Genomic DNA, 56369 nt, shown 5'->3' on the forward strand with positions numbered 1-56369 from the left:
ACCCTGCCGGTGCGGACCCCGGGGACATACGCGTGCGGCGATCAGGCGGGGCCGATGTTCTCCGCCTGCGGGCCCTTCTGGCCCTGCGTGACGTCGAAGGAGACCCGCTGGCCCTCCTGCAGCTCACGGAAGCCCTGGGTCGCGATGTTCGAGTAGTGCGCGAACACGTCCGGGCCGCCGCCGTCCTGCTGAATGAAGCCGAAACCCTTTTCGGCGTTGAACCACTTCACAGTTCCCTGTGCCATGACTTTCTCCTTCTGTAGGCAGAGGCCCCATCCGGAGAAGCCGGGAAAACAACTAATGCGCCTGAAGGAGAAACATTCCCGTCAGGCGCACATAGGTTCATGGGTACCACAACTGCAACGCGGAAACCGTAGCACAACCCGGCGGCCGATGTCCGCGCCGACTCCGCTGATGCCGCCCAACTCGCTCTCACGGCAAGCCAGTTGGCGCGATCCGGAGATCATGTAGCGGACAGCCCCTAGGATGGCTGGCTGCCGCGCTTGTACGCGTGCAGAGTTGCGTTCACCGCAGGGAGAATGCCGATGGGTATGAAAGAGGCCGCACGCACCCCGTTCGACAGTGCGGTAGGGGACGGCGGGTCGGCCGGCCCCGTAGTGCCGCGGCTGGTGCTGGGCGCACGGCTGCGCAGGCTGCGGGAGGAGCGGCACATCTCGCGTGAGGCCGCCGGACATGTCATCCGCGCCTCCCGGTCCAAGATCAGCCGGCTGGAGGGTGGCCGCCACGGGTTCAAGCTGCGGGACGTGGCCGATCTGCTTACCCTCTACGGCGTCACCGACGAGGCAGAACGCGCCACCTTGCTGGCGCTGGCCGAAGAGTCCAACACCCCCGCCTGGTGGCAGTACTACAACGACGTGGTGCCCACCTGGATGCAGACCTACCTCGGGGCCGAACAGTCGGCGAGCCTCATCCGCTGCTTCGAGGTCCAGCGCGTTCCCGCCCTGCTCCAGACCCCCGACTATGCGCGTGCCGCCGTCCGGCTCGCCCACCCGGACGCCGGTGCGGAGGAGATCGACCGGCGAGTCGAACTGCGGATGACCCGCCAGCGGATCCTGCACCGCCGTCCTGGGGCTCAGTTCTGGGCCGTGATCGACGAGGCGGCGCTGCGTCGCCCGGTGGGCGGCATCGGCACGATGCGCGCCCAGCTCAGGCATCTCATCGAGATCTGCGGATCCCCGCAGGTCACGGTCCAGATCATGCCGTTCCACGCCGGTGGCTACGCCGCGGAAGGCGGTCCGGTCACCATCCTGCGGCTGCCCGGCGGCCAGCTGCCCGACGTGGTCTGCCTCGAGCAGCTCACCACCGCGCTCTATCCCGACAGGCCCGCCGAGATCGAGTGCTACTGGGATGTCATGAACCGCCTCGTGGTCGAGGCCGAGTCACCGGACGAGACTCCGACGACCCTCCATCGCATCCTCCAGGAAACCTGATCCACGGGCCGGCGGCCGGCAGGTGTCAGCGCTTGAGGGCGACACCGCCGTACTGGTGCACCTCCGCGGGCAGGCCCCAGGCGGCGGCGTCGGGGCGCCAGCGCGAGCATGACGCGACGCCCGGTTCGAGCAGTTCCAGACCGTCGAAGTAGCGCTCGATCTGCTCGGGGCTGCGGAGGATGTAGGGGATCGAGCCACCTTCGTTGTACTGCTGGATGGCCTTGACATACGACTCACTGGTGCTGGTGCTGTCGTAGTGCACGAGGTAGCTGCCGGCGGGCAGCGCGTCCACCAGCTGCCGCACGATCGAGCGTGCCTCGTCGAAGTCCTCGATGTGGCCCAGGATGCCCATCAGCATCAGAGCGATGGGCTGGTCGAAGTCCAGCGTCTTCCCGGCCTCGCGCACGATGGTGCTCGGCTCGCGCAGGTCGGCGTCGACATAGTTGGTGACCCCTTCCGGGGTGCTGGTGAGCAGCGCGCGGGCGTGTGCCAGCACCAGCGGGTCGTTGTCGACGTAGACGATCTTGCACTCGGGGGCCACCCGCTGGGCGATCTCGTGGGTGTTGTCCACGTTGGGCAGCCCGGTGCCTATGTCCAGGAACTGCCGGATGCCCTCCTCGGCGGCGAGGTGGCGCACGGCGCGGGCGAGGAAGTACCGGGCGGCGCGGGCGCCGGTCTCGATGCCGGGGAAGATCTTGCGGAAGGCGTCACCGGCCACCCGGTCGACTTCGTAGTTGTCCTTCCCGCCCAGCCAGTAGTTCCAGATCCGGGCCGACTGCGGCACGGAGGTGTCGATCTTGGAGAGCGTCTCCTGCTCGGAGTTCGCTGCCTCATCAGTCATGGACGCTCCTGTGCGTGCGTAGTGACAACCACGAAACCGTCGAACATCAGTCGTGGCTGCCTACGCTATTCCTCGCGCCTCGCCTCCTGCGCACCGGCGCCCCCAACCTGCCCGTGTTTTACCGCCTGTTGGCTTGTTTTCGTCGGTTCGCCGCGCCCGGGACCCCTCCCGGACGGGACGCTGCATCGTGACGGCATGCCTAAGGTCATGCGTGTCGCAGCCGCCGTCATGGGGCTGGTGGTGCCGGTCGTCGCCGGGTGCTCCTCCGGACCGGGCTCACCGAAACAGGAGTTGATCCGGAGCGCCGACGAGAGCTGCCGTGAGATCACCGAGCGGTTCACCGGTGACCTCGCGTACGGCGAGGGCGTGGGCGTCGGCGACGTACGGAAGTTGCGTGAACGAGCCGTCCTGCTGAAGGACCTGCGCGCACAGGTCCGCAAGATGCCGAAGCCGGAGACCGGACAGAAGGACCTGGATGCCTGGCTGGGCAAGCTCGGCGTCTACATCGACGGCCTCGAGGACTTGAGTGGCCAGTTCGAGAACTACCGGTACGGACAGGACTTGCTGCTCGCGATGCAGATGTCCATCAACGAGCAGGCGGCGAAGGAGATCGCAGCGCCTGCGAAGCGCTTCGGGTTCGAGGACTGCGCGACCACCAAGAAGTGGGAGTACATCGCTTCCTGACGCATCGGTGCCGGATCGGGGCCGCTCCAGGCCCCCACGGAACGGGAAGAGATCAGCATGGATGAATCGACTTACGTGGTGCGGGAGCCCGAGCCGTACGGGGCCAGGCCGCACGATCCGCTGGCCGTCGCGCTCGGCAACGCCTCATTGCTCGGCGTCGGCTATCTGATGCTGCGGCGGTGGGGCCTCGCCGTGTTCTCCGTCGCCGTCACCGTCGTGGTCGTCTCGCTGCTCGCGTCGACCGCCCGGACGTCGTACGAGATCGTGGTGCTGGTGTGGTGGGTGGCCGTCACCGCGCACGGCTGGTTCCTGGCGCGTGGCGGTGCCGGCCGGGGCGGCGCGGTGCGCGGTCAGCGTCTGGTCGCGCTCGCGGTGACGCTGCCGGTGCTGCTGGCGGCGGGACTGCTGCGGTACGACGCGTCGAGGATCGGCGGGAGTGTCACCGAGGCTCGCGAGAGCGGGGATTGCGTCGGGGTGTCGGCCGCCCAGGACAGGGTGTGGTTCGGGCACCGTGTCGCCGACGCCCCGCTGACCGCCCGCGGCGACGAGGTCGTCCAGGACTGCCGCCGGCTGGACACGGCCCGGGCGCAGCTGGCCTCCTCGCTGACCGGTGACACCGACGCACTGGAGCGGGGCTTCAAGACGCTCGCCTCCGTCCTCGCCGAACCCGGCAACGAGAAGACGGTCGAAGCGACCCTCAACGACTTCCTGCGCGCCCTGCCCGCCGAGGACCCCTGCGACACCGTCACCCTCACCTACTGGCTCCGCGACCGCGAGAGCAGCCACGACCTACTCGACCGGTCCGCCGAGACGGCCCGTCGGACCGCGCCCGCCGCGCTCGTCGAATGTGGCGACGATCTGATGGACACCGACGACTGGAGGCAGGCCCGCGCGCAGTACGAGCGGCTGCTGGACGAGTACCCGGACGACGGGCTCGCGAGCAGGGCACGGAAGGGAGCCAGGAAGGCCACGCTGAGTATCGAGCTGGACAACGTCCGCAGTCTCCTCGCGGGAGGCGACGACAAACAGCCCGAGTACTGCTCCCACCCGGCGAAGTACAGCGGCGCCAAGCCCCTGAGCAAGGGCCCCAACCGCGCCCTCTACTACGGCCACGACGAGTACAGCGAGGACTACTCGGCCAAACTTCCCGGCTCCTGGAAGGCCAACGACCCCACCGACGCCGTCCTGGTGGTCTGCATGGGCGAGGAGTCCTTCGGCAGTTCCGTCGAGACCTGCCCGTACCGGGCCCAGTCCTCCGGGGCCACCACCTATGTGACCTTCTACAAGATCGCGCTTCCGGTGAAGGTCTACGAGCTGCGCACCGGCAAGCTCGTCGCCAACCGCAAGATCCAGATCAGCGGCAGCAGTTGCCCCTCGGTGATCAAGTACTACACCAGCGGCGGTATCGACCCGGGCCCGTTGTCGAGCAGGTCCGTCACCGAGTCGACGTCCGATGTGCGGGCCGCGTTCCGTCCCTTGATCAACAGGTGAGGGGCGTACAGGATCTGACGCTCAGTCAGCGACGGTGGTTCGTCGCCGTTTTCGGGAGGGCTCCCGGACGGACGGGGTGAGCATGGCGGGGCGCTCTGTGAGGTGGCGCGCGTACGGCCGAGGGGAGAGACGCTGGTGGCAGGGGAGCGGGAGCAGATCATCGCCGGGCGGTACCGGCTGCGGCAGCGGCTGGGTTCCGGCGGTGGGGGCAGCGTATGGCTGGCCGAGGACCAGGAACTGCGGGTGCAGGTCGCGGTCAAGGAGATCGACGTACCGCACACCTCGGAGGCCGCCCTCGGCGACCCCGCCGGCCGGGGCCGCAAGGAGGCCCTGAAGGCGGCGCAGTTGCGCGAGCATCCGAACGTGATCACGGTGTACGACGTCGTCGAGGCCGACGACCGCCCGTGGATCGTGATGGAGTACCTGCCGGGGACGCGCGACCTGAGCGCCGTACTGAAGGAGCGCGCCCCGCTGCCGAGCGACGAGGTGGCCCGGATCGGAGCCGCCGCTCTCGACGCGCTCTCCGCCGGACATCGGCTCGGCATCATCCACCGGGATGTGAAGCCCTCCAACATCCTGTTGGCGCCGGACCATTCGGGCGTCGCCGACCGCCGGGTCCTGCTCACGGACTACGGCATCTCGCTGCGGCTGCGCGAGACCCGGATCACTCAGAGCGGCATGGTCGTGGGCACGCCGGGCTATGTCGCTCCGGAGCGGCTGTCCGGCGGTGAGGCGACTGCCGCGTCCGACCTGTTCTCGCTCGGCGTCACGCTCTACGCCGCCGTCGAGGGCACCGCCCCGTTCGAGCGGGACACGCTCGACGCCACGCTCCTCGCCGCACTGAACTCGGAACCCTCCGTGCCGCAGCGGGCCAGCGAACCGCTCAGCCGCGTGATCATGGGCCTGCTGGCGAAGGACCCGGCGGAGCGTATGCCGGTGGCGGAGGCGGCCGAACTGCTCGCCGAAGCGGCGGCGACCGGGACGGCGAGCGTGCCGTTGCCCGAGCCGTCCGCGAGCGAGACCCAGCAGCCCCGCACCCTCACCTCCCGCAAGCCGGCCGGGCGCACCACCGTGGCGCTGGCGCTCGCCGCCGTGCTGGTCGGCGGCGGAGGGTTCGCGCTGGGCGCCACCACATTCGACGGTAACGGGGACCCCGTGAAGAAGCCCGACGTCGAGGCGAAGGTCGCCGCGACTCCCTCCCCGTCGGTCACCCGCGGCGCATACCCATACGGCAAGCAGATGCGGCTGCGCGAGGAGCTCACGCCGGGCCAGTGCGTCGACGCCGACTGGAAGAAGGGTGAGGACTACAAGGGACTGCTCGGCCTCAAGCTCGTCGACTGCTACGACGACGACCCCGAGGGACAGGTCATCACCACGGTCGCGGCGGACGGCACCGAGGACGAGCGGGGCAAGTGCACCCGGCGCACCGCGGAGCTGCGCGGCACCATGGCCGACCCGGTGCTGTACGTCCTCACGCCCGAGACCGGGCAGAGCGAGCCGCCTGCCGCGGCCTGTCTGCTCTTCCTCAACAAGGCCACGATCGGCGGCCCGCTCGGCCACTTCCGCAAGTTCGGCGACCAGGTGTACGTCACCCAGCTGGGCCAGGGGGACTGCATCAACTCCAAGGAGAGTGACGACGGTACGGTCACCGACACCCTGGTGAACTGCGACGAGCCGCACCATGAGCAGATCGTCGGCTGGACCTGGGCCTCGGGCGACGGCTCGGCGGACAGCGTCGACAAGGGAGACCTGTGCCAGGAGAAGTACGGCGTCAACTGGGCCCGCGGGGAGGGACACGAGATGTGGGGCTGGTATTCGACGGACGAGGAGTGGGAGGCCGGTTTCCGTCATGTGCTGTGCAGTGTCGCCCGGGAGGACGGCAAGAAACTCCCCGGCGGAGCGCTGAAACCGGCGTACTGACCCGTGCCGTCGCCCACGTCTACGCGCTGATGGACGACGGTTCCGCTCCCTCCCCGGAACCGTCGTCCTTGCACGCTCCTTTTATACGGGGGCAGTTTGGGGAGGGGTCCCGGAGGTGATGCCGGATCCTGTAACCGCGCCCGTACGCGTGTCGAGAACACCCCCGATCCAAGGAGCACCGCGATGACCCTCTCCGCCAGCCTCGCGCGAGGAGTCGCGCCCACCCAGCCCGGCACGCTGCATGTGCGCTCGGTCACCGGCGACCTCAGCGCCCCGCCCCGGCCGGGCCTGACGGTCTCCTTCGGCCGCGGCGAGAAGCCGGACGTGGACCTGGGCGTCGGCGTGGACGACCTGCGGGTGAGCCGCCGGCACGGCGAGCTGACGTACCGTCAGGGGTACTGGTGGCTGCGCAACATCGGGCAGCAGCTCGTCCGGCTGCCCCGCGGCCGGATGATGCATCTCACCACCGAGCCGATCCCGCTCGCCACCGGCTACACGCCCCTGTTCGTGAAGGGCTCCGGCTACCGTGAGCACCTGGTCGAGCTGTATGTGGCGAGCCACGACGACCAGGGGCCGATCTCGCGGCGGCGCGCGGAGACCGCGCGGCCGGAGACCTGGGCGCTCGACGACGACGAACGGCTGCTTCTGGTCGTACTCGGCCAGCGGTATCTGCTCTACGAGGAGGATCCGCGCCCCCTGACCTACGCGATGGCGGCCAAGCAGCTCGCGTATCTGCGCCCGGACGCGCGCTGGAACGAACGCAAGATCGAGTACCGCGTCGAGGCCGTACGCCGCCGGCTGGACCGCACCGGCTTCAAGTACCCGCTGATGCACGACAAGGCGCAGGGCCGCCCCGCGGACAACGGGCTGCTGCACAACCTGCTCAAGGGGCTGGTCGAGTCCACCACACTCGTTCCGCCGGACCTGGACCTGATGGAGGACGAGGCGACCTGGCCGGACTCCGCGCCCTGAGCCCCGCCCTCCATGTCATCGCTCGCGGAGTGCTGTGGCGGCGGAGCCGGCGAGTCGGGTGGCCATCCCGCAGAGCTGGTCCGGGGAGCGCTCGCCGCCGACGTCCAGGCGCACCATCTCGGCCGCCGTCTCGGCGTCCTGGCCGCTGTACTGGCGGTACTCGACGAAGGCAGAACAGGAGTCGCCGTCGTCGTCCGGCTCGACGACCGTGCGGTATCCGCTGAGCGTGACCTCGTCGCCGCCGTCCGCCCCGGACCTCGGCTGGTCACGGAAGAAGGCGATCTCCGCGTCCAGGTCGTCGACATCGCTCGACCACTCGCAGCTCCAGTCCGCGACCCCGACGACCGGTACGTCGACCTTGAGGCCGGGAACGACGGACAGCGCTTTGGCGTTGAGCAGTTCGCAGGCGTTCTTCCACGCCAGCGACGCGCGCTTGTAGCCGGGGTCACGACGGGGGAGCGGGCCCTTGTCGAGGATGTTCGCTGCGCTCTCCGCCGTCTTGTCGGCGACCGTGCACAACGTCGCGTTGCCGCCGGTCACGGACCCGTCGCCCATGTTGACGCGGATCCCGACGAGGGTGTCCTCGGTGTCGCCGTCGGACGTCAGCAGCAGCTTGCACTCGTCGCTCTCCGCCTCCTCCTCGCGGATGCCGATCTTCCCGATGGTGCTGGAGGGCTTCGATGTCTCGGGCGGCGAACCCCGGCGCAGCTGGATCGACACATCGATGCGGGTCTTGGAGTCGACGGTCACGAGCATGTCGCAGCGGTCGAAGTTCCCGTAGTCCACGTCGATTTGGGCGGTGCCGAACTGGTCGAGAGCGTCGGGCTCGGCCAGGGCGCACACGTCGGCGGTGTGTGGATCGCCGATCAGAGCCGACGCTTTGGCGTGCGCGGCGCCCTGCGCCGCCTGGCTCGGGTCGGCCCCGTCCGCGGCAGCCCCGCCGTCCCCGTCGTCGGGGAGGGCGACGAGCCCCAGGGCCAGCGCGGCACTGAGGCCGAGAGCCGCGGCGAGCATGCGGCGCCGCCTGTGCGGGCGCCGGGCGGAGTCCTGCGTGGTGTCCGACTCCGGTCCGGCGACGGCCTCCAGGAGCCGCTTGACCTCAAGGGCGTCGGGGCGCTGCCGGGGGTCGCGCTGCAGCATGGCGGTGAGCACGGGGTACAGCGGTCCCACGGCGTCGGCGTCCATCTCGACGACGCCCTGCTCGGCCTTCCAGTACCGCAGGCGGTCGGTGTCCTCCGAGTCCGCGTGCTCCCAGCGGTCACCGTCCTGTTCGGTATGGCCGCCGCGCGGGGGCGAACCGGTGACCAGCGCGTAGAGGGTGGTGGCCAGGCAGAACACATCCGAGGCAGGCCGAGGCACATTGCCCCGCGCCAGCTCCGGGGCGGCGTAGTCCGGAGTGAAGCTGAAGGGCCCGTTGGCCGTGATGGTGTCGGTGCCGCCGACCCGGTACGCGGCGCCGAAGTCCAGCAGCTTCGCCGCACCGCGGCGGCTGAGGCCGATGTTGGCGGGCTTGACGTCGCAGTGGACGATGCCTTCTTCGTGTAACGCGGCCAGCGCGTCGGCGAGTTGGGCACCCATACGGGCCGCCCGCACCGGAGACACCGGGGGCAGTCGGTCCAGGCCGCCGCCGGGAACGTACTCCATGACGAACCAGTAGGTGTCCGTCCCCTTGCCGTCCGCCGGCACTTTCACGACGTCGAACAGGGTCACGACGTGCGGATGGTCGCGGAACTTGGCCATGGCGCGCGGCTCGCCCAGCAGGTGTCGGACCGCGGTCTCACGGTCCTCGTCGGCCCGCTCCGGTTTCAGCGCGACGTCCTGACCCACCACCGAGTCATGGGCCAGCCACACGTCGCCGCTCCGCCCCGCGCCGATGACCTCCCTCAGCACATAGCGACCGGCAAACTCGTCCCCGGAACGCACGGATCTTCCCCCTCGTTCGAGTCCAGAACGCATACGACCGCGGCCGTGCGCATAGATCGAACCTACTGCGTCGGACGGGCCGTACGCAGTGTCTACCCAGAGCCTTCATCAGTCGCACGCAAGCGTAGAGGCGATGAGGGGGAGGGGAGTGGGGTGGCTGGGGCTTTCGGCCATGGTCGACAGTGAAGCGGAGGCGGTTCGGGACCGGTCCCGCCGACGGCACATACGGTACGGGACGGCCAGAACCGAGCATCCGAGAGAGGGAGGAAACCCTCCATGCCAAGCACTCCGACCAGCGTGCTGGCGGGCGTCATCACGGCTGTGTCGACCGCCGCGCTCACGCTGTCCGCGCAGCCCGCCGCTCCGGCGGCCGCGCAGGAGCGGGCGGCCGCCAAGTGCGCAGCCCCGTCCGACGTCCTCGACCTGAGCGACTGGAAGTTGACCCTGCCCACCGGTGAGGACGAGGACCCCACCGAGATCACCCAGCCCGAGCTGAAGGGCTTCTCCGCGTCCCCGTGGTTCCGGGTCAGCGGCAAGTGCGACGCTGTGCGGTTCCGGGCCGCCGTCAACGGTGTGACGACCGGGGGCTCCAGCTATCCGCGCGCCGAGCTGCGGGAGATGACCGATGGCGGTGGGGACGAGGCCGAGTGGTCCACCACGGAGGGCACCCACACGCTCGTGGTCAAGGAGGCGTTCATGGCACTGCCCAAGGTGAGGCCGTACCTGGTCGGGGCGCAGGTCCATGGCGGGGACGACGACGTCACGGTCTTCCGTCTCGAAGGCAGCAGCCTCTACGTCACCGAAGGCGACGACCGCCACCATCACCTCGTCACCGACGACTATGAACTGGGCACGGAGTTCGAGGCCAAGTTCGTGGCGGAGGACGGGGAGATCGACGTGTACTACAACGGGCGGCTGGAGACCACGATCTCCCACGACGGCGACACCAACTACTTCAAGGCCGGGGCCTACACGCAGGCCAACTGCGACAACTCCGACCCGTGCAGCGCCAAGAACTACGGCGAGGTCCGCATCTCCGACATCAAGGTCACCCACTCCTGACCTCACGGTGGTGCGGAAACGGACCCCGGCGCCGGTCGGCGGCGCCGGGGTTCAGCAACAGGGTCAGGACCGGGCAAGCTCACCGTGTGCGGTGCGGACGGGCACGCTCTGTGATCGATGAGGCGATGTGCGGCCTCCGTACGGACGGCGGCTGCGCGCTGACTGTCCCGGTTGCGCCGGAGGTGCGACGCTGGGAGCACAGGTATCCGCCGAGGGGACTCGGGAGGACACGATGGGACGTGATGTGCCGGCCCTTGTGTTCACGCGGGAGGACCGGCGTCGATACCGGGAGAAGATGCACACCTGCCTCGATGTGCTCGCGCAGATGCTGCGCGAGTCGGCCTTCGAGAGCGAGCGCCCCCAGGTCGGGCTGGAGATAGAACTCAACCTGGTCGACGGTGACGGGCGGCCGGCGATGCGCAACACGGAGGTCCTCCAGGCGATCGCCGACCCCGCCTGGTCGAGCGAGCTGGGCCGCTTCAACCTGGAGATCAACATCCCGCCCCGGCGGCTGACGGCGGGCGGCCCCGGCGCCTGGGAACAGGCGATCCGCGAAGCGCTCAACCACGCCGAGGAACGCGCCTCGGCCGTGGGCGCGCACCTGATCATGATCGGCATTCTGCCGACGCTGGGGGAGGCGGACGTGGGCGAGGCCGCCCTCTCCGGAGATCCCCGGTACCGGCTGCTCAACGAGCAGATCTTCGCGGCGCGGGGCGAGGATCTGCGGATCAGGGTGGACGGCGTGGAGCGTCTGTCGATGTACGCCGACGTCATCACCCCGGAAGCGGCCTGCACCAGCACCCAGTTCCATCTCCAGGTCGACCCGAAGGAGTTCGCGGACTACTGGAACGCGGCCCAGGCCATCGCGGGCGTGCAGATCGCCCTGGCGGCGAACTCGCCCTTCCTCTTCGGCCGGGAACTGTGGCGCGAGTCCCGTATCCCCCTGTTCGAGCAGGCCACCGACACCCGCCCGCAGGAGATCAAGGCCCAGGGAGTACGACCGCGGGTGTGGTTCGGAGAACGATGGATCACCAGCGTCTTCGATCTCTTCGAAGAGAACGTGCGCTACTACCCGGCGCTGCTGCCACTGTGCGACGACGAGGACCCGCAGGAGGCGCTCGACGCGGGCGACGTGCCGCAGCTGGGCGAACTGACGCTGCACAACGGCACGATCTACCGCTGGAACCGCCCCGTCTACGCCGTCACCGACAGCGGGCCGCATCTGCGCATCGAGAACCGGGTCCTGCCCGCCGGCCCCACCGTGGCCGACATCATCGCCAACGGCGCCTTCTACTACGGCATGACGCGCGCCCTGGTCGACGAGGACCGGCCGGTCTGGACGCGGATGTCGTTCACGGTCGCCGAGGAGAACCTCCACACCGCGGCCCGTGACGGCATCGACGCCCGTCTGTACTGGCCCGGCATGGGCGAAGTGCCGGTCACGGAACTGGTGTTGCGGCGCCTGCTGCCGCTGGCCCATCGCGGCCTGGAGCTCGCCGGTATGGACGCGACCTGGCGTGAACCCATGCTGGGCATCATCGAGCAGCGCTGCGTCACCGCCCGCAACGGCGCCCTGTGGCAGGCGGAGACGGTGCACCACCTGCAGAAGGGCCTCGCCTCGGACCGGTGGGAGGCGCTGCGGCAGATGACGACGACGTACATGGACTACATGCACCTGAACGCGCCCGCGCACACGTGGCCCGTGGACTGACGGTCTTACCCGGCCGGGGATCTCCTCCACTCGTCGGCGGCCGTCAGCGGAACCAGGACGGGCGGCTCCACCGTTGTCGTCAGCTCGATGCGCCGCCCCTCGGCGGACGAGCGGAGCAGGGCGCTCATCGTCTCCAGCACGTGCAGGGCGAGTTCGCCGTTCGCGCGGGGTGCCCGCTGGCCGTCGGCGGCGATGAAGTCGAGCAGGCCGATGCCGCGTGCGCCGGCGGCGTAGCCCGCGGACGGCGGGAGCGGGCGCCATTGGGTGCCGCCGAGTTCGTGGAGCCGCACCTCGCCGTCGAAGTGGTTGGGATCCGGGACCGTGAGGGTCCCCGTCTCGCCGTGGACCTCGATCGGCGCGGCGGTGGTGGCCACGCCGTCGAAGCTCGTCGTGAGCGTCGTCAGGGCCCCGCTCGTGTGCTCCAGGACACCGGAGACATGGGTGTCCACCTCGACGGGGATCCGCTCGCCCGCGCGCGGACCGGAACCGATCACGCGCTCGGTGCGCAGCCGACCGGCCGCCCCGATCACGGCACGCACCGGACCCAGCAGGTGGACCAGGGACGCGAGGTAGTACGGGCCCATGTCCAGCAGCGGGCCGCCTCCCGCGGTGTAGTAGAAGTCGGGGTGCGGATGCCAGCGTTCGTGCCCCGGGGTGACCATGACCGCCGAGGCGGACAGGGGGCGTCCGATGGTCCCCGCCTCCACCGCGGCCCGTGCCGTCTGGATGCCGGTGCCCAGCACGGTGTCCGGGGCGCACCCGACACCGACACCGGCCTTCGCGGCGGCCTCCAGCACGGCGTGCGCGTCGGCGAACTCGGCGGCGAGCGGCTTCTCCCCGTAGACGTTCTTCCCGCGTCCGATGGCGCCGAGGGCGATCTCGGCGTGCGCGGCGGGAACGGTGAGGTTCAGCACCGTGTCCACGTCCGGGCTGCTCAGCAACTCCTCGACGGTCAGCGCCTCGACGCCGGGCCGTTCGGCGGCGACCGCGGCCGACCGGGAGGCGTCGAGGTCGGCGACCGCGGTGAGGCGCACGGCGGGATGGCCGTCGAGTGTGTCCAGGTACGCGCGGGAGATGACGCCGAGCCCTATGACGCCGATGCGGTGCGCGTCGCCCACAGCATGCCCCTCTCGATGACGGTGCGGACGTTCGGGTTCTCCAGCACGTCGACGCTGTGCCCCGGTGTCGTCACCACGATCCGCCCGGCGCCCCAGCGGCGGGTCCAGATCGCCGGCGAGGTGACCGGACGGTCCCAGGGCTGCCACGGCCGGGCGGGATGGGTCGTGGTGGCCAGTACGTCGATGAGGTCGTCGTGGAGCACCCAGTACTGCTCGGTGCAGAGGTCGAAGTCCTCGATGCCGGCCGTGATGGGGTGTTCGCGGCCGAGTTCGGTGAGGGTGACGGTGTGGGGAAGGTAGTTGTCCTCTTGAACTCCCCGGCGTTCACAGGGCTCTTTGCCCGGGTGGGTCGCGAACTGCCCTCCCACCAGGTGGAGATAGTCGGAGGAGGCGCGGAACGAGTCGGCGATGCCGCCGTGCCAGCCGGTGAATCCGGTGCCGGCCTCGACCGCTTCGCGCAGTCCCGCCAGCTGCTCGGCGGTGATCTCCGACATCGTGACGCACTGCACGACGAGATCGGTGCCGGCCATCGCGGCGGTGTCGGCGTACACGTCGGTCGACTCCTCGATCCGGACGTCGTATCCACTGCTTTCCAGGAAGGGCAGGAACAGTTCCGTGGCCTTGACCGGCTGGTGCCCCTCCCATCCGCCTCGGACGATCAGGGCGTTCTTCCGCGTCATCTGGTTCCTTCGTCGGGCCCGTAGAACAGCGCCATCACTATGCGTCAGCCGCCCGGGTCCGGAAAAGGGTTGGTGGATACACGAAACTTTTCGCGGTGACCGGCACCGGCATCAGGCTTGGGCGCCGATGAACCAACAGGCCCCGGTGAAGCGGACTTCCGTGCCGTGCACAAAGGGGTCGAAGGCGGCGCGGACCGTCTCGACGACCTGGGCGCGGGTCTGCTCGTCCACCTCGGGCAGAACCTGGCCGACTGGCCCGAAGCGGGTGAAGTAGGGGACCAGTTCGCTCTCCGGCAGGACGCATTCCACGTCGATCGGCCGGATGTCGATGCCGGTCCACCCGCTCTCCTTCAGGATGCGGTGGACCCTGTCACGGTCCGCGAAGGCGAACTGCCCCGGCTGGTCCGGCAGACGGGCGGGGAGGTTCGGCAGGAACGGTGCCGCGGCGCGTTCGGCGGTCGTCATGAACGGATTCTCCGCGGGGCCGCGCCACGCGATGCAGTGGAGCTCGCCCCCGTCCCGGACGGCACGCCGGATGTTCGCGAAGGCGCGGACGGAGTCGCTGAAGAACATGACGCCGAAGCGCGAGATGACGGTGTCGAAGATGGCCGGTTCGAACGGGTGCTCCTGTGCGTCGGCGTGGATGAACGAGGCCGGTGTGCCCTCGCGCTCCACGCGGGCCCGGGCGGCGGTGATCATCGGTTCCGAGATGTCGATGCCGACGCAGTGGCCTGCCGGCCCGAGGCGTCGTGCGACGGCCAGCGTGGTGCTGCCGGTGCCGCAGCCGACATCGAGCACCCGGCCGCCGCGCTCGGCGGACACCGCGTCGACGAGCAGGTCCTCATAGGGCCTGAGCAGCTCGTCCAGCACCGCCTGTGCCTCGACCCAGGCGTGGCCGGAGGCCCCGCTCCAACGCGCCGCCTGTTCGTCGGTCCTGCGCGTGACGTCCATGATCGTCTCCTCTGCTTGCCTGAGCCGGGCCGGGATGACAGCGTTCTACTTCAAGTCGACTTGAAGTCAAGGGGTGACAGACCTGGACATCGCCGAGGTGGCGCAGCGCGCCGGGGTCCCCGCCTCGACGCTGCGCTTCTACGAGGAGAAAGGGCTGATCGCCTCGGTCGGCAGACGGGGCCTGCGCCGCCAGTACGATCCCGGCGTACTGGAGCGCCTGGCGCTGATCGCGATGGGCCGCAGCGCGGGGTTCTCGCTCGACGAGATCGCGCACATGTTCGCCCCGGACGGGCGGCCACGCATCGACCGCGAGATGCTCGCGGCCAAGGCGGACGAGCTGGACCGGAAGATCCGTGAACTGGCCGTCCTGCGTGACTCCCTGCGGCACGCCGCCGCCTGCCCCGCGCCGAGCCACATGGAGTGCCCCACCTTCCGCCGCCTCCTCAAGGCCGCCGTGTCGAGGAAGCGGGCTCAGCGACCACTGTGAATCCAGCTGTCCTGCCGCGTCCAGTCCCGCGCAGGGAGGTCGAGGAGCCGCTCGATCCGGGCGCGGTCCGGCAGCGGACCGTGGTCGCTGGTCACCCGGAGCGCGGACGCGGCGGTGATGTGCCCGAGCCGCAGCGCGCGGTGTACGTCGCCGTCCCGCAGCAGCCCGGCCAGGAATCCGGCGGCGAAGGCGTCGCCCGCTCCGACGGACTCCACCACGTCCGTGCGCAGCGCGGGCACGGTCCAGGTGTTCCCCTCGCCGAAGGCGGTGGCCGCATGTCCGCCGTCCTTGACCACGAGCAAGCGCGGGCGCGGCAGCAGCCGGCGCACGTCGGCCGCCGCCAGATCCGCACCCCAGAGACCCTGTGCCTCGTCGAGCCCGACGAAGGCGATGTCGGCGCGATCGGCCAGGTCGCGCAGTACGGCGGCCGCGGTGCCGTCGGGCCAGAGCGCGGATCGGTGGTTGACGTCGAAGCTGACGGCGTGGGGACGTTCGCCCGGCGGGGTGGCGAGCGCCCGTTCCACCAGGCCGCGGCAGGACGGCGACAGCGCCGGGGTCACGCCGGTGAGATGCACGACGGACGCCGACTTCAGCCGGTCGTCGTCCAGCACCTCGGGGCCCATGGCGGACGCCGCCGAGCCGCCGCGGTAGTAGCGGACACGGGTGCCGGTGCGGCCGGTCTCCTTGACGAGCAGGCCGGTCGGCCGGTCCGGGTCGTGGCGTACGCCGCTGACGTCGACGCCCACCGCGCCGACGGCGGCGCGCACCCGCCGGCCGAAGGCGTCGTCGCCGAGCGCCGAGAGCCAGACGACCGGCACCCCCAGATCGGCCAGGTACATCGCCACGTTCGACTCCGCACCCGCCACGGACACCCGCAGATCCTCGACGGTCTCCAGCGGCTCCGGCACAGCGGGAGCCAGGGCCGCCATGGTCTCCCCGATACAGACGACGGGTCCCTCGGCCGGACGCCAGGTGCTGTTCACTCGGTCTCTCCCCGACGGTAGGAGGCCGCCGGTGTCCCCGGCACGTCGACCCGGGCGGTGAACAACGCGCCGTCCAGGGGGCCGGCAGCGGTGAGCCCCACGCGGGCCGTGGTGATGTGGAGGGTGTCCGACTCCAGGCACACACCGGCGGGCTGTCGTGCGGGCAGCCGCAGCACACGGTCGGTCACGGCGTGGCCTCCTCTACGGCGGCACGAAAGGCGCGGGCCCGCTCGCGCAGGGCGCTCACACTTCCGCCGTCGGCGGCGTCGCCGACCAGGGGTGAGCCGACGCCTACCGCGGTCGCTCCGGCTGCCAGGTACGCGCGGGCGGCCGCCTCGTCGACGCCTCCCACCGGGACGAACAGCTCGTACGGGAACGGTCCGCGCAGGGCCTTGAGATAGGTGGGCCCGCCGGCTTCGGCGGCCGGGAAGATCTTCAGCGCGGCGGCGTCGTAGGTGCGCGCGGCCACGATCTCGGTCGGGGTCATCGCACCTGCGAGCACCGGCATGCCCAACTCCCGTGCTGTGCGCACTCCTTCGCCGAGCGCGGGGGTCACGGCGAAGTCCGCGCCGGCCCGGTGCGCGGCACGGGCGTCGTCGGCGGTCAGGACGGTACCGGCGCCGAGGGGGCGGTCGGGGCCCAGGGCCTGCCGGGCGCGTTCGATGACGGTGAGGGCGTCCTTGCCGGTCAGCGACACCTCGATCAGCTCGATGCCCTCCGCGGCCAGGGCCAGTACGGTGCTGAGCGCGGCTTCGGGGTCGTCTCCGCGCACGATGGCGACGAGGCGGTGGGCGGTCAGGGCCGCTCGTAGGTCCATGATCGGGTGCTCCAATTCCGGGTGTTTCAGGGGCAGGTGCAGTCCGGGGTGAGCGTCAGCCGCCAGCGCACCTCACCCGAAGCCGGTACGCGGGCGGCGTCGTCCGGGCCTGCCTCGGCGAGGTCGAAGACGCGGCCGATCATCGGCTCGACGCCCGTGCTGCGGTAGGGGTGCTCGGCGGGGAAGCCGCCGAGGTTGCGCCACAGGGCGATCGACACCGGCTGTCCGTCGGCTTCCAGGGCGAACGCCAGGCGGTCCGCGTCATCGTGGACGCAGCAGTAGGAGGCGTCGACGACCGCCCCGACCGCGGTGCCGTCGTCCGGACCGAGCCGGTCCAGGCGCACACCGTGTGCGACGGGCCAGTTGCCCGCCACCCAAGGGCCCGCATCCGGGTAGAGGCGGGTCCTCGCTCCCTCGGTCATGTGCACCGTGGCCCGCCGGGAGAGGTCGAGGAGCGCATGGGCGGCCCAGATGAAGCGGAAGCCCGGGTCGGCGGTCAGGACGTAGTCGACCTCCGCTCCCGCGCCCATGGTCCGGGTCAGGCGGAAGCGCTCGCAGTCAATGCTCTCCGTGCCCTTCCCGTCGCTTGTCCACGGGCGTGACCAGGCGTCCCCGTGATCGGGAGTGCCCCGCACGGTCGGCACGCACTCCTCCAGTCCGCCCGCGTCGATGAAGGCGTCCCCCGGCGACACGTCCTCGCGGGCCGTGCCCTCCCGGCGCCACAGCCACTCACGGCCACCGGCACGCAGCGAGGTCCAACGGCCGCCGTGGGCCGGATCGGTGACGACCGTCAAAGGCACTGTCACCACTCCGCGAACGACCCGTCGGCATGCCGCCACACCGGGTTGCGCCAGGCGTGACCGCTGCGGTCGGCGGCGCGCACGGCGGCCTCGTCGACCGTGATGCCCAGCCCCGGTGCGTCCCCGCGGGGCGCATGCCCGGCCACGAAGCGGAACGGCTCGGGATCGACGACGTAGGAGAGCAGGTCGGCGTCCTTGTTGTAGTGGATGCCCCGACTCTGCTCCTGGATCAGGAAGTTGGGCGTGGCGAACGCGATCTGCAGGCTGGCCGCCAGCGCGATGGGGCCGAGCGGACAGTGCGGGGCGAGCTGCGCGCCGTACGTCTCGGCGAGCGAGGCGATGCGATGCACCTCGGAGATGCCGCCGGCATGCGACAGGTCGGGTTGCGCGACGGCGACACCCGCCGCGAGGACGGGCAGGAACTCGGCGCGCCCGTAAAGGCGTTCACCGGTGGCCACCGGTACATCGGTTCCCGCGACGAGGCCGGGCAGCAGATGGCTCTGTTCGGGAACCACCGGCTCCTCCACGAACAGCGGGTGCAGCGGCCCGAGTCGAGCCAGCACGCGCCGGGCTCCGGCGGCGGTCAGCCGGCCGTGGAAGTCGACGGCGACATCGCGGTCCGGGCCGAGGGCCTCGCGGGCGGCGGCCACGCGGGCGACGACCGCCTCGGTCTCGGCGGCGGTCGGTACGGGGGAGACGGCTCCGGCGGCGTTCATCTTCACCGCGGTGAAACCTGCCTCCACCTGGGCGGCGATCTGCTCGGTGAGTTCGGCGGGCTCGTCGCCGCCGACCCATGCGTAGACCCGGACCCGGTCGCGCACGGGACCGCCGAGCAGGGCGTGCACCGGGGCGCCGTACGTCTGGCCCGCGATGTCCCACAGGGCCTGGTCGAGGCCCGCGACCGCGCTCGACAGCACCGGCCCGCCCCGGTAGAAGCCGCCCTTGGTGAGCACTTGCCAGTGGTCCTGGATGCGCAGCGGGTCCTGGCCGACGAGGTACTCGGCCAGCACGTCGACGGCGGCCCGGACGACCTCCGCGCGTCCCTCGACGACGGGTTCGCCCCAGCCGACCACGCCGTCGTCGGTCTCCACGCGGCAGAACAGCCAGCGCGGCGGGACCAGGAACGTTTCAATACGAGCGATCTTCAACGGGAGCCTTTCGTCTCGTCGGAACGGTCGACCCGGTCCAGGTCGCGGCCCGCCTGATCGAGCAGCGCCCGCATGGCGGCCTCGGCGGCCTGCGGATCCCGGTCGCGTACGGCGTCCAGGACGGCGCGGTGCGCCGGCACCGGATCCTCGCTGTGCGGGGAGCTGTGCACGATGCGGTCGCGGTGGGCGAGGCCGGACTCGATCACCATCTCCATGCGCTCGAGCAGTTCGTTGTGGGTGGCGGTGAGCAGGGCGCGATGGAAGGCGAGGTCGGCCTCGACGGCGTGGGCGGCGTCGGCACCCTGCCGTCCCATCGCCTCCACGGCCGCGTCCAGGGCGGCGAGGTCGGCATCGGTGCGCCGCTGCGCCGCGAGCCGGACGGCGGCCGGCTCGATGATGGCGCGCACCTCCGCCAGGTTGCGCAGCAGCGCCTGGTCGGCCTCGGTGGTGCTGCCGCCCTCGAACTGCCAGCGCAGGACGTCGGCGTCGAGCAGGTTCCAGTCGGCCCGGGCCCGGACGAACGTGCCGCGTTTCTGGCGGGCGTCGACCATCCCCTTCGCGGCGAGCACCTTGAGCGACTCGCGCAGCGCGGTGAGGCTCACGTCCAGCTCGCTCTGCAGCGCCGCCAGATCGAGCGTGGTGCCCTCGGGGATCTCACCGCCCAGGATGCGGCGGGCGAGGGCTTCCACCGTCTGGCCGTGCACGCCGCGGCGGGCGTAGGGCGTCATGTCGTACAGCCTTTCTTCTCTTGCGACGAGAGCGTCATGCGGACGCCTTGACGACGCTCCAGCCGCCGTCCACGAGGAGACTGGTGCCGGTGATGTAGGAGGCTTCGTCGGCGCTGAGGAAGGCGATGGCCGCGGCCACTTCCTCGGGGGTGCCGAAGCGCCGGGCCGCCGTCTCGGCGACGCTGCGCTCGCGCTCCTGGGGCGGCACCCTGTCCCAGGCGCCGGTGAGGATCGGACCCGGCACGACCGCGTTGACCCGCACCTCGGGCCCGTACTCGACGGCGAGCTGCCCGCACAGCGAGAGCAGGGCGCCCTTGGAGGCGGCGTAGGCGGGGTGACCGGGGATGCCCCGGTGTGCGTGGACGGAGGAGGTCAGCACCACCGCGCCGTGCCGGGCCCGCAGATCCGGCAGGACCGCCCTAAAGCCCAGGAACCCGCCGGTGAGGTTGACGTCGAGCTGCCGCCGCCACGACGGCAGGGTCAGCTCGTGCGCGGGCCGCACATCGACGGTGAAGGCGTTGCTGACCAGGACGTCCACGGGCCCGAAGGCATGGGCGGCGGCCACGATCCGCGTCCAGTCGTCCTCCGCCGCCACATCGGCTCTCACGAACCGCGCCCGGCCGCCGTCCTCGGCGATCCGCTCGGCCACCGCCTCACCGGGCTCCTCCGCGATATCGGCGACCACGACGGCCGCTCCCTCCTGCGAGAGACGTACGGCGGTGGCGGCTCCGATGCCGGAGGCCGCACCGGTGACGACGGCCGTGCGTCCGGAGAAGCGGGCGCCGGTCCGGCGTGCGGGCTGGTCCATCGTGGGTTTCGACTCCTTCGCCGGGAGGACGGGCCGTACGGGAAACATATGCGCCTCACTCACGCATCAGCACCACGAGGTCGGCGTCATGATCGGCGCTCCACGTGAACGGCAGCCCGTAGTGGAGCAGATGGGCTCCGCTGTACGTCGTCCCCGTCGCCGCGTCCCGAAAGCGCGCCGCCGGGTCCAGCGCCCGCAGCCGGAGCCGGTCGGGGCGGCCGGGGACGAGCGGGGCACCGTCGAGGCGCCCGGTACTCAGTGCGGCGACGACCGTGCGGCCGGCGTGGTCGAACTGCACGCCGAAGGTGCTGTCGTCGGGAGTGCCGAGCAGCCTTGCCTCCCCGTGGTGTGTGACATGGCACACCTTCTTGTAGCGGGCGATCCACCCCCTGGCCTCGGCCCGCTGCTCCGCAGTCCACCTCCGCAGATCGGCCCCGACACCCAGCACCCCGCACATGGCGTTCACGAACCGGAAGGCGAGACTGCGCGGGCGCGGATCGAACACGCCGGGGGCGTCGGTGACCCAGGAGCTCATGACGTGCGGCGCGTGGGCGTGCAGGAAGCCGTACTGGATGGACAGCCGGTCCAGCGGGGCCGTGTTGTCGCTGGGCCAGACCACGTCCGTGCGCGCCAGCGTCGCGTGGTCGACGCGGGCGCCGCCGCCCGCGCAGCCCTCCACGGTCACGTCGGGGTGGGCGGCCCGCAGATGGTCCAGGACGCGCAGATAGCCGGCGGCGTGCTCCGCGTCCAGGTCGACGGGGCCGGAGCCTGGGCGGCCGCGCTCGGTGGGCGGCCGGTTCATGTCCCACTTCAGATAGCTGATGTCGTAGTCGCCGAGCAGCCGGTCGAGCGTGCCGATCACGAAGTCCTGGACGTCGGTCCGCCCGAGGTCGAGCAGCAGCTGGTTGCGGACGAGCGTGGCCGGGCGGCCGTCGATCCGGTAGACCCAGTCGGGGTGCTCGGCGTACAGCCGGCTGCCGGGACTGACCGCCTCGGGCTCCACCCACAGGCCGAAGTCCAGGCCCAGCCCTCGGACGTCGGCCACGAACCGGTCGAAGCCGGCCGGGAAGGCGTCCGGGTCCGGATACCAGTCGCCCAGCCCGCCGGTGTCGTCACCGCGGCCCGTGAACCATCCGTCGTCCACGACGAACAGCTCGGCCCCGATCTCCGCGGCGGCCTTCGCCAGCTCCAGCTGACCGGCCGCGTCGACGTCGAAGCCGGTGGCCTCCCAGGAGTTGTAGAGCACCTTGCGGGGCCGGTTGAGCCGCTCCCCGGCCAGCCGGCGCTCGTAGCGGTGCCAGACGCGGGACAGCCCGTCGAGTCCGTCGGGACTGAACGCGCAGGCGAGACGGGGGGTGACGAGGGTTTCGCCGGCAGCCAGGACCACCGCCCCCTCGTGGGGGACCCGGCCCGCACGGACGCGCACGGTACCGCCGGGTTCCGCCTCCGCCGTGATGTGCCAGTTGCCCGGCCAGTCGAGGGCGACACCGTAGGCCGCCGCCGAGTCTCCGTCCTGGACGGCGAGCCAGGGAGCGTACGCGTGCCCGGGCACGCCCTGCGTGCTGCCGATGGTGAACGTGCCGCGCTGAAGGGCGAGTTGGGTGCGCTGGAACTCCTGCGACCATTGACCGGCGAGGTAGGTCAGCCGCGCCGCGCCGCCGACGGGGATGTTCACGGCGGCCGAGTCGAACCGCTCCAGGCGCAGCTCTGCCGTGGCGGTGAGTTCGGTCCAGCGCAGGATCACATCGGTGCCCGGCACGGTCTCGTAGCAGAGGACCGTACGGAGTCCGACGACGTGGTCCGTGAAGGCGAGCCGCAGCGTCCCCTCACCCTCCTCCGCCCCCGCGAAGTCCCACCACACGCCCCGCTCCTCGCCCGGTCGCGAGGCCACGAGCTCGGAACCGGTGAACGGCCTGAGTCCGTACGGCAGATACTCGGCGGGCGCGGCGTCGGCGGGCGTGATGAAGTGCGTGCGCCGCGACCGGTCCAGGGCGGAGGGGCCGTGCTCGACGCCGTGCGGTCCCCAGGCGTCGAGTTCGGCCCATGGGCCGTCGGGGGAGAGCCGTACGGCGTACGTGGTGTGGTCGGTGCGCAGGATCCAGCGCTCGTACGACGTCACTTCACCGCTCCCAGGTTGAGGCCGGCCACGAAGTGGCGCTGGAACCGCAGGAACACGGCCACGGTGGGTGCCGCGGCGATGACCGACCCGGCGGCGATCACGTTCCACATCGACACGTACTGCCCCTGAAGTCCGATGAGGGCGGCGGTGATCGGCATCTTGGTGTCGCTGCGCAGGACAGTGATCGCCCAGAGCAGATCGTTGAAGATCCACGTGAACGACAGCGCGCTGAGCGCGGCCAGGGCGGGTCTCGTCAACGGCAGGATGATCCGCCAGAAGATCTGCCAGGGCCCGGCGCCGTCCACGACCGCCGCCTGCTGGATCTCCGCAGGGATCGCCCGCATGAACCCGTGCAGGACGAAGACGTAGAAGCCGACGCCGAAGCCGATCTGGACGCCGATCAGCGCGGGCAGGGTGTCGTAGACGCCCATCAGCTCGCTGAGCTTGGACACCGGGATGAGCAGGATCTGCGGCGGGAGCAGGTTGCCGCCGAGCATGAGCAGCAACAGGGAACGCCGGAAGGGCAGTTCGTAGCGGCTGAGGGCGAACGCGGCCATGGCGGCCAGCGCCAGTGTCACGAGGACGCACGGCACGGTGACGACGAGGCTGTTGACCAGGGCGCGCCCCTGGCCGCCGTCGACCCAGGCCTGCCGGAAGTTGTCCAGGGTGAAGGAGCGGGGCCAACTGCCCAGGCCGTGGGCGGCGACGTCGTCGAAGGAGCGCAGGCTGGTCACCAGGACCAGGGCGATGGGCAGCAGCCACAGGACCGCCAACGCACCGGCGGACAGGTGGAATCCGGCGGTCGCGGCACGCCTGCGGTGCAGGGCCGTGGAGGTGGCGGACATCAGTCGGCCTCCCGGAACGCGCGGACGAGATAGGAGCAGATGACGCCGAAGGCCAGCACGAAGATGACCACGGCCAGCGCCGAGCCGTAGCCCAGGCGCAGGGACTGGAACGCGGTGGAGTACATGTACGTGCTCAGCAGCTCGGACGAGTGGTAGGGGCCGCCGCGGGTCAGGGACCACACGACGTCGAAGGAGCGCAGCGAGTCGATGACGATGACGGACAGAACGACCGCGTTGACACTGCGCAGTTGGGGGAGCGTGACATGCCGGAAGCGCTGCCACGCACCGGCACCGTCGACCTTGGCCGCCTCGTACAGCGCCGGATCGATGCCCTTGAGGCCGGCGAGGTACAGCACCATGACGTAGCCGATCTGCCGCCACAGCGCGGGCACGATCACGGCGTACAGGGCGGTGTCCTGGTCGGCGAGCCAGGCGTGGCGCAGGCTGTCGAGGCCGACGGACCCGAGGAGTTGGTTGAGGACGCCGTCCGGCTGGTAGATCGCCTGCCATACGAGGGCGGTGGCGACCAGCGAGAAGACGACGGGCAGGAACAGGGCGGCCCGGTAGAAGCCGACGCCGCGCCGCTCCTGCTGCAGCAGCAGAGCGGCGGCCAGGCCGAGCATTGCGGACAGGCCGCCGAAGAGCACCAGCCACAGCACCGTGTGCCAGGCCGCGCTGCGGAAGACCTCGTCGTGGGCCATCTCCTGGAAGTTGTCCAGGCCGACGAACCGCGGCGCCGAGACGCCGTCCCAGCTGGTGAAAGCGAGGTAGAAGCCCTGCAGGGCGGGCCAGAACACCCACAGCGCCTCGGCGAGCAGCGGCACCAGGACGAACGCGAGCACCAGCGGGGGAGTGCGGCGCGGGCCCCGGCCCCGACCGCCACGGGACGGCGTCGGGACCGGGAGTTTGCGGTGGGGAGCGGTCAGGACGGCCATGTCAGGCGGTCCAGATCTTCTCGGCGTCCCGCTGCCAGTCGGTGAGGATGCCCCCGATGTCCTTCGGCTTGGCGAGGAACTTGGTCAGCGCGTTGTCCGCGGTGGGTTGGAGGGCGTCGCTGGAGTCCCGGTTGAAGAACTGGGTGATCTCGGCGGCCTCCTCCACGTGCTTGCGGCCCTTCTTCACCAGCGCAGTGCCGGCGTCCTTCGCGTCCGGGTTGCACGGCAGGACGGTGCCGGAGGAGCCCTTGATGTAGATCTCCTGGGCTTCCGCGGTGGCGACGTAACTCAGCAGGTCGGACACCTGCTCGCGGCGGCCGGTGCGGGCGCTGGCGAAGCAGCCGTCCGTGGGCGCCTCTTCGGCGAGCGGAACCTTCGAGTCGATGACCGGGAAGCGGAAGAAGTCGATGTCGTCGAGGGCGTCCTTGGGCGCCGCGTCGGCGAAGAAGGTGCCGATCAGCATCATGCCGCTGCGGCCGTTGAGCAGGGAGGTCGTGGCGTCCTGGAAGGGGATGGCGGTGCCGTCCGGGTCGAAGTACGGCAGCACTTCCTGCCAGCGGTCGAAGACCTTGCGCACCTCGGGGTCGTCGAACCGGTGCTTCCCAGCGAGGAGTTGGCGGTGGTAATCGGCGCCGTTGATGCGGATGTCGAGATAGTCGAACCAGGCCGAGGCGACCCAAGGCGTGTTGCCGCCCGCACCGAGCCCGATCGGCGCGACACCCTTGCTCTTGAGCTTGTCGCACAGATCGAGGAAGTCGTCCCAGCTCTCCGGCTCGCTCACGCCCCACTTGGCGAAGTTCGACTTCCGGTAGAACATGCCCCACCAGTAGTAGGTCATGGGCACGAAGACCTTCTTGCCGGAGCTCGCCGTGCACAGCGAGTTCAGGGCCTTCGAGTACTTCTTCAGATCGGGCGAGGAGGCCCAGACGTCGTCGAGGTCGAGCAGCAGGTTCTTCTTGGCGTACGCGTCCGCGACCGAGCCGGGGTACCAGGTGTAGACGTCGGGCGGGTTGGCGGAGGTGAGGTACGTCGGCAGCTGGGTGCGGAAGGTCTCCGCGGCGACCGTGTTGAGGGTGGCCTTCCCGGTGCCCTGCTTGCCGTAGGCGGCGACGAGGTCTTCCATCGCCGTCTTGGCCTGCGGGGCGGACAGGTTGGACTGGAGGGTCACCGCGCCTTTCGAGGAGCTGTTGCCCGAGGACGTCGATGTGACACAGCCGCTGAGCAGTGCCGTCGTGCCGGCGGCACCGAGTCCGGCGAGGAACCGGCGTCGGCTGGGCTGGTGATGCGTCATGAAGGACTCCGTGGCGGATACGTGCTGATTCATCGGAACTGGGTTCGGTGGACGTAGCCGTCGACTCCGCGGAACACCGCGTCGACCGTGCCGTCCGGCCCGCCCACCGCTCCCAGCGCGCCGTCGAACGCGGCGCTCGGGAACTCCTGCCGCTTGCTCCAGCCCTGCCAGGCACCGTTCTCGTACCGCTGCTGCCAGAGCGTGTAGTCCCCGGCCCGCGCGTACAGCACCACGGCGTCACCCACGGCGACCAGCGTCGGACTGCCGCTGACGGTCCCGCCGAGCGAGGCCCACGCCGACCAGGCACCGGACGTGTCCCGGGACCGTGTCCACACGTCGTCCGCCGCGGTGCGCACGGCGACATGGACGCGCCCCTGGGAGTCGACGACGGCGGACGGACGGCCGTACGTCGTGCGGTCGCCGGGCGCACCGAGGGACGACCAGGCGGACGAGGGCCCGCGCTGCACGATCTGTCCGTCGGCTCCCCGGGCGAACAGCGTCCAGTGTCCGGGGTCGGTGAACGCCGCCGACGGAGCGTCGGTCAGCCGCCCGCCGAGGCTCTGCCAGGCGCCCCAGCGCCCGTCGGTGAAGACCCGCCGGTAGGCTCGGGAGTCCGCGCCGCGCACGAAGACGTCGATACGGCCGCCTGCGGAGGCGTATGCGGCGGGCTGGCCCAGGATCCGGCCGCCGAGGTCCTTCCTCCTGCCGTCCGTCATCTGGACGAGGGAACCGTCCGGTCCACGGAAGAAGGTGTCACCATCCGGCAGCACGGCCGGGCTCGCCGTGGCCTTCGCGCCCAGGTTCGTGCCGGGCAGGTCCTCCGCGCCGGTCAGCTTCAGGAATGCGGTGCCGTGCGCGGGTACCTCGACGGTGTACGACGTGGTGTGCGTCCCGCGATCCGCACGCGCGCGAAGGTCACGCACCCGCACCGAGCCGCCGAGCCCCGCGTCGGCGAACCGCACGGTGCGCTCGGCGGGTTGATCGGAACGGTTGAGCAGCACGACCGCCCGCTGCCCGCGTCCGTTGAGGACCTTGCTGTACACATCGCCGACCGAGTCGGTCGCCACCCGTACGCCCTGAATGCCCAGTGGATCCTGGTCGACGGCGATGATCTCCGGGTTGCGCAGCGTCTTGATCATCGAGTCCGAGAGGGTGCGCGGGTCGGAGCCGAGGACGAGGGGCGAGCCCATCTCGGCCCACATCACGAACTGGGTCGTGGACTCCTCCTGCGTCAGCTCGTACGACCCGTCCGTCATCCGGCGCATCGGGATGAGGTAGTCGGGGTCGTTGTAGTGGCCGGGGCCCTGCGCCTCGGGGTGCCAGGCGTTGGCGTCCATGTTGCGCAGCACGTTGGGCCACTGCCCGGGGCTCGGGGTGCCCCAGGCGATGTCGGTGCCGGTGCGCCAGGAGTCCGCGATCGTCGGGGCGTACACGTAGGTGTTGTGCGCGTCCTGCTCGGGGGTGTGGGGCAGTCCCCAGTCGTCGGTGAGCGGGTTGCACAGGTTCAGCAGCATCTTGCGGCCGGATTTGGCCACCGCGTCGCTGAACTCCTTGAAGGCGGGGCCCGGATCGAGCTGCGCGCCGATCCCGCACAGGAAGTCGACCTTGATCGCGTCGACCTTCCAGCTCGCGAACAGCTGCGCGTCCTGCTCGTAGTACCCGCGGCTGCCCAGGCCGCAGCTCTTGCCGCCGTCGTAGGTGCCGGCGTCGGTGTAGATGCCGGCCCGCAGACCGCGCTGGTGCAGATAGGAGACCAGGGCGGGAATGCCGGACGGGAAGCGCTCCGGGTGCGCGGCCAGCCGTCCTTGGGCGTCGCGCGGATTGTCGGCCTGCCAGCCGCCGTCGAGCCACACGATGTCGTAGCCGCTGTCCCGCAGACCGCTGCTGACCAGCCTGTCGGCGACCGCGCGGACCTCCTTCTCGGTGGGCGCGCCCAGCCCGTAGTACGTGTTCCAGCCCATGTAGGGCGTCGGCGCGAGGCCGCTGTCGTAGTAGTCCGGCGCGCCCTGGTCCTCGGCGGTCCGCGCGTCGGCCGCGGGGGCGGCGGTCACGGCCAGCACCGTGGCCACGGCGACCGTGACGGCTCGGCGAGGGAGTCTGTGACCTGCGGCTTTTCGACCATCGGGGTGTGAAGTCACGTGCCTCTCCGGGTGGTTGGGAAGCGTCCTGGCGAAGACTGTGGCGTGTGGCCGAAACGCTGTCAATATTAATTACTAATTTATCTAAACAGCGTTCGCTCGCGGCGTCCCCGCTCCTGGGGAACATCGCTGTATCGCCAGGAGTTGGACGGGTGACGGTCGAAACGGGGAGGGCGAGATGAGCCAAGAAGAGGCGAACGTGGACACTGCCGAGACGGCACGCCGCGCGCGGTTCGGCGCACTGCCGGAGCGGGTTCGGTTGGAGGACACGGTCGAGGAGCACCCGGCCACGGCGCCGGACCCGGCGCGAGACGCGTACAACGAGGACGAGTGGCTCGTCCGCTACGCCCTCTGATTCTTTTTTCCGGACTGTTGACGAAAAACGCGGGCCGTCCGCATGCTGTGGTCCATGCCACAGCATCACGACGGCCCGCTGGCACGGCTGCGCCGGGGTCACGAGGAACTCGTACTTGATCTGCTGCGCAGGCACGGTCCGCTCAGCCGGGCCGAGTTGGGCAGGCACAGCGGGCTGTCGCGGACGACGCTGTACGACATCATCGCCGCCCTCGTCGACAGCGGAGCCGTCGTGGCGTCGGCTCCCGCTCCCGCCGAGCGCCGGCGGGGACGGCCGGTCGAGACACTGACGCTCCGCCCCGAGGCGGGGCAGGCGATCGGCATCGACTTCGCCCGTCGTGCGGTGCACGTCGCCGCGGTCAACGTCGCCCACGAGGTGATCGGTTCGGCAAGTGCGCCGCACGCTCCCGGCCTCCCCTGGGAGGAGCGGGTGGACCTCGCCGAGCGGCTGGTGGGTGCGCTGGCCGGCGGCACGTTGCGGCTCGGCGCGCTGAGCGCGATCGGCGTGGGTGTGGTCGGGCCTGTCGAGGATGTGGCGGGCGAGGCGGCGGGTGCGGCGGCGGAGGCAGCGGGTGAGCCCGATGCCCGCCATGGCGACACCGCCCCTGGCCCCCAAGCCCCCCGCACCGACCTCGCCCTCCTCCTCCGCAAACGCTTCGGCGTCCCCGTCCTCGTCGACAACAACACCCGTCTCGCCGCGCTCGCGGAAGCGACCTGGGGAGCGGCCGCCGGCGACCAGGACGTGCTGTATCTGCGGCTGTCGCACGGCGTCGGCGGCGGGCTCGTCGTGGGTGGCTCGCTGCACCGGGGCGCGCACGGGCTGTCCGGCGAGTTCGGGCACATCACCATCGAGCCGGACGGGCGCCGATGTTCGTGCGGCGGGCGAGGGTGTCTGGAGACGGTGGCCTCCGTCGGTGCCGTACTCGACGCGCACGGCAAGGCGGACGATTTGCCCGCGCTGCTCGCGGCCCTCCCCGCCGACCCCGCCGCGCGGCGCGTGCTGGACGCGGCCGGCTCCCGCGTCGGCACCGTGCTGGCCGCCGTGTGCAACGCGCCGGAGAGCGTCTTGGGCAGTGCGTCGGCGAAGTCGGAGAGCCCGACCAGGTCGATCGCCTGCTCAGTACGCCGCCTGCGCTCGACGGCCGGAAGGGAGGTGAGTCTCAGCCCGAACTCGACATTGCCGCGCACCGTGAGCCACGGAAAGAGCGCGTACTGCTGGAAGATCACGCCGCGTTCGGGACCGGGCCCGGTGACGGGCGCGCCGTCCACGAGAACCTGACCTGCCGTCGGTTCGTCGAGTCCCCCGGCCAGGTTGAGGAGCGTCGACTTGCCGCAGCCGGACGGCCCGACGACCGTGACGAACTCCCGGTCCCCCGCGACGAGCGACGGGGCGCTGTCCTGGCCGACCCAGAACGCCGAGCTCTACCTCGGCACCAACACCGCTTCCGTGCTCACCCGACCCGCACCGCCCGGCGACTTCACCGTGGAGACCAAGCTCCGGCTCACCTCCGGACCGGCCAACCAGCAGGCGGGGCTCGTGCTGTACGGAAGCGACGACCGGTACGTCAAACTCGTGCATTCCGTGCTGCCGTTGAGCCACACCGGCGGCAAGGTCACCCACGTCACCGAGTTCGGCAAGGAGGGCGCCCGCCCCACCACCACGCCGCCGACACCGGTGGCGTACGGCCCGATGTTCGGCGGTCCTGCCGCGGACACGTTGTGGATGCGCCTGTCGTACCACGCCGACTCCGCCCACGACGAGCACGAGGTGCGGGCCGCCACGAGCACGGACGGGCGGAACTGGACCTGGACCGGGGTGTGGACACTGCCCGACGCGCAGCCGCTGAGGATCGGCCTGGTGTCCCTGAACACGGCCGGCGCCACCGCACTCTTCGACTACGTGCGCACTTCGCAGAACTTGCCCCGGTGACCGATTAGTTCTGCGGCGTCGCGCCGTCTAACTCCATGAAAGGCATACCGAGCCCGAACAGGAGAACATCCCATGAGCGTGACCGCGTCCCAGACCCAGACCCTCGCCCAGTCCCCCTCCACGACCCGCTCTGCCGACACACGCCCCGTGTGGCTGGTGGGTGTCCTGGCGACCCTCGCGGGCGCCGTCGTGACCGAGGTGTTCGCCCTCGTCTGCCGGGCGGCGGGCGTCCCGATGGACGCGGCCAGTCCCGGCGCGAAGGAGGCCGCGGAGATCCCGGTGGGCGGCTTCGCCGGGGGCGTGCTGTTCTGGGCGATCGCCGGGATCGTCCTGGCCGTGGCCCTCGCCCGCTGGGCCAAGCGGCCCGCCCGTACGTTCGTGGTGATCACGGTCGCGCTCACCGCGCTGTCCCTGGTCGGCCCCGCCGCCGCCCCGCACACGGCCACCTCCACCCAGATCGTCCTGGCCGTGTCGCACGTCGTGGCCGCCGTCGTGATCATTCCCCTGCTAGCGCGGCGCCTTGCCCGCCGGACCCGGTGACCCTTCCGAGGCCGAAACCGCCCGACCAGCCCTGCCCTCAGGAATCCACCGAGGGCAGGGCTTGTCAGCTGTCGAGCCACCGCCGTGCCGCCGCCCAGGCGAGCGCGTAGCCGAAGCCGTTGACCGACCAGTGCAGGGCCATGGGCGCCAGCAGGCTGCCCGAGCGGCGGCGCAGCTCGCACAGGACGACCCCCGCGACGGCGGTGACGACGATGGCCGCGGCGACGGTCGCCGCCACGGCTGCCGAGCCCTCCCCGAAGGCCGCGCCGACAGCGGCATTGGAGCGGTTGAGGCCACGGGAGGGCAGCAGGTGCCAGAGCCCGAACAGCAGCGATGACACCGTCGTGGCCCACACGGTGCCGCGGCGGCGCCGGATCATGGCCCACAGCACGCCACGAAACGCGGCCTCCTCCAGCAGCACGGTGCCGAACGGCACCCGTACCAGCACGCCCCACAGCAGCCGTCCCATGGACAGGTCGACCGCCCGGGCGTCCCGGAACGCCTCCCGGCCCGCCGGAACGGCCAGGGCGACCAGCAGGACGAGGAGCACCACCCCGGCCAGGACAGGGGCCCAGCGCAGTCCCCGGCGGATCCCCGCCTTGTCCAGTCCCAGCTCGGCCGGGGTGAGACCGTCCCAGCGGGCGATCATCAGCAGGACGGCCGTGGCGGTCACGCAGGTGATCACGTACATGACGGGGTTCCGCGCGAGCCAGTTGTTGAGCAGGTTCGCGACGGCCAGGACGGCAACGGCACACACGATCGGCATCGGCTACAGAATCCACCACAGCGGTGCCGCTCGCCCCACAGTTACGGCTTGATGCCCACCCCGGTCCACAGGCTGACCTCGGCGTCCGAGGCGCTGGGCTCGTCGTCCGGGCGCCAGCGGTGGCCGACCGTGATGCCGGGCTCCAGCAGGTCGAGGCCGTCGAAGAAGCGGGCGACGTCCTTCTGGGCACGGAACCGCACCGGCGTGCCGGCGTTCGTGTAGATGTCGGTGACCTTCTGCCAGGTGTCCGGATCAAAGTCGGGGGTGCAGTGACTCAGGGCCAGCGCGCTGCCCGAGGGGAGAGCGGCCAGCAGACGGTTCACGATGCCGTACGGGTCCTGGGCGTCCGTGACGAAGTGCATCAGGGCGTTGAGCGACAGGGCCACGGGCCGGTCCAGATCGAGGACTTCGGCCAGCTCGGGGGCGCTCAGCAGCGCGTCCGGGTTGTTGACGTCGGCCTCGATGTACGTGGTGCGGCCCTGGGGCGTGCTGCGCATCAGGCGCTCGGCGTACTTGAGGACGAGGGGATCGTTGTCGGCGTACACCACCCGGGCCTCGGGGACCGCGGACTGGGCCACCTGGTGCAGGTTCGGCTCGGTGGGGATGCCGGTGCCGATGTCCAGCCACTGGCGGATGCCGTGCTCCTGGGCGAGGACGCGGGTGGCGCGGTGCATGAAGGCGCGGTTCTCGCGGGCGCAGACGAAGATGCCGGGGTAGGCCGCCGCCACGGTCTCGGCCGCCTTCTTGTCCACCTCGAAGTGGTCCTTGCCGCCGAGGTAGTAGTCGTACATCCGGGCAGAGTGGGGCCTGCTGGTGTCGATGTCCCGGGCGGCGTGGGGGTTGGTCATCCTGTCCCTTTCGGTGTGGTGCGTGGGGGGTGCCGGGCAGGTCGTGGCCGGGGCGGCTCGGGTCCTTCCCGCTGGTGAGAGGGGTCAGCCGGCGGCCAGATGGTCGGCGAGGCCGCGCTTGACTCCCGCGACGAACGCGGCGATCTCGGCCGGGGTGTAGATCAGCGCGGGACCCGCGGGATCGGTCGACTGCCGCAGCGCCACGCGGCCGTCGGCGAGTTGCTTCGTCTGCACGCACTGGCCCCCGTTGGGGCCGCTCCACGGAGACTCCCAGCCCTGCTCGCCGAGGTCCGATGCGGGCATTCCGTTGTAGACGTGCCCGTTGATCGTGGTCATGAGTACTCCTTGCGCATGCGGTTCAGGAGTGCCCTGCTGTCCGCGTCCGACGTCAGCAGCGACATGCGGTTGTGCGCCTCGAGATGCGCCGCGACATCGGAGCGCTGGTCCAGGTACATGGCACCGGACAGGATCTCCGTGTAGACGATGTCGGGCAGCTCCGGCTCCTCGAACCGGAAATACGTGTACGGGGCGCACACCCCGACATGGGCACCGGCGGTGAAGGGCACGACATCGACGCTGACGTGCTCCAGTTCCGAGACCTCCAGGAGCCGCTCGATCTGCTCCCGCATGACCTCGGGGCCGCCGACCACCCGGTGCAGTACGGCTTCCTCCATGACCACCCACAGTGTGGGCGTGTCGGGTCTCTCCAGCAGGCCCTGGCGACGTAACCGCAGGTCCACTCTGCGCTGCAGGTCCTCGTCGCCGTCGCCCGGGAAACCCCCGCTCAGTACTTCGCGCGCGTAGCGGCCGGTCTGCAGCAGCCCCGTGACGTAGTGCGGCTCATAGGTGCGCAGGGTCTTGGCGCCGGTCTCCAGACTCACGTAGGCGCTGAACCAGTTGGGCAGCACATCGCGGTACGCGTGCCACCAGCCGGGCTCGTTGGCCCGCTCGGCGAGGACGACGAACTCGTCGATCTCCTGCCGGTCGGCCCCGTAGGTCTCGAGCAGCTTCTCCACGTAGAGCGGCTTGAGAGCGACCTCGGCCTTCTCCAGCCTCCGGATGGTCAGCGGCTTCACGCGCAGGGCCTTCGCGGCGTCCTCCAGCGACGCGCCGGCCCCCAGCCGGCGCTCCTGCAGCCGTCGGCCGAGGATCATGCGGAGAACGGTGGGGGCACCCGTGGTGCTCGCGCCCGAACGACCTTCGCTCACGCCCTACCTCCTGAGGGACTGTCACCAGTCCGAGTCTGACAGTGACTTGATGATGCGGCCAGACCGATACCGGCTGACTGAAATTATCAGGGAGCCGGTTGCAGCTTGAACTAGGGTGCGAGCATAGTTACTTGTGTGAATCGTCTTGCCACCCGCGAGGCGCTTCATCGCCGATCTCCCGTGTCCCCCCACGGGAGTTGGTACGCGCCGGTACCCACGCCGACCTTCCTCCGCTCCCCGCGGCGCCCGCCCCCCCACGGAAGGCGAACCCGTGTCCCCCCACACGACCTCTTCCCCAAAGTCCTTAGACGCCGTCGGCCCGGACCGAACCCACTGGCTCGAACTCCCGGCGCACCGTTCCAGCGTCGCAGTGGCCCGCCGCTCGATGAGCGAGCGGCTGACCGCGTGGCAGCTGCCGGGCGAGCTGTGCGCGGACGCCGTCCTGCTCCTGTCCGAGCTGGCCACCAATGCCGTACGGCACACCCTCAGCACCCGTTTCCTGTGCGGCGTCGGGATCGTCGAGGCCGGGTGCCTGCGTGTCGAGGTGCACGACCGCAACCATGTCCGCCAGGGTCTGCCCCCGTGTGTGCCAGGCCCCGACGACGAGGGGGGCCGCGGACTGTTCCTGGTGGACCAGCTGGCCGAGACCTGGGGAGTCGATCGGTCCCCACTCACCGGCGGCAACGCGGTATGGGCGACGTTGCGGGTCTGAGCGCCCGGCGGGAACGACTGGCCGGCCCTCGTTCGTTTCCCGGGTGCCATGGCCTGTTCCCGAGCTCGTCCCGCCTTCCTGACCGGCGTCGGCATCGCCGTGATCCTCGGCTGCTCCGGCGGCGGGGGCACGACCGGCGAGTCCACGCGAGCCAAGGAGACGACACCCCCTGCGACGAAATCGGCGCAGCCCTCATCGCCATCCCCTTCGGACGACCGGCCCGCCGCCCCCAAGACCGGTGACCAGCGTCAGCACGCGTGGCTGACCATCGAGGCCATCGGCGTCAAGAACCTGCGCGTCGTCCCGTACGAGGGCACGACGGACGACTGGCCGGGCACCCGCATCCAGAACCGCGGCTTCGCCGCCAGCCCGTACGGCAAGCAGGGTGGGGTCGGCCCGGGCGAGATCGGCAACTACCTCGTCACGGCCCACCGCCTCTCCGCCGGCGGCCCACTGCGCCTCCTCCCGAGCCTTGACGAGGGTGAGCGGGTCGTCGTCACGGCGGCCGGAGCGCGCTACGAGTACGAGATCACCGACACGCGGGAAACCTCCTTCCGCTCGGCGCGCTCACTCGCGGAACAGCGGGCAGCCGTGCCGGGCGTCCCCGGTCAGCGCCCCACCCAGGCCATGATCACCGTCTCCACCTGCCTGACGCCCGAGGACAACGCGGCCGGGAACTACTGGCGCGACGACAGGGGCAACCCCGAGCACCGCGTCGACAAGATCGGCGTGCTGACGTCCGCACAGCCCGCTCAGTGACGGCCGGTGCCCTTCCGCAGGCATGCGTGTAAGCATGTAATCAGTCCTGTGGACCAGCGGAAGGATCCGCTCGTGGCCGAGACAGTCTCCGAGCCCGACCGCTCCGGCATGGAGCAGTCCGCGCTCGACGCCTACTCCCTGATCGTCACCTCGGTCGCCGCCGAGCTCACGCCGAAGGTGGCGGCCGTGAACGTCGCGCACCGCAGGTTCAGAGGGCGTTTCGTGGTCGGCACCGGCTCCGCGGTGGTGTTCACCGACGACGGTTTCCTGCTCACCAACGCCCATGTCGTCGGGCACTCCGACGCCGGCACGGCGTCCTTCGCCGACGGCACGACGACGCCCTTCCACGTCATCGGCGCCGATCCGCTGTCCGACCTCGCGGTGATCCGCGCCGACGGTCCGACCCCGGCCCCGGCCAGGCTCGGTGAGGCGAACGGGCTGCGCGTCGGGCAGCTTGTGGTGGCCGTCGGCAATCCGCTCGGACTGGCCGGCAGTGTCACCGCCGGTGTGGTCAGTGCCCTGGGGCGGTCGCTGCCCACGAGCGCCGGGGCCGCCACCCGCATCATCGACGACGTCGTGCAGACCGACGCCACGCTCTACCCGGGCAGTTCCGGCGGCGCACTCGCCACCGCCGACGGGAGGGTCGTCGGGATCAACACCGCGATCGCCGAGGTCGGCCTGGGCCTCGCCATCCCGGTCAACGCGAACAGCCGCCAGATCGTCGCCGCCCTGCTCGCGGACGGGAGGGTCCGCCGCGCCTATCTCGGTGTCGCCGGCACCCCCGCACCGCTGCCGCCGTCGCTTCGGGAGCGGACCGGCCGGCGCACCGGCCTGCGTATCGTCGAGGTCGTGCCCGCCTCTCCCGCCGCCCGCTCCGGGCTGCGCACCGGTGATCTGCTGATCACCGCCGGCGGTGAGCCGGTGACCAGTGCGCAGACGCTCCAGCGTCTGATGCTGGAGGACGCCATCGGGCGCCCGCTCGCGCTGACCGCACTACGCGGCGGCGCCCTCGTGGACGTCATCGCCATGCCCGTGGAACTGCCCGCGGACGACTGAGGGGAGCGGCACAACCCTGGGCCCTATTCGGGTGTCACCACTGATGAGAATCCTCTGTCCCCTCAAGAGAAAGATCGGGGGGCGTCATGTTCAACCGTCCAAGAGGTACCGCCATAGCCGTGGGCGTCCTGCTCACCGCCGCCGGCACCACGATTCCCGCCTCGGCCTCAGCCTCGGCCCAGGCACCCCCCATCGCACTCGTCGTCAACGCACGATGGGGCGGGCACTGCACCTACGACCGGCTGGTCATCGACGTCCGGGGCACCATGCCCCCGGTCACCGTGAAGCCGGTGAAGGAACTCCGCTACGACGGCTCCGGGAAGAAGGTCCCGCTCGCCGGGAAGTACTTCCTCGAGATCAAGCTCTCTCCCGCAGCCGCCCACAACGAGGCCGGCCAGTCGGTCTACCGCGGGCCCAAGCTCCTGAAGATCCATCTGCCCAAGCTCAAGGGCCTCGCTCTGACCGGTGACTTCGAAGCCGTGGTCACCTTCGGAGCCGCCTTCAACTCCAAGCCCGTCTACAAGACCTTCAAGCTGCACTCCCCGGAGCGCTTCGTCCTCGACATCAAGCACGCCAACCGGTGTGCCTGACCCCGGCGCCGGCCGCGGTCAGCCCTCGGCGGCCGCCTTCTTGATCGCTTCACGGATCCGGCAGTAGGTGCCGCAGCGGCAGACGTTCTCGATCCGGTCGATGTCCGCGTCGCTCGGATCGGTCGTCCGCTTCAGCAGGGCGGCCGCGGTCATGATCTGGCCCGGCTGGCAGAAGCCGCACTGCGCCACGTCCATGTCGAGCCAGGCCTGCTGGACGGGGTGCAGCCGGTCACCGTCCGCCAGGCCCTCGATGGTGGTGACCTCGCGCTGCGCGCAGTCGGCCACGGGGACGACGCAGGGCTGGATCTCCGCGCCGTCGAGATGGCTGGTGCAGGCACGGCAGACACCCACCCCGCAGCCGTACTTGGGGCCGGTCACGTCCAGCAGATCGCGCAGCACCCACAGCAGCGGCATGTCGGCGGGAGCCTCGACGGTGACCGGCTTGCCGTTGAGGACGAAGGAGTAGGACGGCATCGGCACCTTCTCAGAAGTTGATCGGGAAGCGGCGGGGCCGGGTCCCGGTCGCGCGGGCGTAGGCGTTGGCGACGGCGCCGGCCGCGGCCGGGACACCGAGTTCGCCGGCTCCGCCGGGCTCCCGGCGGGAGGGCAGGATGTGCGCCTCGAAGTGGAGCGGGGCGTCCTGCTGGCGTGCGTAGCGGAAGTCGGCGAAGCTGCCCTCGCGGACGGCGCCCCGGTCGATGTGCAGTCCGGCCCGCAGCACGGTGGAGATGCCGTCGATCGCGGTGCCCATGAGCTGGGCCTCGAGACCGCGCGGGTTGACGGCCGTGCCGACGTCGGCCGCCATCACCACCTTGGTCACCCGGGGCCGCTTCGGATCGGTGGCGTCGATCTCGACCAGACAGGCCACGCTGGAGCCGTACTCCTCGTGCACGGCCACACCCTGGGCCTTGCCGTCCGGCAGGGACCGGCCCCAGTTCCCGGCGGCGGCGACCTTGTCCAGTACGGCTTTGACGGACTTGTTCTTGAGCGTCGTACGACGGAAGGCGACCGGATCCTTGCCGAGGCTCCGGGCGATCTCGTCGACGACGATCTCCTCCGCCGTCCTTGTCGTCCCGGAGTCCACCGAGCGCCAGGCGCCCAGCGGTATCGCCAGCTCCACCGAGCCCGAATCCCCTGAAAGACGCCCGAAGTTGTAGAGGCCGCTGTCGCTGGGGAGCGGGGCCGCGGCGCCCTGCGCGGACAGTCCGTCGTACGACTCGCTCACCGAGGCCGTCGCATGGGCGAAGGCCACCACCCGGCCCCGGGCGTGGCTGGCGCGGATCCGGTGGTGGGAGGCCGGGCGCATCCTGCCGTGCCGGAGGTCGTCGGCACGGCTCCACATCAGCTTCACCGGCCGGCGCGCGGCCTTCGAGATCAGGGCCGCCTCGATGGCGAAGTCGTAGTTGAGCCGCCGCCCGAACGAGCCGCCGCTCCGCAGGACATGGACCTTGACCTTCGATGCCGGCAGGCCGACGGCGGAGGCGATGCTGTCCCGTGCGTCCATGGGGGTCTGGGTGGAGAACCAGAGCTCGGCGCGATCGGCCCGCACATCGGCCACCGTGGTCAGTACCTCCATCGGCGCATGGCTGACGAAGGCGAACTCGAACTCGCCCGTCACCTGCGCCGATCCCCGCGGCGGAGCCCCGAGCGCGGGGACGGCGGCCCGCAGCCGGGCACGGATCGCGGCGTCGGACAGCCTGGCCAGCGGACCGGGAGCCCAGGTGATGCGCAGGGCGTCCCTGGCCTTGAAGGCGTGATGGAAGGACTCCGCCACGACGGCGACACCGGTGTCGACCTTGACGACTTTCAGGACCCCCGGCATCGCGCGTGCCGCCCGCGAGTCCACCGAGACGACTTTGCCGCCGATCGTCGGCGGCCGGGCCACCACGGTCGGCTTCGCTCCGGCCACCGACAGGTCTCCGGTGTACTTCGCCTTGCCCGTGACGATGTCCCGCGCGTCGATCCGCGTCGCCGGCCGCCCGATCACCCGGTGCCGGGACGCCGGTTTCGGCTTGCTGGAGACGGCCGGCCGACGGATTCCGGCCGCGCCCGCGGTCAGGGAGCCGTACGTGGCCGTACGCCCGTCCGGTGCGACGACCATGGTGTTCCACGTCCGCAGGGTGCGGGCCGGAAGGCCCCAGCGCCGGGCCGCTGCGGTCACCAGCCGGGCGCGTGCGGTGGCGGCCAGGTTGCGCGCGGGGCCGTACAGCGAACTGACCGAGTTCGAACCGCCCGTGTACTGATTGCCCCGGCTGCGGGCGTCGGCGAGCGGGATGCGCACATCCATCAGCCGGGCGTCCAGTTCCTCGGCGATCATCATGGCGACCGCGGTCGTGATGCCCTGGCCGACCTCGACCCGCGGCAGCCGTACGACCACCTTGTTCGCCTCGGTGACCTCCAGGACGAGCATCTCCTCGTCGGTGCCCCGCACAACGACATCGGAAGCCCCGCGCGCGCCCCGATCCCTCTGCTCCGCACCTTCGGCCCGCGGCGCGTCGCAGCCGAGGGGAGCCGCGACGGTCAGAGTGGACGCGGCGAGCGAGTACACCATGAACCCCCGGCGCGACACCCCCCGCCGATCCGGCCCGTCCTCGGACACATCGGCGCCCATGGCGGAAGTCTCGATCCCGTCCAACGAACACTCCTCTCCATGCGCTCGCCCCTCTGCCCTGGTATGAGGGTTCGGATCGCTGGGTGGTTGCATGCCGGGGGAGTCGATATCGGGTTCCGTCCGGCACCTGGCCGGTCAATCGGCCGCGAGCACCTGATACAGCCGCAGCCACTGCCCCGGTGACGCTGCGCCGACGAGCGCGCGCGGATCGAGGCGCGCGCACCGGAACGCCACGTCGACCCGGCGCCCGGGGTGAGCGCGCCGCAACGACGCGTGCAACGAGCCGCCGACCCCGGAGAATCCCAGCTCCACCATGCGCGACCACGAGGCATACGCGTCCGGGGCGAGCAGCGGGATGCGGCGGCGCTCGATGCGTACGATTCCGGCGTCGACCCGGGGCACCGGCCGGAACCGGGTCCGGGCGACGCGCCCGAGGAACCGCCACTCGTGGCGCGGCCAGCTCCGGATCGTCAGCAGGGTCCAACTCCCGTAGTCCCCGGTGCGTTTGCGGGCGTACTCGAGCTGGGTGAGGAGGGTGGCGTCCGTCAGCGCCGGGGCCCGCAGACACCAGTCGACGACGTCCGCGGTACGGGAGAACGGCACGTTCCCGGCGACGGAGAAGGGGGTCCGCGGGGGCTGTGCGGCGAGGAAGTCGCCGCCGATGACGCGGATATGGGGGGCGGTGCGGAATCGGGCCCGCAGCTCCGGAACGAGGCGGGGGTCGATCTCGTAGGCGAGCAGCTCACCGCAGCGGGGTGCGAGCGAAGAGGTCAACGCGCCCTGTCCCGCCCCCACTTCGACGAGGAGGGTGTCCCGCCGCGGATGCGGGACGGCGAGCCGTGCGAGGCGGTCGGCGGTGGCGCGGTCGGCGAGAAAGTTCTGCGAAAGCGCGCGGGCAGCGCGGATGGGGCGGGCCATGGCCTGCGGTCCTTGTCGTCCGTGAAGGGCATACGGGCAGACGAAGGCCCCGACCGGAGACAGGAGGAAGCGAAGGGGTGCGCCCTACGGTGCAAGCGTCAGCGGGCGTGGTTCCCCGGGCCGGTCAGGGCGCCGGGGGCGTGGCGCAGTCGCATGGCGTGCGCGCAGCCCCGGCCGTGACCGGTGATCGAGATCGCATTGATTCCCACGGGCAGCACGCTAAGCGGGCAGGACGGGCCGGGCAATCGAATTTCGTGCCTGCGGCCTCTTGGGCGAGCGGAGCCGCGTGCGACGTGGAGCTGATCACCGGGCACAACCGGGACGAGTTCCGCCTCTTCCTCCTGCTCGGCGGGATGCTCGGCCGGGTCGACGAGGGGCTGGCGTCGACGACCTTGGCCCGCGTACGACCCCGAGCGGCGCCTCGTGCAGCTCCTCGACGTCGAGGCGCGGGTCACTGCCTACCCGGAGGAGGTCTCCCGGCGCCTGTGGGAGCAGCACACCTTCGCCGCGCTGCCCCTGACGTCGGTGTGACCTCACGTACTGAGGCCGCCCGTCAGCCGGAGGCGCGTGTGCAGCGGCCCGTAGGGCTGGTCGCCGGTGGGCGGCATTGGAGAGCGAAGTCGGCCGGGCTGGTGCTCAGGTAGCGGCCCATGCAGGTGCTCGGCGTCGTGCGCCCGCGCTCGGCGCAGAAGGACAGTGCCGCGCGGCCGTCGGCGAAGGGGCCCGGCGCGTAGAAGACCCAGTAGCCCGGGCGGAGAGAGGCGAAGTCGTCGCTGCGGACGTAGACGGCCTCGGGTACCGACTCGCGGAGCACGGCGAGGCGTTGATCGCGGGTTGCGGTGCCCGAGGAGAGCGGTTCGGAGTGGAGCTGGGCGACCCAGCTGCCGTTGCCGGCCGGTGTGGAGGGTGACGCGGACCCGGGCGGCGCGGCTGAGGGTGTCCGTTCGGGCGTCGGAGCAGGGCTCGGAGTGGTGCGGGCGTCCGGAGCGGAGGGCGTGCTCGCGGTGGCGTCGCGCTCCGCGCCCGCCTTCTTCTCCTCGTCGCCCGAGCCGGAGCCGGGCAGGGCGAGGGCGAGAGCCACCGCCGCACCGACGGCCACGACCGCGGCCACGGCGACGAGGACCGGCGTGCGGCGGCGGCCCGACGGGGCGGGGCGCGTGATGTCCTGCTGTGCGGGCGTCACCACAGGAGCGGGCGGCGGAGGTGGAGTTGGGGTAGTGGTCGGCGTCGGTGTGGCGGTGAGCGTCGGCTGCGCCCAGTGCGGTGCGGTGCCGGACTCGACCTGGGCCAGCATCGCGTCCAGCTGCTCGCCGCGGGGACGTGCCGCCGGGTCGCGTACCAGGAGGGACTGGAGCACGGGGGCGAGCGGGCCGGAGCGCACGGGCGGGGGAACCGGGTCTTCGAGCACCGCGGCCAGCGTGCCGAGCGTGCTCGCGCGGCGCAGTGGACTCACGCCCTCCACGCACACGTACAGGACCAGCCCGAGGGACCACAGGTCGGACGCCGGGTCGTTGTCGCGCCCGCGGAGGCATTCGGGAGCGATGTACTCGGGTGAGCCGACGAATTCACCCGTGACCGTCAGGGCGGTCGCCCCCTGGAGGGCGGCGATGCCGAAGTCGGTGAGCACGGCCGTGCCGTCGGGGGAGAGCAGGATGTTCGCGGGTTTGACGTCCCGGTGCCGGATACCGGCCGCGTGCGCGGTGCGCAGACCGGAGAGCACCTGACGGCCGATACGCGCCGCCTCCACCGGGTCCAACGGACCCTCGGCCAGCCGCTGTTGGAGCGAAATGCCCGGCACCAGCTCCATCACGATCCACGGGTGGGGGTCCGCCTCGATGATCTGATGGACCGTCACCACATGAGGGCTGTTGAGCCGCGCCAGTGCCCTTGCCTCGCGCATGACCCGCTCGCGTACGACGGGAGAGTTCTCGGCGTCCGGGCGTACGGCCTTGAGGGCGACCTCGCGATGCAGCACGGTGTCCCGGGCCCGCCATACCGTGCCCATCCCCCCGCTGCCGAGCCGTCCGAGCAGTTCGAAGCGTCCGTCGACCATGTCCCCTGGTGCGTTCACCCGCCAAAGGTTAAGGCAGCGGCCGGCTCCCGCTCGCGCCCGCCCCGCTCGCATGCTCATGCCACGGATACGTCATTGGTATGGAGCCGTAACACTCCTGACGGACCCTCATGGGGTTCCTCCGGTCTCAGCAACAACTCGCCCCCCACGTGACCGGGTTGATCGGCCGATGTCGCGTCCGGACAGCGGGCGCGGAGGTGGAGGAGTGGATGGCTGAAGAGAGATCCGCGGCATCCAGGCGGGACTTCCTGCGTTCCGTGGGGGCCGCCGGGGGAGCGGGCGCGCTCTACTCGGCGATGGGCGCACTGGGACTCGCGCCGGTGCCGGACGTACGGGCAGCGGAGTACCGGGCACCCAGCGGGAGCGACTTCGCACTCAGTGGCCGCAGCGCCAAGAAGGTCCTGGTGCTCGGCGGTGGCATCGCCGGCCTGGCCACCGCGTTCGAACTGCGCAAGGCGGGATACGACTGCCGGATCCTGGAGGCGAAGGACCGGCCCGGCGGCCGCAACTGGACCGTGCGCGGCGGCACGACCCTGACCGATCTGGACGGCCGGAAACAGACGGCGTCGTTCTCCAAGGGCCAGTATATGAACGCGGGGCCCGCCCGGCTGCCCCAGTCGCATGTCACGCTCGAGTACTGCCGTGAACTCGGCGTCCCCGTCGAGGTGTTCACCAACCAGAACGCCAACGCGTACATCTACCACGAGAACAGCGCCGCCCTCGCCGGACAGCCGATCCGCTGGCGCACCGCGAAGGCCGACGTCTTCGGCTATGTCTCCGAACTCCTCGCCAAGGCCACCGACCAGGGCGCCCTCGACGCGCGGCTCACCGCCGCCGACAAGGAGCGGCTGATCGCCTTCCTGCAGAACTTCGGTGCCATCAAGGGCAAGGCGGACGGCTTCGCCTACACCGGCACCGACCGGCGCGGCTACTCCGTCGAGCCGGGGGCCGCGTTCGAGGAGGGCACCGTCCTGGGGTCGGTGCCCTCACTGTCGGACGTCATCGCGAGCGGTGTCGGGCAGCGCTTCTCCTTCGAGTTCGGCTATGACCAGGCCATGCTCATGTTCCAGCCCGTGGGCGGCATGGACGCCATCCCGCACGCCCTCGCCGAGGCGATCGGACGGGACCGGATCACGTACGGCGCCGAGGTGCTGGAGGTGAAGAACCTGGCGGACGGCGCAGACGTCACCTACAAGGACGCGCAGGGCCGTACCCGCACCCGCCACGCCGACTTCGTGGTGGCCGCCGTACCGCCCATGGTCATGGCCCGCATCAAGCACAACCTCGGCGCGGACGTCACGGCAGCGCTGAAGTACCCGGTCCCGACACCCGTCGGCAAGGTGGGCCTGGAGTACCGCAGCCGCTGGTGGGAGACCGACGAGCACATCTACGGAGGGATCACGCCCACCGACACGGACCTGGCCACCATCTGGTACCCGTCCCACGGCCACTTCGGCCGCCGCGGCACCCTCATCGGCTACTACAACTTCGGCGCCAACGCCCTTGCGTACAGCGCCCTGCCGCACAAGGAGCGCGTCGCGCGGGCGGTGAGCCGGGGCGTGAAGATCCATGGCGAGAAGTACCGCACCGAACTCGACCGCTCCTTCAGCGTGGCCTGGCACCGCACCCCGCACATCGAGGCCGGCTGGGTGGGCTGGCCCTCGCAGAACGGACCCGAGTACCGGCTGCTCAACCAGCCCGCGGGACACGTGTACTTCGCCGGCGACTGGCTCAGCCACGTCATCGCCTGGCAGCACGGCGCGTTCACCTCGGCCCGCAAGGTCGTGACCGACATCCACGAGAGGGTGATGGCCGTATGAACCGGCGTACCAAGGCAGTCATCGGTACGGCCCTGACCGCGTCGCTCCTCACGGGCGGCACCGCGCTCGCCGACGCCCGGGGCTGGTGGCCCGGCGCGAAGGAGGTGCGCGTCATGCTGCCCGAGGGCCAGTCCAACCCGGCCATCGCGAACGGCGTGGCGATGGGCGGGGAGGTGGCCGTATACCAGAGCAGCGGTCTCGGGCCCTCCGCGCTCAACCCCTCGGCGCCGCAAGGCACCCCGGAGTACTACACCGACCCGTCCCTCACCGAGGGCGCCCAAGGGGTCACGATCACCGAGGCACAGGCGCTCGTTGTGCTGCGCAACATCAAGACCAACCTGGCGGCCGCGGGGCTCACTCCGGCCGACGTCATCACGATGAAGTGCTATCTGATGAAGCCGCCCGGCACCGAGACCGCCGATTACGCGGGCTGGAACCGCGCTTACCGGCAGTATTTCGCCAACATCGACCTGAGCACACATCAGGTCGTGCCGGTACCCATGGGCACCTCCGCCCCGAAGCCGCCGCTCCTCGCCAACAAGGCCCGCCCGGCGCGCGCCACGATGGAGGTGGCCTCCCTCGCCGTCAAGGGCTGGCTGGTGGAGGTCGAGGTCACCGCGGCGTACAAGAAGCGCTGAGGAGTGAAGATCGGCTGAGATACGTCGGGGCGGGGTCCGTCAGCGGGCACCGCCCCGTACGTTGCCCTCAGTGGTCTCTCCTGTCCGGCACACCAACTCCGTGCACTGGGAGCTCTCTTGGACACCGAAGGCACCTCGGACGCCCCCCGTTCCGGCCCGCTCTCCCGCCGTAGATTCCTGCAAGCCACCGCCACGGCCACGGCGCTCGCCACCGTCACCGCGCCCGTCGCGACCGCCGCGTCCGGTGGTACGACCGCCCTCAACTTCACCGCGGCAACGGGCGGTTCCGCGACCCTCGCCCCCTCCGGGGACCGGCTGATCGCCGAGGTCCAGAACGTTCTCTGGTCCGTCTCCCGCGACGGCGGCCCCGCCGTCGCCCTCACCCCGCCCGGCCTCGAACCCACGCGTCCGCAGTACTCGCCCGACGGCAGCCGTCTCGTCGTGTGCGCCTACCGAGGCGGCGGCTTCCACCTCTGGACGCTGCGCCCCGACGGCACCGGGCTGCGGCAGCTCACCGACGGGCCGTGGGACGACCGGGGCCCGGCCTGGTCGCCGGACGGCACCCGGATCGCGTTCGCCTCCGAGCGCGGCGGCGACACCGTGAGCGGTGCCCCGTACCGCATCTGGGTCGTGGACGTGCGCACGGGCGCGCTGACCCGGCTCACCGGCCGCCCCGGCCAGGAGGGTCCCGGGCAGGGCTCCCGCTGGGAGGACTTCGACCCCACCTGGTCGCCGGACGGCGAGCGGGTGCTGTTCGTGCGTGCGGCCGTCACCGAGACGGGCACCCTCCGCGCGAACACCGTCGCGTCGGTGGCCGCCGACGGCTCGGGCCCGGTCACCACCGAGCACACCGACGACTCCGGTGCCCAGCTGATGACCCCCGCCGTCTCGCCCACCGGACGGCTGACTTACCTGCGCACCACGGCCTCGCCCGCGGCCTCGTGCGCCCTGGTCGTCGGCGGCGAACCGGTCGCCCTCGCGGGCGACGTCCTCCCGGCGCCGCCCCGCTGGACGGACGACGAGCGGCTGCTGCTGAACATCGACGGCCGCTTCCGCCTGGTCGACCCTGACGCTCCGGGCGACGGCGAGGAGATCCCGTTCGCGGCCACGCTGCCCGTGGACCGGCCCCGCTACCGCGGAAAGTCGTACGACTTCGAGGGCCTCGGCACCCGTCCCGTCCGCGCGCTGCACCTGCCCGCCCTGTCCCCGGACGGCCGCTCCGTCGCCTTCGCCGCGCTGAACGCGCTGTGGATCGCGGACACCAAGGGCGGCCGTGCACCGCGCAAGGTCCTTCAAGTCCCCGTCACCCGCTATGTGCTGGCGCCGACATGGACGCCCGACGGCAGGGCGCTGGTGTACTCCGACGACCGGGACGGCCTGCTCGCCGTACGGCGCCACGACCTCGGCTCCGGTGAGGAGACCGTGCTCGCCGAGGGCGGCCGGGTCTTCCCGGCGCTCTCGCCGGACGGGACGCGGCTGGCCTGCCTGGACATGTCCGGCAACCTCGTGGTGCGCGACCTGCCCGACGGCGCCGAACGGGTCCTGGCCGCCCCCCTCGGCGCGGGCGGACTGCCCGGCCGCCCCAGCTGGTCGCCCGACGGCCGATACGTGGCGCTGTGCGACCGCAACCGTCTCAACCAGCGCTTCCGAGAGGGCTACAACCTCATCCGGGTTGTCGACACCACCACCGGGACCGCCGTCCTGCACGCCCTCGCCCCGCACACCTCGCTCGCGGACCGCTACGACTCCGGGCCCGTCTGGTCCCCGGACGGCCGCTGGATGGCCGTGGTCGCCGAGTCGGCGCTGTGGCTGCTGCCGGTCCGGCCCGACGGCACCCCCGACGGTGAGCCGCGCCAACTCACCACCGAACCCGCCGACCACCCTTCCTGGTCCGCCGACGCCCGCACTCTTCTCTACCTCTCCGCGGGCACCCTGCGCCTGATCGACATCGGCACCGGCAAGTCCCGTACCGTCCGCGTTCCTCTCGACTACCGCAGACCGCGCCCGGCCGACACGGTCGTGCACGCGGGCCGCCTCTGGGACGGCACCGGGTCCGAAGTGCGCGAGGACATCGATGTCGTGATCCGCGACGGCCGTATCGCGGAGGTCTCACCGCACCGCGGCGGCCGCCCCGCCGCACGCCGCATCGACGCGAGCGACCGCACCGTGATCCCGGGCCTGTGGGACGCGCACACCCACCCCTGGCAGTCGACCTACGGTGGCCGCCAGACCGCCCTCCAAGTCGCCTATGGCGTCACGACGGCCGTCTCGCTGGGAGGCTTCGCCTACGAGCAGGCCCGCATCCGGGAGGCGGTCGCCGCAGGGGCCCTCGCCGGACCCCGGCTGCTGGCCACCGGCGAACTCCTGGACGGGCCGCGCGTCGCCTACAGCATGGGCAGAGCCCACCGCACCCCCGCGGGCCTGCGCCGTTCACTGGCACGCGGGGCCGCGCTGGACTGGGACTTCGTGAAGACGTACGTACGGGCCCCGGGCTGGGTCATGAAGGAGGCCGCTGACTTCGGGCACGACCGGCTCGGGGTGCGCAGCGGCAGCCATCTGTGCACCCCGGGCGTGCAGTTGGGCCAGGACCTGACGACCCATCTGCAGGCCACGCAGCGGCTGGAGTTCGGACATGCGACCTCCGCCTCCGGGCGTGCGTACCAGGACGTCGTGGAGATCTACACCCGCGCCGGCTTCCATCTCGTGGCCACGCCGTTCACGGCCGCGCCCCTGCTGGGCGCCGACCCCGCGCTCGCGGACGATCCGCGTGTCACCGCGATGATGCCGCCGTGGGACACCGCGCTGGTACGGCAGCAGGCCGGGCTGCCGCCCACCGACGCCCAACTGGCAACGCTGTCCCGGGAGATGGACGTCTACCGGCGCATCCTTGCGGGTGGCGGACTGATCGCGCTGGGCACGGACCAGCCGCTCGTCCCGGTGGGGCTGCATCTGCACCTGGCCCTGCGCGCACTGCACCGCTCCGGCCTGTCACCGGCCGACGCGCTGCGCACCGCAACTCTGCTGCCCGCACGGGTCTTCGGCGCCGACGACGATCTGGGCACGGTGGAGGAGGGCAAGCTCGCCGACCTCACCCTCGTCGACGGCGACCCGTTCACCGACTTCGCCACCCTGATCCGCACGGTCGCGGTCCTGCGCGGCGGAATCCTCTTCGAACAGGCGGACCTGGTCGACGCCTTCGAGTCCGCGCAGCCGTACCGGGCGTCCGCAGCCCAGGACTGGCTGGAGGTCAGCCGCCAGATGCGGCGCGAAGGGTGCTGCGACCCGGAGAGCGGGGCCTGATCACCCGCTGACTGAGCGGGTCAGCAGTTCGGTGACGTGCCGGCGGACCGTCTCCCAGGCGGTGGCGTCGAGTGTGCCGAGGTCGGTGCGGTGCAGGGCGTCGAGCACGTCCGCGCTGTCCTCGGCACCCGCGACGCTGCCGCTGAGGACCTCGTAGCCGTCGCGGACGGCGACGCGCAGTCGGGTGCCGCCGTCGTCGGCGTGCAGGGCGGAGGCGACGACGAACGGCGGCGGTCCGCCCGCTGCGGCCTCCAGCTTGCGGTAGCCGCTGATGATCGGTGCACTCCAGCGCAGGCCGACCAGCAGATGGTGTTTGGCCAGCACGTCGGAGAGGTCGGTCTCGAAGAGCCCCTCCGGTTCCAGCACCACCGCGCGGGCGTTCAGCACGACCGCGGCGGGCAGCAGACAGCGCAGCGTGCTGCCGACCAGGTTGCCGCCGACCGTGGCCGCCCGGCGCACTGCTCCGGTCCCGACCCCGGCCGCCGCCCGGTGCAGCACCTCCGGCACCCGGTGGTCGATCTGATTCAGCACGACGGCCGCGCCCAGCTCCTCGGCCCCGATCGTGTTGGCCTCCGGCAGATCGCGCAGCGACACGGCCAGTTCGGGGAAGCCGTCCCGCTGCCAGGTGGCCCACACCAGAGTCGCCCCGCCTATCGGCACCGCCCCGTCAGCCAGGCACTCCTGCGCTTCGGGTATGGACGTAGGCAGACGCAACTGCACGGCAACCGACCTGCTTTCCCGGAAAGTTGGCCGCGGTGGAGGCAGGACACCTCAGCCACATGATCACTTCTATGGCGCATTCTTACCCACATACGCGGGGCGCATACAGGGCTCAACGTGTCAGCGCGTGCGCCCCCCTGGATTGAGCAACTGGCCGCGCAGAGCGTCGAGCTGGTGGGCGTGCTCGACGGCGGACGTCTCGTCGAGCGTGGTGAGGGCGAGCAGGAGGACGTCCGCGATGACGAGGCCGGTCAGGGCTTCATTGGTGCTTCCGGTCGGGGTGTAGGGGGCGAGGAGGACCGAGTCGACGCGGTCCCCGAAGGCCTCGCTCAGTTCGTCGGTGACGAAGACGACCCGGGCGCCGACCGCGCGGGCCCGTTCGACCAGCACGGTGAGTTCGGACAGCGGCCGTCCCGGCTGGAAGATCACGACGGCGTCGCCCTGGCCGAGGGCGAGCAGCGCGTCGGCGAGGGCGAAGCCGGTGTCTCCGACGAAGCGGGCCCGGCGGCCGATGCGGCCGAGGGAGCGGGACAGGTGGCGTGCCGCCAGTTCGCAGGCGGCCACTCCGTAGCAGAGCACCTCGCGGGCCTCGGCCAGGACCGTGACCGCTCGTTCCAGGGCCTTGGTGTCGGCGAGTCGGCGGCACTGGTCGACGCGTTCCTGGGTCTCGTCGAAGACGTCGGTCCAGATCTTGTCGAGATCCTTGCCGACATGGGCGATGCGCTGGGCGAGCCGGACGTCGGGCGCCTGGGCGGCGGTGAAGTCGGCGGCCAACTCCCGCTTGAGCGCGGGCAGTCCGGCGTATCCGAGGCGCTGGAGGGCGCGTACGACGGTGGCGTTGCTGGTGCCGCTGGCGGTGCCCAGTTCCTGGGTGCTGGCGAACATCACCTGTTCCACCGGGGCGCTCACCAGATACTGCGCGACCGTCCGCTCGGAGGCGGACAGCTCGTCCCACAGCTCGCGGACGGTGGCCCGCAGGCGCGTCAGGCCTCCGGGGGCCGCACTGCCTGCCTGTGAAATTTCCATTACGACTCTTGACTCCCATGGCATCGCCGTTACGCTCTGAATAACTCGTTCCAGGAACATGAACACCTGGAACGAATGTTACGGCACGTCGGTCCTTCTAGGAGCCTCTCAATGAAACGCAGCCTTCCGGTCGTTGACATCTCCGGGACCCCGTCCCAGAGGGGCCGGCAGTACGGAGAGGCCGTGGCCCCCCAGCTGGGCGCCGCCCTCGCTTACTACGCGGAGGCCTTCGGGGTGTCCTCGGGCCTGACCTGGCAGCAGGTCACCGCGCGTGCCGCCCGCTGGCTGGAGCCCGTCCGTGACTACGCGCCCCACCTGCTGGAGGAGATGCAGGGCATCGCCGACGGTGCCGGTGTCGACCTGCTCGACGTGCTCGCGCTGAACGCACGCGGCGAGGTCATCTACGACGACTCCTTCGCGCGGATGCGGGAAGGGCGTACGACCGTACCCGCGGAGGAGCCCGCCGAGGGCTGCACCTCGTTCGCCGCGTACGGCCCGGCGAGCGGTGACGGCCATGTGTGGGCGGGCCAGAACTGGGACTGGCGGGCGGGGGTCGGCGACACCGTCGTCATGCTCCGGATCGTCCAGCCGCCGAAACCCACCCTGATCATGCAGGTGGAGGCCGGGCAGATCGGCCGCCAGGGCGCCAACTCCGCGGGCATCGCCCTCAACGCCAACGGCCTCGGCGGACGCTTCGACGACGCCGTGGGCCTGCCGCAGACCGTGATCCGGCGCAGCGTCCTGGACCAGGCGAGCATCACGGACGCACTGGAGGTGCTCTGCCAGACCCGCGCGCACATCGCCAGCAACGCCCTGCTGACCTGCCGTGAAGGCTTCGCCGTCGACATCGAGACCACCCCGGCAGGGCACGGCTGGATGTACCCGGCCGACGGACTGCTCGTGCACGGCAACCACTACCAGGCCGGCGTCCCCGCCGCCCTCGCCGCGGACTACCGGCCGCTCTCCCCCGACTCGCTCGTCCGCGTGCCCCGCGCCGAGGACGGCCTGCGTCTGCTGCGCGAGGCGACCGGCCCGGACGAGTCCCGCAAGCTGATCAAGCAGGCGATGTCGGACCACCTCGGCTTCCCCGAGTCCCTCTGCACCCACGCCGACCCACGCAAACCCGAGGTCAGGCACTGGTCCACCCTGGTGTCCTCCTGTGTGGACCTCACCGCGGGCGACTACCACGTCACGGCCGGCACCCCCTGCGACCGCGAGTACCAGCACCTGCCCTGGAACCTCTACGACGGCCCCCACGCCCCGAACTGATCCGGTCTCCCGCACCCCCCACATGCCGCAGCTCCCCGCCCTCCTCCCAGCCCCGCCCCGCCCAGGAGCCCCGCCATGAAACTCTCGACCTGTCTCGCCGCCGTCGGCCTCGCCGGCGCGATGACCCTGACCGCCGCGTGCAGCGGCGCCGACACCGGTTCCGCCCAGGGCACCGCGAACGTCGACGTCTCGAAGCTGAAGCTCACCCCGACCACCGCGGCGGCCAAGGGCGCCGTCGACTCGGTGAACTGGCTGCTCGAGGACGAGCCCGAGTCCCTCGACCTCGACACCCAGGGCGGCAGCGCCGGACGCACCGTCCTGAGCAACGTCTGCGAACGCCTCTACCAGCTCCAGCCCGACATGTCCGTGCGCCCCTCCCTCGTGGCGAAGGAGACCAGGCCGGACGCCAAGACCCTGGTCCTGACCCTGCGCGACGACGTCACCTTCCACGACGGCTCCGCGATGACCGCCGACGACGTCCTCTACAGCCTGCGGCGCCACGCCGAGCCGGAGATGGAGCAGTCCGACGAGTTCGCGAACGTGAGCCGGATGACCAAGACCGGCGACCGCGAGATCACCGTCGCGTTCAAGCAGCCCGACGCCCTGTTCACCAAGGCGCTCGCGGGCGACGCCGGGCTCGTCCTCAACCGCGAGCAGGTCGAGAAGGCGGGCGACGACTTCGGCACGCCCGGCCAGGGCGACGCCTGCTCGGGGCCGTACGAGCTGACCGGCTGGAAGTCCGGCGACTCGATCACCCTCACCCGCTCCGACGACTACTGGGGTGAGCAGCCGCTGACGAAGCGGGTCGTCTTCCGGTGGGCCGCGGACAGCGCGATGGTCAACGCACTGAGCACCGGGGCCGCCGACGGCGCCTACCTCGACACCGTCTCCTCGGCCGCCGCCCTGCGCGGCAAGTCCGGCCTCGACCAGCACTACGGACCGAGCACCGCCGCCCTCGCCCTCATCCCCACCGAACGCGGCGGACTCGCCGACCCCGACGTCCGCAAGGCCCTCTCCCTGGCCCTCGACCGCGAGGGCATCGCCAAGTCCGGCTACGGCGGACTCGTCGAACCGTGGGCCACCGCCGTCGGCTCCGGGGCCTGGGGCTACGAGAAGGCCGCCTTCCAAGCCGCCCAGAAGCAGCTCACCGGCGCCCCCGCCAAGCCCGACGCGGAGGATCTGGCCGCGGCGAAGGACCTCGTCAAGAACGCCAAGGCCGCGCCCGACACCCCCATCGTGATCGGCACCGACAGCACCCAGGGCCGCCTCGTCATCGCCAACGCCGTACGCGCCGCCCTGACCCAGATCGGCCTGAAGGCACAGATCAAGACGGTGCCGTCCGCCACGTACGGAGAGTTCTATGGCGACAAGGAGGCCCGCGCGGACATCGACGTCCTGGTGGCCGACTGGTACATCTCCAAGAGCGATCCGGCCGGCTTCTACGACAACGGCGTCACCGACAGCTCCAACAACTGGGTCGGCTTCAGCAGCGCCGCCTTCGACAGCAAGATCGAAGAAGCGCTGCGCACGATCGACGACAGCAAGCGCGCCGCCCTCGTCATCGACGCCCAGCGGCTCTTCAGTGAGTCCGCGGTGTGGATCCCCGTCGCCCAGATGCCGACCGTCCTCGTCCTGAACGACGAGCTGACGGGCCCGCCGGCCTCCATGGCGTACCTCTATTCGCCGTGGGCCGCGCGGCTCGGCGCGAAGAAGGGCTGAACAACCATGATCGGCGCCCTTGGACGGCGGATCGCGGGACTGGTGGCCACCCTGCTGGCGGCATCCTTCGTGATCTTCGCCGCCGTGTACGCGGCCCCCGGCGACCCGGCCGTCTTCCTGGCCGGCGGACGCGACAAGCTCACCCCGGAGCGGCTCGCCACGGTCCGGGAGCAGTACCACCTCGACGAGCCCCTGGTCGTCCAGTACGGCCGCTGGCTCTGGGACTGCGCCCACCTCGACCTCGGCCGCTCCTTCCAGTACAGCGACCAGGTCACCGACCTGCTCGGGGCGCGCTTTCCCACCACGCTCGCCCTCGTCGGCTACGCCACCGTCCTGTTCGTCGTCCTCGGCGTCGGCGCCGGCATCCTCGCCGCCGTCCGGCGCGGCACCTGGGTCGACTCGGCCGTGGTCGGCGGCACCACCCTCGCCGCGTCCGTGCCGTCCTTCGTCGGTGGCATCGCCCTGGTCGCCCTGTTCGGCGTCGAACTCGGCTGGTTCCCGGTGACGGGCGGCGGCGAGGGCTTCGCCGGAACCCTGCACCACCTGACCCTGCCCGCCGTGGCCATGGCCCTCGGCGCGCTCGCCGTCATCAGCCGGGTCACCCGCCAGGCCATGGTGGACGCGGGCACCGCCGAGCATGTGGCGGTGGCCCGGGCCGCCGGACTGCCCGAACGGGAGATCATCCGCAGGCATGTCCTGCGCAACGCGCTGGGCCCGATCGTCACCATGTGCGGTCTGGTCACCGCGGGCATGCTCGCCGGCACCGTCGCCATCGAGACCGTCTTCGGGATCAGCGGCATCGGCTCCCTGCTGGTCGGCGCTATCAACAGCCATGACTTCCCGGTCGCTCAGGCGGTCCTGCTGCTGATGGTCACCTCGTACATCGTCGTCACCACCGTCGTGGACCTCGCGCACCCCCTGCTCGACCCGCGCCTCAAAAGCATGAGGAGCCCCGCATGACCGCCGTCCCCGCCGGCGTCCTTCTCCCTCTGCGGAAGCGCCCCCGCCGCCCTCTGAGCGTGCTCGTCTCCGGCGCCTTCCTCGGGCTGGTCGTGCTCGCCGCCGTCCTCGCCCCCCTGCTCGCGCCGTACACGCCGGACGCCGTGGACCTGTCGTCGTCCCTGGTCGGCACGAGCGGCGCCCACCCCCTCGGCACCGACGCCTCCGGCCAGGACCTGCTCTCCCGGGTCCTCTATGGAGCCCGTACGAGCCTGATCGCGCCGCTGCTGCTGCTCCTGCTGGCGGCCGTCCTCGGCGTCACCCTCGGCACGGTCGCGGCCTGGCGGGGCGGCTGGGTGGACACGCTGGTCTCCCGGATCACCGACGTCATGTACGCGTTCCCGGGCCTGCTGTTCGTCGTGCTGATCATCGCCGTGTTCGGCACCGGCATGACGACGTCCGTGATCGCGCTCGGGCTGGCCTTTGCCCCGACGATCGCGAAGTACACCCGCAGCGTCGCCCTGGCCGAACGGTCCATGTCCTACATCGACGCCTACCGCGTCCAGGGCATGAGCGGCGCCCGGAGCTGCGTGGCCCACCTCGTGCCCAACCTCGCCCGCTCGATCGCCGGCTATCTGGTGGTCCTGTTCGGCGAGTCCCTGATGAGCCTCGCCACCCTCAGCTACCTCGGCTTCGGCGCCCAGCCGCCCAGCTCCGACTGGGGGCTCATGGTGCAGGAGGGGCAGGCCGCGATCGTCCAGGGTGCCCTACTCCCCGCACTCGTGCCGGGCACCGCCATCGCCGCCGTCGTGGTGGCCTTCAACGTGGTCGGCGTCTGGGCCGCCGACCGGCTCGGCGCCAGGAGGTAGCCCGCCATGCTGCTCGACATCGAGAACCTGACCGTGCTGCTGCCCGGCGCCGCCCGGCCCCTGCTCGCGGAGGTGTCCCTGCGGGTCCGCAGCGGAGAGGTCGTCGGCCTCGTCGGCGAATCCGGCTCCGGCAAGTCCACCACCGCCAAGGCCGTGCTGAACATCCTCCCCGAGGCCTCGCGGGCCGAGGGCCGCGTCCTGGTCGACGGCACCGACGCCCTGTCCCTGACCGGCGCACGGCTGCGCGACCACCGCTCCCGCACGGTCGCCATGGTCCACCAGGACCCGCGCTCCGCACTGAACCCCGTACGCCGGATCGGGGACTTCCTGACCGAACGGCTCGCCCGCACCGGCACCACGGACAAGCGCGCCGCCCGCGGCCGCGCCGTCGAACTCCTCGACGCCGTAGGCCTGCCGGATCCCGAACGACACGTCCGGCAGCATCCCCACGAACTGTCCGGCGGCATGCTGCAACGCGTCGTCATCGCCGGCGCCCTCGCCACCGAGCCCGCGCTGCTGCTGGCCGACGAGGCCACCAGCGCGCTGGACGTCACCACGCAGGCCGACATCCTCGCCTTGCTGCGCACCCTGCGCGAGCAGCGCGACCTGGGGCTGCTGTTCATCACCCACGACCTGCACCTGGCCGCCGCCTACTGCGACCGCGTGTACGTCATGTACGCGGGCCGCGTCGCCGAGGAGCAGGACGCGCAGCGCCTCTTCTCCGACGCCCGCCACCCTTACACGCGCGGACTGCTGGCGTGCTCACCCGAACTGGGCGAGACGACCCGCCCCCTGGCCCCGATCCCCGGCCGCCCGCCATCGCTCGCGGACACGTTCCCCGGCTGCCCCTTCGCCCCCCGGTGCGCGCACGCCGAACCGGCCTGCGACACCTGGCAGCCGGAGCCGCTCCCGGTCCCGGGCGGCGGCGTGGCAGCGTGCCGCCGTCTGCCCGAGCTGCCCGATCTCGACGTCCCTGCCCCGTCCGACCAGCTCGATCCGGCCGCGCAGGCCACCGGGAGTACACGGTGAAGGAAAACGCCACGCCCCTGCTCGTCGTCGACGCCGTGCGCAAGACCTACCGGCTGCCGGACGGCGACCGGCTCACCGCCGCCGACCAGGTCTCCTTCACCGTTCCCCGCGGCGGCTCCGTCGGCATCGTGGGGGAGTCCGGGTCGGGCAAGAGCACCGTCGCGCGGATGCTCGTCGGCCTGATCCGGCCCGACTCCGGCACGATCACGGTGAACGGAAAGGACCGCACAGCCGGCCGCGGGCGACGCACCCGCCGTGACCGGCTGGCCCGCGCCCGCGAGATCCAGATGGTCTTCCAGGACCCCTACGTCTCACTCGACCCACGGCTCACGGCCCGCCAGTGCCTGCGCATCGCGCTCGGACTGCACGGCCACCCCTCGACGGACACCCAGATCGCCGCCCTGCTCGACCAGGTCGGCCTGGGCACCCGCGAGGCGGACGCCAAGCCGCACGAACTCTCCGGCGGCCAGCGGCAGCGCCTCGCCATCGCCCGGGCACTCGCCGTCGAACCACGGATCCTGGTCCTCGACGAAGCGGTCGCCGCGCTCGACGTGTCGATCCAGGCCCAGATCCTCCAGCTCCTCGGCGACATCCGACGGGACACGGGCGTGGCCCTCGTCTTCGTCAGCCATGACCTGGCCGTCGTGCACCACATCACCGACGAGACCGTGGTGATGCGCCGGGGTGTCGTGGTCGAGCAGGGCCCGACCCCGAGCGTGCTGAGCGCCCCCGAGCACGCGTACACCCGGCGGCTCCTCGCCTCGGTGCCCCGCC

The 56369-nt window shown here is 71.2% G+C and carries 52 protein-coding genes and 2 pseudogenes (1 of these 54 running past the window's edge); 25 read left to right on the forward strand and 29 right to left on the reverse strand.

All coding sequences use genetic code 11. The features are described 5' to 3' along the window. Nucleotides 1-41: 41 nt before the first annotated feature. The gene (locus AB0I98_RS25250) at nt 42-245 is read right to left on the reverse strand and encodes a cold-shock protein (RefSeq protein ID WP_362945367.1); all 204 of its coding nucleotides are present in this window, start codon (nt 243-245) and stop codon (nt 42-44) included. A 300-nt stretch (nt 246-545) separates the two neighbouring features. On the opposite strand from AB0I98_RS25250, the gene AB0I98_RS25255 reads away from it, so the two are divergent. Next, nucleotides 546-1451 carry a helix-turn-helix transcriptional regulator gene (locus tag AB0I98_RS25255; RefSeq protein ID WP_362945369.1) on the forward strand — a complete coding sequence of 302 codons (906 nt, stop codon included), beginning with the start codon at nt 546-548 and terminating at the stop codon, nt 1449-1451. Between the two features lie 25 nt (nt 1452-1476). On the opposite strand, the gene AB0I98_RS25260 is transcribed toward AB0I98_RS25255, so the two are convergent. Beyond that, nucleotides 1477-2292: an SAM-dependent methyltransferase gene (locus AB0I98_RS25260; protein ID WP_362945371.1), complete on the reverse strand. Its 816-nt coding sequence runs from the start codon at nt 2290-2292 to the stop codon at nt 1477-1479. A gap of 195 nt (nt 2293-2487) precedes the next feature. Here AB0I98_RS25260 and AB0I98_RS25265 point away from each other — a divergent pair, with 195 nt between their 5' ends. The 4 genes from AB0I98_RS25265 to AB0I98_RS25280 all read left to right on the forward strand — a co-directional run bounded on the left by AB0I98_RS25265 (nt 2488) and on the right by AB0I98_RS25280 (nt 7359). Beyond that, complete coding sequence (locus AB0I98_RS25265) at nt 2488-2976, forward strand: hypothetical protein (RefSeq protein ID WP_362945373.1); 489 nt, start codon at nt 2488-2490, stop codon at nt 2974-2976. Nucleotides 2977-3033: 57 nt separating this feature from the next. Then, complete coding sequence (locus AB0I98_RS25270; RefSeq protein WP_362945375.1) at nt 3034-4467, forward strand: hypothetical protein; 1434 nt, start codon at nt 3034-3036, stop codon at nt 4465-4467. A gap of 135 nt (nt 4468-4602) precedes the next feature. Then, nucleotides 4603-6387 (forward strand): serine/threonine-protein kinase, encoded by a 1785-nt coding sequence (locus tag AB0I98_RS25275; protein WP_362945377.1) that lies wholly within the window; start codon nt 4603-4605, stop codon nt 6385-6387. Between the two features lie 183 nt (nt 6388-6570). Further along, nucleotides 6571-7359: an FHA domain-containing protein gene (locus AB0I98_RS25280; RefSeq protein ID WP_362945378.1), complete on the forward strand. Its 789-nt coding sequence runs from the start codon at nt 6571-6573 to the stop codon at nt 7357-7359. A gap of 15 nt (nt 7360-7374) precedes the next feature. On the opposite strand, the gene AB0I98_RS25285 is transcribed toward AB0I98_RS25280, so the two are convergent. Further along, on the reverse strand, nt 7375-9282 hold the full coding sequence (locus AB0I98_RS25285; protein WP_362945380.1) for a serine/threonine-protein kinase: 1908 nt from the start codon (nt 9280-9282) through the stop codon (nt 7375-7377). Between the two features lie 276 nt (nt 9283-9558). Between AB0I98_RS25285 and AB0I98_RS25290 the strand changes: the two genes are divergently transcribed. Both AB0I98_RS25290 and AB0I98_RS25295 read left to right on the forward strand, forming a co-directional pair. Then, the gene (locus tag AB0I98_RS25290; RefSeq protein WP_362945382.1) at nt 9559-10344 is read left to right on the forward strand and encodes a polysaccharide lyase family 7 protein; all 786 of its coding nucleotides are present in this window, start codon (nt 9559-9561) and stop codon (nt 10342-10344) included. 232 nt (nt 10345-10576) lie between these two features. Continuing rightward, on the forward strand, nt 10577-12055 hold the full coding sequence (locus tag AB0I98_RS25295) for a glutamate-cysteine ligase family protein (protein WP_362945384.1): 1479 nt from the start codon (nt 10577-10579) through the stop codon (nt 12053-12055). A 5-nt stretch (nt 12056-12060) separates the two neighbouring features. Here AB0I98_RS25295 and AB0I98_RS25300 read toward each other — a convergent pair whose 3' ends face one another. From AB0I98_RS25300 to AB0I98_RS25310, 3 genes are all read right to left on the reverse strand, one after another. After that, complete coding sequence (locus AB0I98_RS25300; RefSeq protein WP_362945386.1) at nt 12061-13173, reverse strand: Gfo/Idh/MocA family oxidoreductase; 1113 nt, start codon at nt 13171-13173, stop codon at nt 12061-12063. Beyond that, nucleotides 13143-13853, reverse strand: a complete 711-nt coding sequence (locus AB0I98_RS25305; protein ID WP_362945388.1) for a ThuA domain-containing protein — start codon at nt 13851-13853, stop codon at nt 13143-13145. The genes AB0I98_RS25300 and AB0I98_RS25305 overlap by 31 nt, the downstream gene beginning before the upstream one ends. A gap of 111 nt (nt 13854-13964) precedes the next feature. After that, on the reverse strand, nt 13965-14804 hold the full coding sequence (locus AB0I98_RS25310) for a class I SAM-dependent methyltransferase (protein WP_362945390.1): 840 nt from the start codon (nt 14802-14804) through the stop codon (nt 13965-13967). A 73-nt stretch (nt 14805-14877) separates the two neighbouring features. Between AB0I98_RS25310 and AB0I98_RS25315 the strand changes: the two genes are divergently transcribed. After that, the gene (locus AB0I98_RS25315; protein ID WP_362945392.1) at nt 14878-15291 is read left to right on the forward strand and encodes a helix-turn-helix domain-containing protein; all 414 of its coding nucleotides are present in this window, start codon (nt 14878-14880) and stop codon (nt 15289-15291) included. Here AB0I98_RS25315 and AB0I98_RS25320 read toward each other — a convergent pair. Genes AB0I98_RS25320 through AB0I98_RS25375 form a run of 12 tightly spaced genes read right to left on the reverse strand, consistent with a single transcriptional unit; the run spans nt 15276 to nt 27816 of the window. After that, nucleotides 15276-16274 carry a sugar kinase gene (locus AB0I98_RS25320; RefSeq protein WP_362945394.1) on the reverse strand — a complete coding sequence of 333 codons (999 nt, stop codon included), beginning with the start codon at nt 16272-16274 and terminating at the stop codon, nt 15276-15278. The two genes, AB0I98_RS25315 and AB0I98_RS25320, sit on opposite strands and share 16 nt — an antisense overlap. Next, nucleotides 16271-16462: a hypothetical protein gene (locus tag AB0I98_RS25325; protein WP_362945396.1), complete on the reverse strand. Its 192-nt coding sequence runs from the start codon at nt 16460-16462 to the stop codon at nt 16271-16273. The genes AB0I98_RS25320 and AB0I98_RS25325 overlap by 4 nt, the downstream gene beginning before the upstream one ends. Continuing rightward, entirely contained in the window at nt 16459-17091 is a 633-nt protein-coding gene (locus tag AB0I98_RS25330) for a bifunctional 4-hydroxy-2-oxoglutarate aldolase/2-dehydro-3-deoxy-phosphogluconate aldolase (protein ID WP_362945398.1), read from the reverse strand. The genes AB0I98_RS25325 and AB0I98_RS25330 overlap by 4 nt, the downstream gene beginning before the upstream one ends. 26 nt (nt 17092-17117) lie before the next feature. Beyond that, nucleotides 17118-17897 (reverse strand): hypothetical protein, encoded by a 780-nt coding sequence (locus AB0I98_RS25335; protein ID WP_362945400.1) that lies wholly within the window; start codon nt 17895-17897, stop codon nt 17118-17120. Beyond that, on the reverse strand, nt 17894-19039 hold the full coding sequence (dgoD, locus tag AB0I98_RS25340) for a galactonate dehydratase (protein WP_362945402.1): 1146 nt from the start codon (nt 19037-19039) through the stop codon (nt 17894-17896). Before dgoD ends, AB0I98_RS25335 begins: the two co-directional genes overlap by 4 nt. Next, nucleotides 19036-19767, reverse strand: coding sequence for a FadR/GntR family transcriptional regulator (locus AB0I98_RS25345; protein ID WP_362945403.1), 732 nt, complete (start codon nt 19765-19767; stop codon nt 19036-19038). The genes dgoD and AB0I98_RS25345 overlap by 4 nt, the downstream gene beginning before the upstream one ends. A 34-nt stretch (nt 19768-19801) precedes the next feature. Next, nucleotides 19802-20575 (reverse strand): glucose 1-dehydrogenase, encoded by a 774-nt coding sequence (locus tag AB0I98_RS25350; RefSeq protein ID WP_362945405.1) that lies wholly within the window; start codon nt 20573-20575, stop codon nt 19802-19804. A 55-nt stretch (nt 20576-20630) separates the two neighbouring features. Continuing rightward, nucleotides 20631-22694 (reverse strand): alpha-galactosidase, encoded by a 2064-nt coding sequence (locus AB0I98_RS25355; protein ID WP_362945407.1) that lies wholly within the window; start codon nt 22692-22694, stop codon nt 20631-20633. Next, nucleotides 22691-23539 carry a carbohydrate ABC transporter permease gene (locus AB0I98_RS25360; protein WP_362945409.1) on the reverse strand — a complete coding sequence of 283 codons (849 nt, stop codon included), beginning with the start codon at nt 23537-23539 and terminating at the stop codon, nt 22691-22693. Before AB0I98_RS25360 ends, AB0I98_RS25355 begins: the two co-directional genes overlap by 4 nt. Next, nucleotides 23539-24474 (reverse strand): sugar ABC transporter permease, encoded by a 936-nt coding sequence (locus AB0I98_RS25365; RefSeq protein ID WP_362945411.1) that lies wholly within the window; start codon nt 24472-24474, stop codon nt 23539-23541. The genes AB0I98_RS25360 and AB0I98_RS25365 overlap by 1 nt, the downstream gene beginning before the upstream one ends. A 1-nt stretch (nt 24475) precedes the next feature. After that, on the reverse strand, nt 24476-25765 hold the full coding sequence (locus AB0I98_RS25370; protein WP_362945413.1) for a substrate-binding domain-containing protein: 1290 nt from the start codon (nt 25763-25765) through the stop codon (nt 24476-24478). A gap of 29 nt (nt 25766-25794) precedes the next feature. Next, nucleotides 25795-27816, reverse strand: a complete 2022-nt coding sequence (locus AB0I98_RS25375; protein WP_362945415.1) for a glycoside hydrolase family 27 protein — start codon at nt 27814-27816, stop codon at nt 25795-25797. 265 nt (nt 27817-28081) lie between these two features. On the opposite strand from AB0I98_RS25375, the gene AB0I98_RS25380 reads away from it, so the two are divergent. After that, nucleotides 28082-28258 carry a hypothetical protein gene (locus AB0I98_RS25380; RefSeq protein ID WP_362945417.1) on the forward strand — a complete coding sequence of 59 codons (177 nt, stop codon included), beginning with the start codon at nt 28082-28084 and terminating at the stop codon, nt 28256-28258. A gap of 42 nt (nt 28259-28300) precedes the next feature. Further along, nucleotides 28301-29311 (forward strand): annotated as a pseudogene (locus tag AB0I98_RS25385) (ROK family transcriptional regulator); the annotation flags it as partial. 59 nt (nt 29312-29370) lie between these two features. Here the strand turns inward: AB0I98_RS25385 and AB0I98_RS25390 are convergent. Continuing rightward, nucleotides 29371-29568 (reverse strand): annotated as a pseudogene (locus tag AB0I98_RS25390) (ATP-binding protein); the annotation flags it as partial. Nucleotides 29569-29584: 16 nt separating this feature from the next. Here AB0I98_RS25390 and AB0I98_RS25395 point away from each other — a divergent pair. Continuing rightward, complete coding sequence (locus AB0I98_RS25395; RefSeq protein ID WP_362945419.1) at nt 29585-30187, forward strand: hypothetical protein; 603 nt, start codon at nt 29585-29587, stop codon at nt 30185-30187. 72 nt (nt 30188-30259) lie between these two features. Further along, nucleotides 30260-30727 (forward strand): DUF6069 family protein, encoded by a 468-nt coding sequence (locus AB0I98_RS25400; RefSeq protein WP_362945421.1) that lies wholly within the window; start codon nt 30260-30262, stop codon nt 30725-30727. Between the two features lie 64 nt (nt 30728-30791). Here AB0I98_RS25400 and AB0I98_RS25405 read toward each other — a convergent pair whose 3' ends face one another. The 4 genes from AB0I98_RS25405 to AB0I98_RS25420 form a co-directional block, all read right to left on the reverse strand. Further along, nucleotides 30792-31493 (reverse strand): CPBP family intramembrane glutamic endopeptidase, encoded by a 702-nt coding sequence (locus tag AB0I98_RS25405; protein ID WP_362945423.1) that lies wholly within the window; start codon nt 31491-31493, stop codon nt 30792-30794. A gap of 41 nt (nt 31494-31534) precedes the next feature. After that, entirely contained in the window at nt 31535-32341 is an 807-nt protein-coding gene (locus AB0I98_RS25410) for an SAM-dependent methyltransferase (protein WP_362945425.1), read from the reverse strand. A gap of 84 nt (nt 32342-32425) precedes the next feature. Beyond that, entirely contained in the window at nt 32426-32677 is a 252-nt protein-coding gene (locus AB0I98_RS25415; protein WP_362945427.1) for a DUF397 domain-containing protein, read from the reverse strand. Beyond that, entirely contained in the window at nt 32674-33549 is an 876-nt protein-coding gene (locus AB0I98_RS25420) for a helix-turn-helix transcriptional regulator (protein WP_362945429.1), read from the reverse strand. Before AB0I98_RS25420 ends, AB0I98_RS25415 begins: the two co-directional genes overlap by 4 nt. A 271-nt stretch (nt 33550-33820) precedes the next feature. Here AB0I98_RS25420 and AB0I98_RS25425 point away from each other — a divergent pair, with 271 nt between their 5' ends. From AB0I98_RS25425 to AB0I98_RS25440, 4 genes are all read left to right on the forward strand, one after another. Further along, complete coding sequence (locus tag AB0I98_RS25425; protein ID WP_362945431.1) at nt 33821-34261, forward strand: ATP-binding protein; 441 nt, start codon at nt 33821-33823, stop codon at nt 34259-34261. A gap of 48 nt (nt 34262-34309) precedes the next feature. After that, a complete protein-coding gene (locus AB0I98_RS25430; RefSeq protein ID WP_362945433.1) occupies nt 34310-35020 on the forward strand; it encodes a class E sortase in 711 nt (236 codons plus the stop codon). Nucleotides 35021-35092: 72 nt separating this feature from the next. Continuing rightward, nucleotides 35093-36076, forward strand: coding sequence for a trypsin-like peptidase domain-containing protein (locus tag AB0I98_RS25435; protein WP_362945435.1), 984 nt, complete (start codon nt 35093-35095; stop codon nt 36074-36076). Between the two features lie 86 nt (nt 36077-36162). Further along, nucleotides 36163-36666 (forward strand): hypothetical protein, encoded by a 504-nt coding sequence (locus AB0I98_RS25440; protein WP_362945437.1) that lies wholly within the window; start codon nt 36163-36165, stop codon nt 36664-36666. A gap of 18 nt (nt 36667-36684) precedes the next feature. Here AB0I98_RS25440 and AB0I98_RS25445 read toward each other — a convergent pair whose 3' ends face one another. The 4 genes from AB0I98_RS25445 to AB0I98_RS25460 all read right to left on the reverse strand — a co-directional run bounded on the left by AB0I98_RS25445 (nt 36685) and on the right by AB0I98_RS25460 (nt 42266). Beyond that, nucleotides 36685-37140 carry a (2Fe-2S)-binding protein gene (locus AB0I98_RS25445; protein WP_362945439.1) on the reverse strand — a complete coding sequence of 152 codons (456 nt, stop codon included), beginning with the start codon at nt 37138-37140 and terminating at the stop codon, nt 36685-36687. 10 nt (nt 37141-37150) lie between these two features. Next, complete coding sequence (locus AB0I98_RS25450) at nt 37151-39217, reverse strand: molybdopterin cofactor-binding domain-containing protein (protein WP_362945527.1); 2067 nt, start codon at nt 39215-39217, stop codon at nt 37151-37153. Nucleotides 39218-39412: 195 nt separating this feature from the next. Beyond that, nucleotides 39413-40195: an ErmE/ErmH/ErmO/ErmR family 23S rRNA (adenine(2058)-N(6))-methyltransferase gene (gene erm / locus AB0I98_RS25455; protein ID WP_362945441.1), complete on the reverse strand. Its 783-nt coding sequence runs from the start codon at nt 40193-40195 to the stop codon at nt 39413-39415. A gap of 553 nt (nt 40196-40748) precedes the next feature. Further along, nucleotides 40749-42266: a protein kinase gene (locus tag AB0I98_RS25460; RefSeq protein ID WP_362945442.1), complete on the reverse strand. Its 1518-nt coding sequence runs from the start codon at nt 42264-42266 to the stop codon at nt 40749-40751. 209 nt (nt 42267-42475) lie between these two features. Here AB0I98_RS25460 and AB0I98_RS25465 point away from each other — a divergent pair, with 209 nt between their 5' ends. From AB0I98_RS25465 to AB0I98_RS25475, 3 genes are all read left to right on the forward strand, one after another. Next, a complete protein-coding gene (locus AB0I98_RS25465; RefSeq protein WP_362945444.1) occupies nt 42476-44086 on the forward strand; it encodes a flavin monoamine oxidase family protein in 1611 nt (536 codons plus the stop codon). After that, entirely contained in the window at nt 44083-44724 is a 642-nt protein-coding gene (locus AB0I98_RS25470) for a Rid family hydrolase (RefSeq protein ID WP_362945446.1), read from the forward strand. Before AB0I98_RS25465 ends, AB0I98_RS25470 begins: the two co-directional genes overlap by 4 nt. 117 nt (nt 44725-44841) lie before the next feature. Beyond that, on the forward strand, nt 44842-48024 hold the full coding sequence (locus AB0I98_RS25475; RefSeq protein WP_362945448.1) for an amidohydrolase family protein: 3183 nt from the start codon (nt 44842-44844) through the stop codon (nt 48022-48024). Here AB0I98_RS25475 and AB0I98_RS25480 read toward each other — a convergent pair whose 3' ends face one another. Beyond that, nucleotides 48025-48744 carry an FAD binding domain-containing protein gene (locus tag AB0I98_RS25480; protein WP_362945450.1) on the reverse strand — a complete coding sequence of 240 codons (720 nt, stop codon included), beginning with the start codon at nt 48742-48744 and terminating at the stop codon, nt 48025-48027. 120 nt (nt 48745-48864) lie between these two features. Continuing rightward, nucleotides 48865-49770 (reverse strand): MurR/RpiR family transcriptional regulator, encoded by a 906-nt coding sequence (locus AB0I98_RS25485; RefSeq protein ID WP_362945452.1) that lies wholly within the window; start codon nt 49768-49770, stop codon nt 48865-48867. A gap of 111 nt (nt 49771-49881) precedes the next feature. Here AB0I98_RS25485 and AB0I98_RS25490 point away from each other — a divergent pair, with 111 nt between their 5' ends. From AB0I98_RS25490 to AB0I98_RS25515, 6 genes are all read left to right on the forward strand, one after another. Continuing rightward, nucleotides 49882-51039, forward strand: coding sequence for a C45 family peptidase (locus AB0I98_RS25490; RefSeq protein WP_362945454.1), 1158 nt, complete (start codon nt 49882-49884; stop codon nt 51037-51039). A 75-nt stretch (nt 51040-51114) separates the two neighbouring features. After that, nucleotides 51115-52758: an ABC transporter substrate-binding protein gene (locus tag AB0I98_RS25495; RefSeq protein WP_362945456.1), complete on the forward strand. Its 1644-nt coding sequence runs from the start codon at nt 51115-51117 to the stop codon at nt 52756-52758. A 6-nt stretch (nt 52759-52764) separates the two neighbouring features. Continuing rightward, nucleotides 52765-53718, forward strand: coding sequence for an ABC transporter permease (locus AB0I98_RS25500; protein ID WP_362945458.1), 954 nt, complete (start codon nt 52765-52767; stop codon nt 53716-53718). Then, the gene (locus tag AB0I98_RS25505; protein WP_362945460.1) at nt 53715-54566 is read left to right on the forward strand and encodes an ABC transporter permease; all 852 of its coding nucleotides are present in this window, start codon (nt 53715-53717) and stop codon (nt 54564-54566) included. The genes AB0I98_RS25500 and AB0I98_RS25505 overlap by 4 nt, the downstream gene beginning before the upstream one ends. A 6-nt stretch (nt 54567-54572) precedes the next feature. Continuing rightward, nucleotides 54573-55595: an ABC transporter ATP-binding protein gene (locus AB0I98_RS25510; RefSeq protein WP_362945462.1), complete on the forward strand. Its 1023-nt coding sequence runs from the start codon at nt 54573-54575 to the stop codon at nt 55593-55595. After that, a protein-coding gene (locus AB0I98_RS25515; RefSeq protein WP_362945464.1) for an ATP-binding cassette domain-containing protein crosses the window boundary here: on the forward strand, nt 55592-56369 show its 5' portion. 32 nt of this gene lie beyond the right edge of the window; the window shows 778 of its 810 coding nt (coding positions 1-778); its start codon is at nt 55592-55594; its stop codon lies beyond the right edge, outside the window. The genes AB0I98_RS25510 and AB0I98_RS25515 overlap by 4 nt, the downstream gene beginning before the upstream one ends.

Source organism: Streptomyces sp. NPDC050211, assembly GCF_040656035.1.
GTDB lineage: Bacteria > Actinomycetota > Actinomycetes > Streptomycetales > Streptomycetaceae > Streptomyces.

Excerpts from the sequence above, each read along its gene's own strand:
- AB0I98_RS25370 (WP_362945413.1), bottom strand. The coding sequence starts at position 25,765 with ATGACGCATCACCAGCCCAGCCGACGCCGGTTCCTCGCCGGACTCGGT.
- AB0I98_RS25360 (WP_362945409.1), bottom strand. The coding sequence starts at position 23,539 with ATGTCCGCCACCTCCACGGCCCTGCACCGCAGGCGTGCCGCGACCGCC.
- AB0I98_RS25280 (WP_362945378.1), top strand. The coding sequence starts at position 6,571 with ATGACCCTCTCCGCCAGCCTCGCGCGAGGAGTCGCGCCCACCCAGCCC.
- AB0I98_RS25255 (WP_362945369.1), top strand. The coding sequence starts at position 546 with ATGGGTATGAAAGAGGCCGCACGCACCCCGTTCGACAGTGCGGTAGGG.
- AB0I98_RS25310 (WP_362945390.1), bottom strand. The coding sequence starts at position 14,804 with ATGGACGTCACGCGCAGGACCGACGAACAGGCGGCGCGTTGGAGCGGG.
- AB0I98_RS25380 (WP_362945417.1), top strand. The coding sequence starts at position 28,082 with ATGAGCCAAGAAGAGGCGAACGTGGACACTGCCGAGACGGCACGCCGC.
- AB0I98_RS25265 (WP_362945373.1), top strand. The coding sequence starts at position 2,488 with ATGCCTAAGGTCATGCGTGTCGCAGCCGCCGTCATGGGGCTGGTGGTG.
- AB0I98_RS25260 (WP_362945371.1), bottom strand. The coding sequence starts at position 2,292 with ATGACTGATGAGGCAGCGAACTCCGAGCAGGAGACGCTCTCCAAGATC.
- AB0I98_RS25495 (WP_362945456.1), top strand. The coding sequence starts at position 51,115 with ATGAAACTCTCGACCTGTCTCGCCGCCGTCGGCCTCGCCGGCGCGATG.
- AB0I98_RS25365 (WP_362945411.1), bottom strand. The coding sequence starts at position 24,474 with ATGGCCGTCCTGACCGCTCCCCACCGCAAACTCCCGGTCCCGACGCCG.
- AB0I98_RS25505 (WP_362945460.1), top strand. The coding sequence starts at position 53,715 with ATGACCGCCGTCCCCGCCGGCGTCCTTCTCCCTCTGCGGAAGCGCCCC.
- AB0I98_RS25345 (WP_362945403.1), bottom strand. The coding sequence starts at position 19,767 with ATGACGCCCTACGCCCGCCGCGGCGTGCACGGCCAGACGGTGGAAGCC.
- AB0I98_RS25470 (WP_362945446.1), top strand. The coding sequence starts at position 44,083 with ATGAACCGGCGTACCAAGGCAGTCATCGGTACGGCCCTGACCGCGTCG.
- AB0I98_RS25510 (WP_362945462.1), top strand. The coding sequence starts at position 54,573 with ATGCTGCTCGACATCGAGAACCTGACCGTGCTGCTGCCCGGCGCCGCC.
- AB0I98_RS25485 (WP_362945452.1), bottom strand. The coding sequence starts at position 49,770 with ATGGAAATTTCACAGGCAGGCAGTGCGGCCCCCGGAGGCCTGACGCGC.
- AB0I98_RS25250 (WP_362945367.1), bottom strand. The coding sequence starts at position 245 with ATGGCACAGGGAACTGTGAAGTGGTTCAACGCCGAAAAGGGTTTCGGC.
- AB0I98_RS25490 (WP_362945454.1), top strand. The coding sequence starts at position 49,882 with ATGAAACGCAGCCTTCCGGTCGTTGACATCTCCGGGACCCCGTCCCAG.
- AB0I98_RS25415 (WP_362945427.1), bottom strand. The coding sequence starts at position 32,677 with ATGACCACGATCAACGGGCACGTCTACAACGGAATGCCCGCATCGGAC.
- AB0I98_RS25450 (WP_362945527.1), bottom strand. The coding sequence starts at position 39,217 with ATGGTGTACTCGCTCGCCGCGTCCACTCTGACCGTCGCGGCTCCCCTC.
- AB0I98_RS25445 (WP_362945439.1), bottom strand. The coding sequence starts at position 37,140 with ATGCCGTCCTACTCCTTCGTCCTCAACGGCAAGCCGGTCACCGTCGAG.
- AB0I98_RS25305 (WP_362945388.1), bottom strand. The coding sequence starts at position 13,853 with ATGACGCGGAAGAACGCCCTGATCGTCCGAGGCGGATGGGAGGGGCAC.
- AB0I98_RS25410 (WP_362945425.1), bottom strand. The coding sequence starts at position 32,341 with ATGACCAACCCCCACGCCGCCCGGGACATCGACACCAGCAGGCCCCAC.
- AB0I98_RS25440 (WP_362945437.1), top strand. The coding sequence starts at position 36,163 with ATGTTCAACCGTCCAAGAGGTACCGCCATAGCCGTGGGCGTCCTGCTC.
- AB0I98_RS25400 (WP_362945421.1), top strand. The coding sequence starts at position 30,260 with ATGAGCGTGACCGCGTCCCAGACCCAGACCCTCGCCCAGTCCCCCTCC.
- AB0I98_RS25500 (WP_362945458.1), top strand. The coding sequence starts at position 52,765 with ATGATCGGCGCCCTTGGACGGCGGATCGCGGGACTGGTGGCCACCCTG.
- AB0I98_RS25330 (WP_362945398.1), bottom strand. The coding sequence starts at position 17,091 with ATGGACCTACGAGCGGCCCTGACCGCCCACCGCCTCGTCGCCATCGTG.
- AB0I98_RS25405 (WP_362945423.1), bottom strand. The coding sequence starts at position 31,493 with ATGCCGATCGTGTGTGCCGTTGCCGTCCTGGCCGTCGCGAACCTGCTC.
- erm (WP_362945441.1), bottom strand. The coding sequence starts at position 40,195 with ATGGCCCGCCCCATCCGCGCTGCCCGCGCGCTTTCGCAGAACTTTCTC.
- AB0I98_RS25465 (WP_362945444.1), top strand. The coding sequence starts at position 42,476 with ATGGCTGAAGAGAGATCCGCGGCATCCAGGCGGGACTTCCTGCGTTCC.
- AB0I98_RS25430 (WP_362945433.1), top strand. The coding sequence starts at position 34,310 with ATGGCCTGTTCCCGAGCTCGTCCCGCCTTCCTGACCGGCGTCGGCATC.
- AB0I98_RS25350 (WP_362945405.1), bottom strand. The coding sequence starts at position 20,575 with ATGGACCAGCCCGCACGCCGGACCGGCGCCCGCTTCTCCGGACGCACG.
- AB0I98_RS25290 (WP_362945382.1), top strand. The coding sequence starts at position 9,559 with ATGCCAAGCACTCCGACCAGCGTGCTGGCGGGCGTCATCACGGCTGTG.
- AB0I98_RS25270 (WP_362945375.1), top strand. The coding sequence starts at position 3,034 with ATGGATGAATCGACTTACGTGGTGCGGGAGCCCGAGCCGTACGGGGCC.
- AB0I98_RS25295 (WP_362945384.1), top strand. The coding sequence starts at position 10,577 with ATGGGACGTGATGTGCCGGCCCTTGTGTTCACGCGGGAGGACCGGCGT.